Raw genomic sequence first — 57,671 nt, forward strand, 5'->3', positions numbered from 1 at the left:
CCCAACACCGCCGTGACCATTGAAGGTCACTGCAGCCGCACCGGTGGTTACGACTACAACATGGACCTGTCCCAGCGCCGCGCCAACGCGGTCACCGAAGTACTGGTGCAGCAATACGGTATCGAACCCGGCCGTCTCAAGGCTATCGGCTTTGGTTACAACAACCCGGTTGACCCGAGTCATACCGCCGAAGCCCATGATAAAAACCGCCGGGTTATCGCTGAAATCACAGGTGACGACACTACTGCCGACATGAAGTGGAACATATATACTGTTGATAAAGAAATTAAATAACTAATAAATTACATCATTAAGAGATCACATCGCTGACGAACAGCCGATTTGACCTCATGTGCAAACGCCCGCGCTAAGCCCGGGCGTTTTTTATTGGTGACAGTGTAGAATAAAGCTGCAGGACTGGGGTGGCGCCTTGACGAGGGTATCTGCCGTTTAGCGCACAGGCTCAGGCGCACAGCACCTGATTGCGGCCCGCTTCCTTGGCGCGGTACAGGGCTTCATCGGCAGCCTTAATCGCCTTCTCCAATCCGCCCTGCATCTGGCTGACTGCAGCAAGCCCTGCGCTGATGGTTACCCTGATACTCTGGCCGGCAAAATTAAAGTGGCTCGCTTCAATCAAAGCGCGCAGCGCCTCGATACGCAGGCTCGCTTCTTTAAGCTCTGTGTCCCGAAGTTCCAGCAAAAACTCTTCACCGCCCCAGCGGAAAAACTGATCGCTTTGACGGATTTGGCTGCTGATGAGTTTGGCAAGCTCCACCAGGACAAAGTCACCGGCGGCATGGCCCAGGGTGTCATTGATTTGCTTAAAGTGGTCCACATCCATTAATACAAACACCGAATTGCCTGCGCTGGCCGGCGGCACCAGCGCCCGGCGATTGAGGGCACCGGTTAAGGGATCGGTACCGGCAAGCTTTTGCAGCAGTTGGTTTTGCTGATGCTGATGTTTCAGTAGTTTGAGCAGACCAAAGCCCGACAGTAATAAGCCCGCAGACTGCATCACATCCTCCACCGGATGAAAGGGGGCAATACTCAGCACTTCATCGAGCCAGTCGAGCAGGGCGCCAAGGTACGACAGTGCCGTGCCACAAAGGAGCAGCAGATACAGCCGCCCCAGATGGGATGTCAGCCTGGCTTGAAACATCAGCACCAGCCAGAAGATGACCGGAATGGTTTCCATAATAAATTCGGCGTACTGGGGCGTGTCCTGTGCTTCTTCACGGTAAAGCAGCAGCCCTGCCAGCACAATGCCCAGCAGGGTAATAACGGGGGGTAGCAAGCTTGTGGCAGACGACTTCGGCGGCATAGCGAAAACCTTGTCCGATGCTTGCCCTGAGTGTAGTTCGCAAGGGGGATTTTGCCAGCGGGTGCCGGCGCCAGTTATACTTGCGCCAGAAGTCACAGTGGAAGTTCTCGCCTTGCAACAATCTGAGCAAGATATCCTTTTTATGTCGATGGCCCTGGAGGCCGCCAAAGAAGCCGAGCAGCGCGGTGAAGTGCCCGTGGGCGCGGTGCTGGTAAAAGACGGTGAAGTCATCGCCCGGGGCTTTAACCACAATATTGGCCTTAACGATCCCAGTGCCCACGCCGAAATGCTGTGCCTGCGCGAAGCGGGCAGGGCGCTTGGCAATTACCGGCTGCTCGATACCACCTTATATGTGACTCTGGAGCCCTGCGCCATGTGTGCCGGCGTGATGGTTCACAGTCGCATCAGCCGTCTGGTGTTTGGTGCCCGGGATGAGAAAACCGGCGCGGCAGGTACCGTGGTTAATCTGGTGCAACACCCCGCATTTAACCATCAAATAGAGGTGACCGCTGGCGTGCTGGCCGACGAGTGCAGCGGGATGCTGAGCAGCTTTTTTCGCCGTCGCCGCAAGGAGCAAAAAGCACTGAAACAGGCTACTCGCACTGAGCAGCCTGAGTCTTGATTTAAGGTGGGAGAGCCGGGCGATAAAGGAGAGACTGTCGCCCCTAAGTCTGGTGAGACCGGTTTAGTCTTCCGGTTGGATTAAGCTGAAGAAGAGTTTCTGTCGACGCAGCAAGCGGCTATGACGGAACTTAATCAGTGTACGGCGCCGTGCTGCCGCATGGGTGTGGTTGTTATTCGCTTTTCTTTTCATGTAAGGCCCCTTTTAACGCATTGGTCCTTAACGGCCAATTTCTTTTTCTTCCAAGCACATTAGCAGTGGTATCAGCCCCTTGCAAGAGCGCCAAAGCATGGTTTGCGCGTCGCTGATGCTTTTATCATCGGCAGTAAACCGGCTTTGTGCGCGTCTTTGGTTGCGGGGCTGTTTTGCCATGTTCACAGCCGATATTAGCGCCTTTGGATGACAGATTATTTGGGCGCCTGTGTATCTTCTGTGACTACCGACGTGGAGGCGGTTTCTTCCGGCAACACGGCATCGGGTGCGGGATCTTCCAGCGGTTTATTCTGGTTATCGACCCACACCAGGGTGTCGTAGTAGCGGCGGATGGAGTCGACGTAATGCACCGCCTCGCTGCCACGGGCGTAGCCATAACGGGTCTTTGAGTAGAACTTGCGCTTTTGCAGCAGCGGCAGCACTTGTTTTACATCGCGCCAGGCACTGGGGTTGAGCCCCTGGGCCTCGGCCAAACGACGGGCATCTTCCAGGTGGCCAAGACCAATGTTATAGGCGGCCAGCGCAAACCACATCCGCTGGTTTTCAGGGATGGAGTCCGGCAGGCGGCCAATCAAATCTCGCAAATACTGGGCGCCGCCTTTGATACTCTGACGTGGGTCGAGGCGGTTGGTGACCCCAAGGGAGCTGGCGGTGGCGTTGGTCAGCATCATCATGCCGCGCACTCCGGTGGGTGAGCGGGCATTGGGGTTCCAGTGGGACTCCTGATAGCTGGCGGCAGCAAGCTTTCGCCAATCCAGATCGCCGGCGTATTCTTCAAACAAAGGCCGGTAGCGCGGCAGCTTGGCGTCAATGGCGCGGATAAAGGCGCGGGTATCGACATAATCGAAGCGTTTTACGTGGCCAAAATACTTTTCATTGAGATGGGCCAGGGTGCCTGAACGCTTCTCCAGATGCCAGAATGCCAGCAATTGGCTCATCAGTTCATCGCTGTTTTTGGCGGCGAGCAGCCAGACCACAGGCACCTTTTCTTCCAGCACCAGGCCGGAGCGCAGCTCAGGCATATAGCGGCGGTTAATATCCAGAGTGGTGGAGTGCGCCAGAGTAAAAGGCAGCTCGCCCGCATCAATCAGGGCGATAAGCTCGTCGTTGTCCTTTTCGCTGGTCTGCTCCCAGCTCAGGCTCGGGCTGGTTTGCTGCAGTTTTGTCAGGGTTTCCACAAAGGCGGAGTCGGCCACTACAGTGAGCCTGCCACTGAGCTGCTCAATGGACTCCGGTGGCCGGGTGCCCTGCTTATATACCACCACCTGATTGATGCGATACAGAGGCGGCCCCATACGGAAGCGGTTGCGGCGGTTGGGAGTCTCGGTCAGACCGGCGGCAATAATGTCGATATCACCCCTTGATAGGGCATCATAGAGTTCGCTGCGGCTGTTATAGGGCTGCATTTCCAGCGGCTTGCCAAGGTAGTCGGCAAAACGCTGCGCCAATTCATAATCGAAGCCCGACAGGCCCTGACCCGTGCTCATATACACCTGAGCGCCATAGAGGGTGCCGACTCTGAGGGTAGGGGATGGGGTGGAAGGCTGGTTTTCAGCCACGTCGACCACTGGCGGCTGACAGGCGGTCAGCACCAGCAAGGCGGCGAGCAATATCCAGACTCTTCTCATAATAATCAACGCATTAAACCCATTATTAGCAACATCAGCGACCAAAAGCGGCGCTATTCTACCCTAATTCTTCTGAGCCTTGGCTGAACAGCAGGTTAATCCTTGTCAATCTCGGCTTGTTATATCACAGGAAACTCTGTTTTGAGTATGCGAGGCAGGTGATTTACGGGGCGTATTTCCCTATAATAGCGCCACCTCTGACCCTGTAATTATAAAAAGTAAGGTGAATTGACGTGATGGAGATCATCCGTGGAGCTCCTGCACTCTCGGCGTTTAGAGTGCAAAAGCTGATGGAAGCCTGTGAAAATGCAGCACTTCCTGTACGCCAAATCTATGCTGAATTTATTCATTTGGCGGATTTGAATGAGGCACTCGACGCAACTGAGCAAGAGCGACTCGCCAAAATCCTGACCTACGGTCCCGCCATCGAGCCCCATGCCCCCACAGGAAGCCTCCTGTTTGTCACTCCCCGCCCCGGCACCATCTCTCCCTGGTCCTCCAAAGCTACCGACATTGCACACAACTGCGGCCTTGAAAAAATCAAGCGTCTGGAGCGTGGTGTTGCTTATTATGTTGAATCGGATGCCCTGAGCGATGCCCAGCACAAAGAGCTCAAAGCCCTGATCCACGACCGCATGGTGGAAGTGGTACTGGCGAGCTTTGACGATGCGGCGGTGCTTTTTACCCACACCGAGCCCAAGCCTTTTACCAGCGTCAACATCCTCGGCGAAGGCCGCGCTGCGCTGGAGTTGGCCAACCGCAACATGGGTCTGGCACTGGCGGAAGATGAAATCGACTATCTGGTCGAAAACTTCACCCGTCTGGGTCGTAACCCCAACGACATCGAGCTGATGATGTTTGCCCAGGCAAACTCTGAGCACTGTCGTCACAAGATTTTCAACGCCGATTGGACCATCGACGGCGCCGAGCAGCCAAAGTCGCTGTTCAAGATGATCAAAAACACCTTCGAAACCACCCCGGACAACGTGCTGTCTGCCTATAAGGATAACGCCGCCGTGATGGTGGGTACCGAGGCTGGCCGCTTCTTCCCGGATGCCGACGGTGTGTACAACTACCATCAGGAGCCTGTGCATATCCTGATGAAGGTGGAAACCCACAACCACCCAACCGCTATCAGCCCGTACCCTGGTGCTGCCACGGGTTCCGGTGGTGAAATCCGTGACGAAGGCGCTACTGGCCGCGGCGCCAAGCCAAAGGCGGGTTTGACCGGTTTCAGCGTATCCAACCTGAAAATCCCGGGCTTTGTGCAGCCTTGGGAAGGCAACTACGGCAAGCCAGACCGCATTGTAACGGCACTGGACATCATGACCGAAGGCCCACTGGGCGGCGCTGCCTTTAACAACGAGTTTGGCCGTCCGGCGCTTTTGGGTTACTTCCGTACCTACGAGCAGGAAGTAGCAAGCCACAACGGCGTTGAGGTGCGTGGTTACCACAAACCGATTATGCTGGCCGGTGGTATCGGTAACATCCGCGAAGATCATGTGCAGAAAGGTGAAATCACCGTTGGCGCCAAGCTGGTTGTGCTGGGTGGCCCTGCGATGAACATTGGCCTTGGCGGCGGCGCGGCTTCTTCTATGGCCTCGGGCCAGTCCAGTGAAGATCTGGACTTTGCTTCTGTACAGCGCGACAACCCTGAGATGGAGCGTCGCTGTCAGGAAGTGATTGACCGCTGCTGGCAGATGGGCGACAACAACCCCATCCAATTTATCCACGACGTGGGTGCCGGTGGTCTGTCCAACGCCCTGCCTGAGCTGGTAAACGATGGCGACCGCGGTGGCCGTTTCGAGCTGCGCAAGGTGCTGTGTGACGAGCGCGGCATGAGCCCGCTGGAAATCTGGTGTAACGAGTCTCAGGAGCGCTATGTGCTGTCTGTGGCTGCTGAAGATATCGACACCTTCGCCGCCATCTGTGAGCGTGAGCGTGCGCCATTTGCCGTAGTGGGCGAAGCCACTGCTGAGCCGCACTTAAGCCTCAATGACGAGCACTTTGGCAATACCCCAATCGATCTGCCGCTGGAAGTGCTTTTGGGCAAGCCGCCCAAGATGAGCCGCCAGGTTGAAAGCAAAAAGGCGGTAAGCCCTGCGCTGGATCAGAGCAAGATTGCCGTTGGTGAAGCCGTGAAGCGCGTATTGTCGCTGCCAACCGTGGCCGACAAGACCTTCCTTATCACCATTGGTGACCGTACTGTGACCGGCCTTGTGGCCCGCGACCAGCTGGTTGGCCCCTGGCAGGTGCCTGTGGCTGACTGCGCCGTAACCGCCGCCACCTTCGACACCTACGCCGGTGAAGCCATGTCCATGGGCGAGCGCACGCCGCTGGCACTGCTGGACTTTGGTGCTTCTGCCCGTATGGCGGTGGCCGAGTCCATTATGAACATCGCCGGTGCCGATATTGGCTCGTTCAAGCGCATTAAACTGTCTGCCAACTGGATGGCCGCTGCCGGTCACCCGGGTGAAGACGCAGGTCTCTATGAAGCGGTAAAAGCCGTGGGCGAAGAGCTGTGCCCTGAGCTTGAACTCACCATCCCTGTGGGTAAGGACTCCATGTCCATGAAGACCGCTTGGGAAGTGAACGGCGAGAAGAAAGCCGTGACCGCGCCTATGAGCCTTATCATTTCCGCCTTCGGTGCGGTGAATGATGTGCGTAACACTGTGACCCCAGAGCTGCGCTCAGACAAGGGTGACACCAGCATCCTCTTTATCGACCTTGCCAATGGTCAAAACCGCCTCGGTGGTTCGTGCCTGGCGCAGGTGTTTGGTGAGCTGGGTGATGTGGCCCCGGATCTGGATAACGCCGCCAGTCTGCGCGGTTTCTTCGAGACCATGCAGAAGCTCGTTGCCGCCAAGCAGGTGATGGCTTACCACGATAAGAGCGACGGTGGTCTGTTCACCACGCTGGTGGAGATGGCCTTTGCCGGTAACACAGGTCTGGATATTAATTTGGCCGGGATCAACGGCTCTGACCTTGAGCGTCTCTTCAACGAAGAGCTCGGCGGTGTTATTCAGGTAAGTAAAGCCGATGAAGCTGCTGTACGCAGCGCCTTCGAAGCCGCCGGTCTTGCCGTACACGCCGTTGCCAAGCTGAACACTGATGGTCAGGTGCGTATCCACGATGGCGAGCGTCTGGTGTTTGCAGATAGCCGCGTAGCCCTGCGCACTCTGTGGTCTGAGACCACCTACCGCATGCAGGCGCTGCGTGATAACCCTGAGTGTGCCCGCCAGGAGTTTGAGCTTAAGCAGCAAGCTGACGAGCCGGGTCTGACCGTGAAACTGGGCTTCGACCCAAGCGAAGACGTGGCTGCGCCTTATATCCTCAAGGGCGCCGCGCCCAAGATGGCTATTCTGCGCGAGCAGGGTGTTAACTCCCATGTGGAGATGGCAGCTGCGTTCGACCGCGCAGGGTTTGAGAGCCGTGACGTACACATGTCCGATATTCTCTCTGGCCGCATCAGCCTCGAAGAGTTCCAGGGCCTGGTAGCCTGTGGTGGCTTCTCTTACGGTGACGTGCTGGGCGCCGGTGAAGGCTGGGCCAAGTCCATCCTCTTTAACCAGCGTGCCCGCGACGAGTTCAGCCGCTTCTTCGAGCGAGACAGCAGCTTTGCCCTCGGTGTGTGTAACGGCTGTCAGATGATGTCGAACCTTAAAGACATCATCCCAGGTGCCGAGCACTGGCCACGTTTCGTGCGTAACCGCTCTGAGCGCTTTGAAGCCCGCTTCAGCCTGGTGGAAGTGCAGTCGAGCCCATCGCTGTTCTTCTCGGGTATGGAAGGCTCACGTATGCCAATCGCCGTGTCACACGGTGAAGGTTTTGCTGAGTTCGCCAACGCCGAAGCACTGGCCCGCGCCGAAGCTACAGGTACTGTGGCGCTGCGTTATGTGAATGGTCATGGCGAAATCGCCACTCAGTACCCGCAGAACCCCAATGGCTCGCCAAACGGCCTGACCGGTATCACTACTTTGGATGGTCGCGTTACCATAATGATGCCGCACCCAGAGCGGGTATTCCGCACTGTGGCCAACTCCTGGCACCCAGACAACTGGGGCGAGGACAGCCCATGGATGCGTATGTTCCGTAACGCCCGGGTGAAACTGGGTTAAGCGGCAGTGATAGTCAGGTTGCAAGCCTGAGTACAAAAAAGGAGCGATGAGAATCGCTCCTTTTTTTATTGATGTAACACAATGAAATATTGACGTTAATTCAGTTGTATCCAGTTGCAATTACCCCGAGTTTGGCTTTCAGCCCTTTGGCGGAGTAACTGCCTCCAAATGGGTATAACCGTACGACAGATAAAAAAATGCCCCGGACCTGTCGGTCTGGGGCCGTTTTGCGCTAACAAAACATCAATCACTTCAAGGGAATTGCTTACAGCGTCAATTACAGTGGCTTGGCGGTGTAGAGTTCAACAAACACGCGCTTGTAGGCCTTGATGACACGGTCAAAAAAGTTTTTCATGGGACATCTCCACAGTCAGGTTCAAGGGTGCGGAGTGGGCCCCGCCGCACGTCTGGTGGGGGCCGTCTCCTTAACTTGGGCATATAGTAGCCAGTTCAATTCAGCTTCTCAAACGAGTTAAATTTGTCATTTCAATTAGAAAAACTTATCAATTAACGGCGGCATTATTTGTTTTGTCTACTTAACCGTATGATATTAAACTTTAAATAATTAAAGCTTTGTGATTTTGTCTAATTTCAGTTTATCTGTAAAAGTTGCCTATCTGTATTTTTGTGGCTTTGTTGCTTTATTTTTAAGTTACGGCCTGAAAATAGCTGTTTTCACCCTGGTTGGAGGCTTGCCTATTCCATGGCGGTTGGGGTGTCAATCACGGCGCGAGCCAAAGTGTGTCCTACTTGGCAATTCCGGTTGAAAGCGGCGAGTTTGATTGATTTGTATCAATTCCAGGTGGTATAAATTTCCTGCCAAATTCCTGTTGATTGTCAGTGTAATTAGCTGATTGCAAAAAATTTTAGGGGGTTTGACACCCGCTGGCGCAGGGTGGCCGTCACAAACTGCTGTGAAAGCGTGATCCGGATCGACAATCCCGGGGTTGCAGCAAGCAAGGGCAGGGGCGATGTGCCTGAACGTCAAAAAAGCGCCTTGGTTTTAACAAACCGAGCAAAGGCGAAAAAAACTAAATTTTAACTATCCTACAAAGGTTGCCTCCCTCGTCGATGGGGATCGGATGAAGGTGGCAGGACGCACCAAGTAAGGAGTCACTGATGATTGTTGAAGAGGTTGTTGAGCTATCGCGCCTGCAGTTTGCACTAACGGCCATGTATCACTTCCTGTTTGTTCCCTTAACCCTGGGCATGGCCTTCCTGCTGGCTATCATGGAATCGCTTTACGTGATGACCAACAAGCAGATCTATAAGGACATGACCAAGTTCTGGGGTAAGCTGTTCGGGATTAACTTTGCCCTTGGCGTGACCACGGGTCTGGCCATGGAATTCCAGTTTGGTACCAACTGGTCTTACTATTCTCACTATGTAGGCGACATTTTTGGTGCGCCGCTCGCCATTGAAGGCTTGATGGCCTTCTTCCTCGAATCCACCTTCGTGGGTATGTTCTTCTTCGGTTGGGACAGATTCTCCAAGCGTCAGCACCTGGCTGTGACCTGGCTGATGGCGCTGGGTACCAATATGTCTGCACTGTGGATTTTGGTGGCTAACGGCTGGATGCAAAACCCTGTGGGCTCTGTGTTCAACTACGAAACCATGCGCATGGAAATGACCAGCTTTGCCGAAGTGGTCTTTAACCCGGTTGCCCAGGTGAAGTTTGTACACACAGTGGCTTCTGGCTATGTGGCCGGCGCCATGTTTGTACTGGCTATCAGTGCTTACTACATCCTGAAGAAGCGTGACCTGCCATTTGCCCGTCGCTCCTTTGCGATTGCCGCAAGCTTTGGTATGGCCTCTATCCTGTCGGTTATCGTGCTTGGCGACGAGTCAGGCTACAAGGTAGGTGAGGTGCAGCGTGTGAAACTGGCTGCCGTTGAGGCCGAGTGGCACACTGAGCCTGCTCCAGCTTCCTTTACCGTGGTTGGCTTCCCTAATCAGGAAACCATGCACACCGATGGCGCCATCAAAATTCCTTATGTGATGGGCATTATTGCCACCCGCTCTATCGATGAAGAAGTTACTGGTCTTCGCGATCTGGTGGATGAGCACGAAGTGCGCATTCGTAACGGTATGAAGGCTTACGCTATGCTCGAAGAGCTGCGCGCCGGTAACAAGGATCCTGAGCTTAAGGCTGCGTTTGAAGAAGCCAAGGTTGACCTGGGTTATGGTCTGTTGCTTAAGCCTTACACCGACAAGGTGGTGGATGCTACTGAAGAGCAAATCAAGGCCGCTGCCAAGGATTCTATCCCGAATGTGGCGCCGCTGTTCTGGTCGTTCCGCGTAATGGTGGGGCTGGGCGTGATCATGCTGTTTGTGTTTGCTGCTGCCTTCTGGCAAAGCACCCGTCACAAGATTGAAGAGAAGAAGTGGGTTCTCAAGGCCGCACTCTACAGCCTGCCACTGCCGTGGATTGCCATCGAGTGTGGTTGGTTTGTGGCCGAGTATGGTCGTCAGCCATGGACCATCTCCGAAGTACTGCCAACCTATATGTCGGCGTCCAGCCTTACTGTTTCCGACCTTTGGTTCAGTATCGCCTCTATCACGCTGTTCTATTCAGTACTCTTGGTTATCGAGCTTTTCCTGATGTTCAAGTACGCCCGGATTGGTCCAAGCAGCCTGAAAACCGGCCGCTACCATTTCGAGAAACAGGAAGCCTAAGGGAAGGAGTCGACTATGTTTGATTACGAAATCTTGCGTTTTATCTGGTGGGCCCTGGTCGGCGTGCTCTTTATCGGCTTTGCTGTGACCGATGGCTTTGATATGGGTGTAGGTGCCTTGCTGCCGATTATCGGCAAAGATGACACCGACCGCCGGGTGATGATTAACACTGTTGCCCCGCACTGGGATGGCAACCAGGTATGGCTTATCACCGCCGGTGGCGCGCTGTTTGCTGCCTGGCCTATGGTGTACGCCGTGTCTTTCTCTGGCTTCTATGTGGCCATGGTGATTGTGCTGCTGGCGCTGTTCCTGCGTCCGGTGGGCTTTGACTATCGCTCCAAGATTGAAGCGCCGCAATGGCGTAAGTCATGGGACTGGGCACTGTTCGTGGGCTCCTTTGTGCCACCGCTTATTATCGGCGTGGCCTTCGGTAACCTGCTGCAGGGTGTACCGTTCAACTTTGACGAGTTCCTGCGTGCCAAGTACCACGGTGGTCTGTTTGGCCTGCTCAATCCATTCGGTCTGCTGGCTGGCCTTATCAGCGTAAGCATGTTTATGATGCAGGGCGCAACCTGGCTGCAAATGAAGACCGAAGGTGAGCTGCGTGTACGTGCCACCAATGCCGCTCAGCTGTTCGCGCTGCTGCTGGTTGTGCTGTTCGCCGCCGCCGGTTTCTGGGTTGCCAACGGTATCGACGGTTACGTGATCACCTCAGGGCTTGATACCCATGCGGCCTCCAACCCAGTGGGTAAAACCGTTGAGCTGGTGACCGGCGCCTGGATGTCGAACTACCAGACTTACCCCATCACCATGGCTTTCCCGGTGCTGGGTCTGGCAATGCCGCTGCTGGTTATCCTGTTCAGCCGTATGAATCGCAGTGGTTTTGCGTTCCTGTTCAGCTCGCTTGCGGTTGCCGGTGTTATCCTCACCTGCGGTGCAGCCATGTTCCCGTTCGTGATGCCATCATCGCTGGAGCCAAACGTGAGCCTGACCATGTGGGATGCCACTGCCAGTGAAATGACCCTGACAGTGATGACCTGGGCTGCCATCATCTTTGTACCGATTGTGCTCTCGTACACTATCTGGACTTACTACAAGATGTATGGTCGTCTGAGCCGTCAGTTCATCGACAACAACAAGCATTCACTGTACTGATAAGGAGTCGCTATGTGGTATTTCACCTGGATTCTGGGCGTACTCTTGGCCTGTTCCTTCGGGATTATCAACGCCCTGTGGCTTGAAAACACCGAAAACATGGACCGCAAGTCAGACGACGAATAAGCGCCCGTTATCTCACAAACCCCGCCCTGTGCGGGGTTTGTTTTTTCTGGCTAAGGGCTATCCTGTCGTTTCAGTTCCCATCGGTATTTTCGCTATGACCGCCATAAAAGATGCCGCCAACCTTGGCCCAAAGTCCGCCCTCTGGCTGGCACAGATTGGTATTACAGAGCTTGAGCAAGTGGCTGCTATCGGCAGTATCCAAGTGATGCTGCGTCTTAAGCGCGCCGGTATGCCGGTGAGCCTGAACCTGCTTTATGCCCTGGAAGGTGCCCTTGAAGGGCGGCACTGGCAGGAGATTAAGCGTGAACGCAAGGCTGAGTTCGTTGTCATGTGGGATGCGGCACTGAGTCAGTAAAGCCTATGACAGACCAGGGGCTGATGTGCCCGCAATATGAAAAAAGCCGCCCCAGGGCGGCTTTGGTGCAGCTGGGCCTGACTAGGTTCTGAACACCTCGACCTGCTTTTTCAGCTCCAGCGCCAGACTGCCAAGCTTATCGGCACTGATCACGGTTTCGCTGGCACGGGTTTCACCTTCACGGGCAAGGTCGCTTATCAGGTGCAGGTTATGGGTGATGTCCTCGGCCACAGTGCTTTGCTGATGGGTGGCGCTGGCGATGCTTGCCGACACTGTAGCCATATCGCCGATGCGGCGGGTGATGCCCTCGAGTTCCTGGCCTGTGGTGGTGCCCTGGCTGGCACAGGATTGCCCCAGTTGATGGGCTTCATCCATTTGGCTCGCGGTGGCGCGCACCTTGTGTTGCAGATTACTGATGGTCTGGCCGATTTCGGCAATGGAAGCCTGGGTGCGGCTTGCCAGTGTACGCACTTCATCGGCGACCACAGCAAAGCCCCGGCCCTGCTCACCGGCACGGGCCGCTTCGATGGCGGCGTTCAGCGCCAGCAGATTGGTCTGCTCGGCAATATTGTTTATCACCTCGGTGACCTTGCTGATGGCTTCACTTTCCCGCGCCACTTCTTCCACGGCTACGTGGCTGCTTGCCAGCCGCTCGCTGAGGGTGCCTAAATCGGCCACCATGCCATTGAGCATCCGCTGGCCATCCCGTGCCGCCTCATCCACGCGCTGGCTCTGATTGGCGCCTTCGCTGGCATGCTCAGCAACGTCGCGAATAGAGGTGGACATTTCCTCGATGGCGGTGGCTATCTGGTCGGTCTGCAGCATCAGGGCGGCGGCTTCTTCGCCATTTTGATGGGCGATATGGCGCGACTCCTCGGCCATGGTGCCCAGGGTCAACACCGATGACTTAAGGGATTCAATCAGCGCTTTTAGGTTTGCCGCCATGGTGGCAACACTGTTGCGGATATGCTGCACCTCGTTTTGGGTGTGCTCGGCACTGGTTTGCCAGCGCTGATCCAGCTCACCACGGCCCAGCCCTTCGAGTTGCTGTTTAAGCTCGGTAAGGGGCCGCAATGCCCGCACCAGCACCCAGGACAGGCACAGGGTAATCACCAGAATGCCGACAGTTGAGAGTAGGGCATTGATTTTCAAAAGGCTGATGCTTTCTTCATGCAGTTCAGCAGTTGGTACTGTGGCCAGCAGACGCCATTGCCAGCCGGGCACTTCCCGAAGGATTAGGTAGCGCGACTTGCCCTTATCGTCGGTGAAGGCCAGGCCTTCTGATGACGTGGGCAGTTCAGCTGGTGACAGGCCATCAAGCAGGGCACTGCTCAGGGGGCTGCCGACCTCGGCGCCGCTGGCAAAAATCAGCTCATCTTTGCGGTTTACCAGCATAAAGTGGCCGGTGGTTTCCACCTTGAGGCGGGCAACCGCGGCGCGCAGTTCCTTGAGGGAGTCGGTGATATCAAAGCCGATATAGAGCACCGCCACCACGTCGCCATTGGTATCGCGCAGAGCACGGTAGATGGTCATGTAGTCGCGGCCAAACAGGTTGGCATAGCCTTCGTAGCTGCCGCCGGACATCAGCACCTGATAGGCGGGGTGGCCTTTGCCAAGATAGGTGCCCAGAGCCCGGCTGCCGTCGGCTTTTTTTAATGAGGTGGAGATCCGCAGGAAGTCGTCGCCATCGCGCACAAACACGGTGGCAGTGCCGCCGGTGAGATTGGCGTAGCGGTCAACCTTACTCTTGGTGGCATTGATTTGCTCTTTTTCGTGCATCAGCACCGGTGTGTCCTGGCCCAGCACTTTGACGGTTCGGCCCGGTTTATGGAAGTTGCCCGGGTACATTTCCCGCAGTACGTCTGCGTTACGGCGGGCGAGGGCAGCGAGACTCTGATACTGCAATGCCAGCATATCGGTGACCGCATCAGACTTGGCCGACATGGCGGTCATGCCCTTGGTTTGCAGCGCACTGGAGGCGCTTTGATAGGCGATAAAACCCATCAAACTGAACACCAAAAATGTCAGCGCAGTCGCAAGAACCCCTATCTGTTTCGCCAGAGGCCATTCTTTATAGTTCATTATTTTTCCTTAAGTTCTTGTAAGGTCGGCCCAATTTACCCCAGCTCCAGTTGCGAAAAATTGACCAGCGTCCAACTCTGCCCACTCTCTCATTAACCAAGATAAAACATATTGTATACAAAATAATGTATGTGATATAAAAGTTGCGCTTTTTGTATCCGGCTTGCCGGAGATAACAACAACGACTAGGGAGAGAAAACGTGAAACACAGCAAACTGGCACTGAGTCTGGCGCTGATTTTGGGGGCGCCAACCTTTATCGCGGCCGCAGAAGAGGCTCTGGATGAGAACAAGGTGGAGCGTATTGCCGTCACCGGCTCCAACCTCAAGCGCATCGATATGGAGGGTGCTACCCCCATTACCACCATTACCGCAGAAGAGCTGGCCAAATCCGGTTTTGCCACTGTGGGTGATGCCCTCAGAAGCTCAAACCTGAACGCCTTTGGTTCCTGGGGCGGCGGCTCGAACAACGGCTGGGGCTCACAGGCCACGGTACAGCTGAAGGGCGCCTCGGCGTTTCACACCCTGACCTTGCTCGATGGCAAGCGGATGGCCAAGTCACCTGTGATGGATGGCGGCGCCGCCAACATCAACACCATTCCCATGGCGGCGGTGGAGCGCATTGAAATTCTGACCGACGGCGCCTCAGCCATCTATGGCACCGACGCCATTGCCGGGGTAGTGAACATTATTCTCAAGAAAGATTTTGAAGGTATTCAGTTGGATGGCCGCATTGACCGTCCTTCTCAGAATGGCGGCGAATCATCAAACCTGTCTTTTACCGGCGGCCTGAGCTCAGACAAGGGCCATCTGGTGTTCACTTTTGAACACTATGAAGTCGACCCCATCATGCAGACCGACCGTTGGTACACCCAGCCGTTCCTCAAAGAAGGCGGTAACCCCAATGACTATCAGGACTGGGTGAACATCAGCCCAACCGGCCGTACTTTGACTCAGGGCGGTGCTGGTGGTTGGGTTTACTCTGCGCCCTTTGCCAATGCCGACCGAAGCTGCGCCGATGTATACGGTGACAAGTTTATGGGGGTGCTGGATGATTCAGACTACCCAGGCGACACCCTGTGTGCTTACGATTACACCAAGGCTGCGGCCACCAGTGTTGATGCGCGTCGTGACAACACCATGCTGCATTACACCTATGAGCTGAGTTCTGAAATTCAACTGACTGCCCGCGCTTACTGGGCCGCCAACGAAACCCTGGATATTTCGGCGCCCGTGCCTTCGTGGATCTCTATTCCCAATGGTCTGCCAGCTTACACCACTGCCGATGGGCTGCAGCTGGTGGAACTGGTTGCCGATCCCGATGCCGGTATGAACTTCCGTTTCGATACCGCCGGTGACCGCATCGCCGAGCACCACGACAACATCTATGACTACATGCTGGCACTCAATGGTAACCACGATGCGCTGGCTTGGGATCTGACCGTTAATTACAATAAGTACTCCAACTTTACCTGGGGTACCGGCTATCAGCTCAAGGGCGGCACCACAGATCTGGTGGGTAGCTGGGATACTGCCAGCAACAAGTTTGTGGGCTGGGATCCCCGCGACCCCAACTCAGAAATGCCAGGTGGCGCCACTGCCAACTACGATAAACGCATGACAGCAACCTACCTGGATATTTCCGGTGGCGTGTCTATGGACTTGTTCGAGCTGCCGGGCGGTCTGTCGGCCATGTATGTAGGCGGTGCCTACCGTGAAGAAAGCCTGGACTCCAAGGTGGATGCACTGGCCGAGGCCGGTCAAATCATTGGTGGTAACGGCGGTAGCGGCGGTCAGGGCGAGCGTGATGTTAAAGCGCTCTATGCCGAACTGGTTCTGCCGCTGCTCGACAGTGTGGAGCTGAACCTGGCCGGTCGTTATGACGATTACTCTGACTTCGGCGGCACCTTCAACCCGCAGGTTTCCTTGCGCTACAAGCCAATCGATGCGCTGCTGCTGCGTACCTCCTGGGGCACGGGCTTCCGCGCACCGACCCTGTCGGATCTGTATCAGGGCACCTCTGAAGGCTTTGGCAATATCACCAATTACCTGAACTGTTACAGCAATGGCGAGGACATCGATTCCTGCAGTCGCCGTGACTATGCGCCAACCCGCACCGGTGGTAACCCAGACCTGGAAGCCGAAGAGTCAGAATCTCTGAACTTTGGTCTGGTGTGGAATATCACCGACGATATCAGCTTCTCTGCCGATTACTGGGAGCTGGAAACCACCAACCTGATTGAAGAGCTGTCTGCCAGTGAAATCGTCCGCACCCAGGCCAAGCTGTGGGAAGCGGCTGACGCTCTGGGTGTGCCACGCCCCGATGTGTCTATGGTGTACGCCGGTACCTCTATTTCCCAGAAGGGCAATGGTCGTATCGACTATGTTAACAGCCAGAAGCTGAACCTGGGTCTGTCTGAGCGTGCGGGTCTGGATATCAAGGCTGATGCCCGCTTCGATACCGAACTCGGTGAGTTCAAGCTGGGTCTGGGCTGGTCACACTACTTTAAGTACAAGTCTACCTATGCTGATGCCGGGGTACAGGTGTTGGGTGACGACCTGGCTGGCCGTGAAGGTGTGCCGGAAGACAGACTCAATCTGACCGTCGACTATACCTATGGCGACCACGCCGTGAACTACTACGGTAACTTTGTTGGCAGCCAGCAAAGCTGGGACTATATCGATGGCAGCGAAGATCTGTTTGAGCTCGACAGCCTGTGGACTCATAACCTGAGCTATACCTACAACCTGCCGTGGAATAACAGCGTCTCTGTGGGTGTGACCAACCTGACCGATGAAGATCCTGTGTTCGCCTATGACGGTACTTACAACGGTAACCTGTACGACATCCGTGGCCGTACCTACTGGGCATCCTTCCGTCAGTCGTTCTGATTGCACTGAAGGCTGAACTTTGTGACAGGGCGCCCTCGGGCGCCTTTTTCATTTGCGCAACCCGGTGGCCGGTATTATGTTGAATAGGTTGTACAAAAAGCGGGCAATCCATTGGGGGCTGCCTTCTTATCCATTCAAGTCTCACGGAGGTTAACATGCTGGGAGAAAACCACCTGCTTTCCAACGAGTTTCCGCAGTACAGCGATCTTATCCAAAGCCTCAAGGCCAATGACAGCGACTTCAATGCCAAGGCCAGACGCTATCATGAACTGGACCATAAGATCCGCGGATTGGAGGTCAACAAGGTGCCCACCACGGACGAACATTTTTCAGCGCTGAAAATCGAACGCGCTGAGCTCAAAGACCATATCTACCACGCACTCAAAGCTCACGCCGGTTGATGACATCCCTGAGGCTGCGGCATTTTTTGCATCAGCAGCCGATACATCACAGGCACCCACAACAGCGACAACATGGTCGTTAATGCTGTGCCCCCCGCAATCGCCACCGCGAAGGGGGGCCAAAACCCACCCCCTGCAATAATCAGCGGTAAAAAGCCGCCCACAGTGGTAATGGTGGTGGAGGTGATATGGCGGGTACAGCTCGCCACTGTTTTCACCAGCGTCTCCAGGCTCATTTCGCGTTTCTCGGGCACATCTTCAAGTTCGGCCAGGATCACAATGGCGGCGTTGATGGCAAGGCCCATCAAACCAAGCAAACCTATGATGACCGTAAATCCAAAAGGATAATCAAAGAGATATACCGCAAGCAGCCCAAGGCCTGCCGATTGTGCGGCGCTCAGCAATATGATGCCTGTGAGGCGGAATGAGTTGAAGCTCAGCACCACAGTGGCCAGCAGCAGTGTCATCACCAATGCCACCGACGACAGCAGATTACCCACAGCCTCGTTGCGCTTGGCGCTCTCGCCGCCCACTTCAATGTGATAGCCGGGGGGCAATGGCAGGGCGTCCACCTCTTGCTGCACTTCCCTCAGAACCTTGGCCGGCAGCACCCCGGTTTGGATATAGGCCTCGACAGTGTTCACCCGCTGGCCGTTACGTCTTGGGATGGCGCCGCGGCTGACGCTGATTTGCGCCTCAGACAGGGCTGAGAGCGGAATGCCGCGCCCGGACTGGGACACAAGCTCAATGGCGCCCAGACGGCCTTGCTGTTCACGCATGCTGTCATCCAGACGCACCCGTACCGGCAGCGACTCGGTCTGCTCGAGGATACTGCCGCCGCTGCGACCTGTGGTGGCCATTTGCACCTGATTGGCAATATCACTCAGTGACAGGCCGCTCATCATGGAGGCGTCTTCATCCACCGCCAGTTTTACCTTAGGCGCACCCGGACTTAAGGTGGCGCGGGTATGGATAACATCGCTGTGGCGCACCAGAATCGAGCGTACCTCGTCACCCAGGCGTTTAAGCTCCTCAAGGGAGGGGCCATAAATCAGCAGTTCGACCGGGGCGTTGAAGGGCGGCCCCTGTTCGAGTTTGCGCACCAGCACCTGGGCTTCGGGGAAGTCCAAATCCAGTTTGCGCTGTAGCCGGGGGATAAGCTCGTTGGCTGTTTCGAAATCCTTTACCTTCACCATCGCCTGGGCGTAGTTGGCTGCCCCTTGCTGGCGCTGGGTAATGTTGTAGTAAAACGAGGGGATATTGCCACCCACCACCCAGTCGATGCGCTCTATACCATCGGTTTGCTCAAGCAGCCTGTCCATGGCGGCTACGGTGGCCTGACTGCGCTCAAGACTGACCTGTGACGCCATATACACTTCGATTTGAAACATGTCCCTATCCGAAGGCGGAAAGAACTGTTCGGTCATCCGGCCGGCGGCCATAAAGCCGAGCAGCGGCAGCAGACCAATCAGCAGCGCACTTCTGATGGGGGCCCGCAGCAGTTTACTGAGCAATGCCTCGTAGGCGGCCGCAAGTCGTGGCATTCGCACCCCGTGGGCGCGCCAGTCGTGGCCTTCGGTGGCCGGACTGAAACGTCCGGCAAGCCCGGCTATCAGGGTGTGGGAAATAAGGTATGAGCCCACCAGGGCAAACATCACCGAAATCGCGATACCGCCAACAAACTCACCGGCCGCGCCCGGCATCAGCACTATCGGGGCGAAGGCAAGTATGGTGGTAAGGGTGGAGCCTGCCAGGGGCAACCACAGGTGTTTCAGGGTGTTGGAGACGGCTTCGAGGCGGCTTTGGCCCGCCTGTCGGCGCTGGGAAATCGCATCCACAATCACGATGGCGTTATCCACCATGATCCCGAGCGCCACCACCAGTCCGGTCACCGACATCTGATGGATTGGCAACCCTACTGCGCGCATACAGGCCAGGGTGAACAGGGCCGTCAACGGCAGCGACAGCGCCACTACCAATGCGTTGCGGGTGCCCAGGGTCAGCATCAGCACCAGCAGGATCAGCACAAAACCCTGCAACAGGTTAATGGCCAGTTCGCCAAGACGGCTGCTGGTATAGCTTTCCTGCTCGAACAGCCATTGCACCTCAATATTGCCGGGCATTCCGGATTCAAGCTCGGCTACTGTGGTACGCACCTGTGCCAGCCACTTATCGACCCGGGTGTTGTTGAGCATACGGGCGCTCACCATCAGCCCCCGTTCACCGGCAAGCAGCGCCACACTGTCAGGGGGCGTTTTGTATTGGCGGGAGACATTGGCCACATCGCCAAGGCGAATAATCTGCCCGGAGCCATCGATTTTCAGCGGCACCTGACGGATTCGGGTTTGCGAATCAAGCTCGCCTGACACCTCTACCAACGCCCGAAAATGGGCGTTGTGGATTTCACCGGCGGAGATTTTACTGTCCGCGGCGGCAAGAATACGGGCGATGGCGCCGGGGGTTAGGTCCAGCTGATTGATTTTATTGCCATCAAGTTCAACCAGAATTTCCTCTGTCGGCGCACCGTACAGGCGGGCAAAGTCGGTGCCCGGCAACAGCCGCAAGCGGCTTTGCAGCTCCTTGGCGTAACGGCCGAGGATATCGACCCTGGGCTCGCCACCACCGCGCCAGGCCAGTCCCAAAATAACGGTATTGGCGTAACCAATCTGGTCATCCAGGGTGGGGGATATGACCCCATCCGGCAGCGACTGGCGCGCATCATTCATCAGATCCCGGGCGCGGGACCAGACGGGGTCGGTCAGGTCGATTTCATCTTTCAGCTCCAACTGGATAACTGAAATGCCCGGCCGCGAAGTGGACTGGATAAGCTTGAGCTCCTCAAGGCGGCGCAGCTGATTTTCCAGCACTTCAGTAACCAGCGCCTCAACCCGCTCGGCGGAAGCGCCCGGGTAGTGGGTGATAACCGACGCGTATCTGTTGGTGATATGGGGGTCTTCCATACGGGGCAGGGCCGACAGCGCTCCGAGACCAGCAACCATCAGCAGGGCGATAAAAAGCGCCGCCAGACGGCCGTTTTCAACAAATGCCTTGACCATGGCTTACCTCGTCGCGACCTGAGTGGAAGGGCGAACCTGTTCACCGACCACGAGTTTATGCAGCCCTTGGGTGACAATCTGGTCGCCCTCGGCGAGCGCCCCGGTGAGGAAGGCCCTGTCTTTGTCGGTGTAGAGGATCTCCACATCGCGCCGCTCTATCACAAACTCGCCCTGACCTCGTTCGACCACCACATAGAGGTTCCAAAGGCCACGCAGGCCGTCGGTAAGCGCAGACACAGGCACCCAGAAGCCGGGTTTATCCACTTTCTGGCGATGGCTTAGGTAAATAATTTCGCCGTTCAGCACCTGGCTGTTGGCTGGCATGGAGAGGCGAATTTCCACGGTGCGGGTCACCGGATTGATGGCAGGACTGATGCCTTCAATCTGCGCTCTGAGGTGACGGCTGCCGGTGCGAAGCTCCACCCACTGGCCTTGACTCAGGCTACGGGCAACGTCCGCCGGCACCCCAACATGGCCCTGGGGCGCACTGTTTTCTACCAGAGTGAACACCGGCTGCCCCAGTGGAACCACTTCGCCGAGGTTAAAGCTGCGCTGACTGATGCTGCCATCGAAGGGCGCCAGCAGCCGCGATTTTTCCTGCTTGAGACTGTTGGCATAAAGGCTGGCATTGAGGCGCTCGCGCGCACCTTCGAGACTGCCAAGTTTGCCTTGTAATTCATCCAGTTGCTGCACCGAGGCATAGCCTTGTTTTTTCAGCTCCTGACTGCGCTTTAAGGTCGAGCGGGCCAGATTGAGATCGGCACTGTTTTGCGCCAGTGCCGCTTCCAGTTCGCGCTGCTCGGCAACCAGCAAACTGGTGTCCAGGGTGGCAAGCAGCTGGCCCTTGCTGACCTGATTGCCGCTGTCGGCCAGCAGGCTGCTGAGTTTACCGGCAAGCTCAAAACCTACCCCTGTGGTGTTGGCTGCCCGCACTGTGCCGCTGAATTCCAGTTGGCGGCTGTAGCCCTGGCTTTGGCTTAAGGACTCAGTGATGACGGTAGGCAGGTGCTTGCTGTCGAGCGGGACGGCGTCCTTGTCCTGACAGGCGCCAATCAAGCCCAGCCCCAAAAGGAGCGGCAAGGCCTTAATCCATGGTTGGCGATTCACTCTGTTCATTGCAGTGTCCTGGCTGTAGGTTAAAAAGTGGTTAAACTGGACTGTCTAGTCTATTTTGGTAAAACTGGACTGTCTAGTCTATTTTATGCTTAAATTAAGCGAATTTTTTGACAGGCTGCCGGCGATTGCGGTGGCCGGAACCTATGGATAATGTCCCATGATATCCAGCCAAACCGTTAGTCTCAGCCGCAGTGAGCAAAAACGTGCCGCCATCCTTGAAGCGGCCATCAGCCTTTTTTGCGGCCAAGGCTTTCCCAATACCAGTATGGACGAGGTGGCTAAAAAGGCCGGTGTCTCCAAGCAGACCGTCTATTCTCATTTTGGTAACAAAGACGAGCTGTTTGTGGCGTCCATCGAGTCCAAATGCGTGATGCACGATATCACTCCGGACATGCTGGCAGATGTGGTGCATCCCGAGCGGGTGCTGACGCAGTTTGCTGCCCGCTTTGGTGCCATGATTGTCAGTGAAGAAGCGCTGACGGTGTACCGTGCCTGTGTGTCTCAGGCCGACACCCACCCTGAAGTGTCAAAGCTGTACTTTGCCGGTGGCCCGAGTGTGATGCTGGCGCTGCTGAGTGACTACTTCCGCCGGGTCGAGGCCGAGGGCAAATACCGCTTTGGCGATACCCGCCATGCCGCCATTCGTTTGTGTCTGATGTTGTTTGGTGAGCGTCGGCTCAGGCTTGAGCTGGGCATGCCGATTGAAGACAGCGACGAAGAACGCAGCCGCTATCTCGACGAGACCATCAGCATGTTTTTGCGTGCGGCAAGGGAATGATCCAAACCGCCTGATGCTACGTATTGGCGGGAAAATTCATCAAGGAGTCAGGGATGCGCTGCGCTAACCCATTAAACCGCTTTACCCGTCCGGTCTCAGTGCTGGCTGTCGTTGCCGCTGGCATGGCGTTGCCAGCGTTGGCCGATGGCAGGCCGTCTCCCTTTTCACTGCAGGCGGCCTGGGTGTCTACCGATAAGGCCGATGTGGGGGATGCAACCCTGGGCCGCAATCTGTATATGTTTGATGCCAAAGGCAGTTATGCACTTTCGCGCCAATGGTCTGTTGGCTGGGGCCTTGGCTACGATGTGCTCGATTACAGCTGGCGCACCGCCGATGGCAAGCTGCTTGGCGGCGCTGCCAGTCCCTGGAGTTCGATTAATCGCTACAATGTGTCGCTGAATATTGGTTATCGAACCGGTAACTGGTTGTTTGGTTTCAGCCCCATGTTGCAATACGCCTGGGCTGATACTGCGTCCTCGTCCGATGCCCGCAGCTGGGGGCTGGTGGCCAGCGCAATGCACAGGTTTGAGGATGGTAATCTGCTCGGGGTGGGTGCGATTTACCTGGATGACATAGGGGAAACCCGCGCGCTGCCATTTCTGGCGGTGCGCTGGCAACTGACGGATTCACTGACCCTGGCTAACCCCTTTGACGCCGGATTCAGCGGGCCTGCGGGGCTTGAACTCAGTTATCGATTCAACCCCAAATGGGAACTTGGGCTTGGCAGCTCCCGCCGCAGTCAGCGTCTGCTGCTGAATGACGATGGTCAAACGGTGGAAATCGATGAATGGGTGTCGTTTTTACGCCTTGGCTGGCAACTGGGGCAGAAGGTGAGCCTGAATGCCTACGCTGGCTACATGTTTGGCGGTGAAATGGAACTTGGCAGCGGCGAGCGAGAGGACCTGTCGGCCGAAGGCGCCGGCGCCATTGCTTTCTCTGTGGCTTTTTAATCACAACTGCCATGAAAAAAGGGACCATTTGGTCCCTTTTTTGCGTTATTGCTCCGGCGTTATTCCAGCGGAGTTATAGCAGCGCCATCATTGCCCCAGCATATCTTGCTTCAGGCTTTTTTGGGCGGGTTTGTCGCCAAGCCAGATATTCAGCAGGGCTTTGGCAAAGTCGGTATCACCGATTTTTGGCCCGGCCACGCCGTTTTTCACCGCAATCACGCCATCATTGCCTGTGTGCAGCACAAAGCGATCGCCGGGTTTGATCTCAGCATCAAACTGCGCCATAAAGGCGGCAATATTCGCCTTCATGGCGGCATCCTGCTTGCCTTTGGTGGCAGCATCAAAGCCTTCATTGATGGCATCACGCATCTTATCGCTGGTAATCAGGCCAGACAGAATATCTAGCTGGATAATGGCGTTTTGCTGCGCCAGTACCTGCTCGCTGGTTTGCGCCCTGGCAGGCAGATACAGGCTGCCAACGTACAAATCCATAAAGAATTTACTGCGGACACCGGCGCCGTTGAGCAGATAGGCCTGATTGTCCTGGGTCAGTGAATCGGCCAGGTCCACGCCGGACACTTCTTTGGCGGATGCGAAAAGCGGCAGAACGCACAACAGCAATGCGAGTAGAGACTTCATAAAAACTCCAAATAAAGCGAATTAACTGCGAACGCCCAGCTGCACGTTGCCGTCTTGCAAAAACAGCGCAACCTGAGGCTGGCTGTCGCAGATTAGCAGTGGACCATCATCAAAAAACAGGAAGCACTTCCAGTTGCGCACAAACACATCCCAGCGGGTCTCGATGGCCTGGTATTTGTCGTAGCAAAAGAATACCCGGGTGTCGTCGGCCCATTCAAAATGGGCTTCTACCACGGCGGGCAGGGCGGGATCTTCGCTGTCCCATGGGCCTTGCCAGATATCTGATTTCACCCAGCTTTTAGGGCGTCCGCCCCAGTCGGCCTTGGAGAAGTGTTCGGAGGCACTGGCCTTATCGCTCACCAGTTGTTTCCACACCAGCATGGCACTCTTTTCATCCAGCGGATAAATACAGGCCTTGTCGTCGTCGCTCACGGGTAAATCTTTGTTGTTGAAAATCCACTTGCGACGATACTGCTCGAGGGGAATATGGCTGGTTTGCAAAAGACACTCCTGGTTAGGTAGCAAGGTTAGGTCGAAAAGTTGCCCGGAAAAGGTATTTAGGGGAGGTGCGAACTGTGCCTTGCATCTATCCACTTTAAGCACACGCAGAGCAAGCACGGGACTTATTCGCACTTTCCTTAGAAAAGCACATGGGCTGGGCGGCATTATAGCCAGATGCCGCCCACAGGCAAAGGTGCAGCCACTATTGGCGATAGAGTTCGCTCAAATACTGCTTGGCCAGCGCATTGCCCGGATCGGCCTGTTCGGCCTGATGAAAGGCGCTGATGGCCATGTCCCGCTCACCGGCTTCCAGCATAAACTGGCCAAACTTAATCCAGGTCACCACATCGCCGGCGTATTTGTTCAGGTACTCAAGGTAGGTTTCTGCCGCTGCCTGATACTGACCCGTCAGCTTGAGTACACTGGCATAAAGCGGTAAATACTCATCGCTGGACTCAATCAGTTTCGACAGTGCCAGCAGCGAGATTTCCGGCTGCTTTACCTTAAGCCCCAAGGAAGCCATTTCCTTGTATTCACGCTCGGTGAGATGGGTTTCGTCTATTTCAAGCAGGGCCGCAAGTGCGTTGCCGGACTCATTTTTCAGGGAGAAGGCCAGGCTTTTGGCGAGTTGGCAAAGCCGCTTGGCTTCCGCATCTTTGCCGGCAAAACCTTGCAGGATGCGGGACATCTGCTGCAGCCCGCCTATGTGACGCTCACCAAAAAGCAGCAGGAGTTTCTGCTCCACTCTGTCTAGCGAGTTGTGCCCTGATTTCATCTCCTTCGCCACAGGCGGCGCCGTATAGAGCTGAGCCTCAAATGCTTTACTCAGTGACTCCAACTGGGCGTTGGTGCTCGATGGCAGCGGTTGTGGGTGACGGCGCAGCCAAAGCTGGGCCCGCCCCGGTTCCTGGTACTGGCGCCAACCGTCAGCCAGTTTGGCTATATCAGCACCGGGCACTATTTCATCCAATCGCAGTTGGTTCTTGGCAAGGGCCTCGTTACATAAACCGATGAGCATGTCGGCATTGACTTTAAAGGCGCGGTAATAATCCTGACTCATTTTATAGACAGCATCCTGCTGCCATTCACTGCTTTGGGCCGGGGTGAGGAAGGACGTGAATTCTGAGAATCCAAAAAACTTAATGAAATGCGCCAAAACCCGATACTTGCCAAGCAGTGTGCTCTCAATGCTGTCGATACGTTTTTGCAGGCTTTGAAAATAGTCACTGCTGTGGCCTTTTTTCTGAATTGCCAGTGCCAGCTTTTTACTGTGATTGTGGGCTTCTTCGGCCAGCATTGCGATTTCACGGAATGCCTGGCTGGCTTGAGTGAGCTCGGAGTGAACCCTGGCAAGAAACGCGTTTTGGCCATCGCCTGGATAGCTGCATACCAATCGGTGAAGCGTGGTGGTCTTGTCCCCGGCCGGTGTCAGCCCTGAAATGCTTTCCGGTGCCTGGAACGAAATTCCCTTTGCAACAGCGGCGGTGTTCGACAGGTTGATGATCTCTTGATGTGACGAGCAGTGTTTTGCCTCTTCTTCCAGCGCTTGCAGTGCATACAGCAGCTGCATGGAGGTTTCGGCATCTTCGCCGCCATAGGTTTTTACCCATTCCCCGACAATGGTGAGGTTGGGGCCAGCTGCCGCTTCGTAACTGCCACTGGCGTGGGTGAAGCCGCTGCTCGAAAAACACAGGTCCATCCCGAGCAGGAATATCCGCTTAAAGCCCATTTTCAAGGCTAAATGCAGCGCCGCGTTGGTGACCGTCGGGCCTTGGGTGTCGATATTTGGCTCTTCCTGCCACGGCAGTCTTGCTCCCATGTAAAGCGCATGGCCATGCCACTGGGATAACAGCCGCGGCTCAACATAGGTGCTGTGAACGAAGAGGGCTTTTTCGTCCAGGTGCAGCATGTCTTTACTGAGATCAAAGCTGACTTCCTGCGGGTCGACAGAGAGCACCACGTCTGGCGTGAGTTGATGGGCCAGCAGATTTTTGCTGATCCTGGATACGGCAAAAATGGTGAGGCAGTGCTGATGCTGCTTGACCCACTCGATATGCCTGTCCAGAGACGGGCCACCGGCCAGGATCACACAATCTTTGTCACTAAATCGCCCCTCAAGGTGAGCTGCTGGAATGCGGCAGTCGGAGGCGTTTTCAAGGGTTCGCTTGGCAAATATTTTTTGTGTAAGGCCAATGGATTGATTGAAGGTCTCTAAATCCATGCGCTTTTCAACCACAGTACACAGCTTGATGTAGTCGGGTAAAAACGCCATTTTTGCGCCTTGGGAGCGATGTAAGCTGGTGGACTTTTTAGTGAAGTACACCGGATAGACCCCTTCACTTACCCGTTCGCAGAAGGCGCTTAAGGGCAGCACCTCAACCTTTTCCTGCAGGGCCAGCGGAATTTCCACATTCAGCAGCGCCAGCACTTCATCAAGTTCTACAAACAGGTAGCGGCTGCCTTTTGGAAGCGGGCCTTCCATGACGTAATTGGCCAGGAGTCCCGAGTCCATTCCCACTAAGACATGCAAATGATTTTCTTTGCTGAACAGCTCAGGATAGGCGTCTTTGTACAGCGCTGCTGAGCGAACCGACTCAAACTGACGGCGGTTAATTGAGGGCAGGTAGGCTTCCCCAAAGGGACTGACAGCAAAAATGGGTTGTAGGGTGGTGGCGTCTGTCATGTGCTCTCCTGCCTGTGTGGGCGCAGCGTCAAAACTTTGTCTTTTTGGGTAAACCGTGACTAGTGAAGCGCGTGTTAGTGCTTAACCTGTGCAGTTAATGCAATCCTTATACCATCAACTATCAGAAAAACATGACACTTTTATCTATGGATCACTTTTTGCTAAGCATTGTTTGTTTGATGCGTGAACGGTTACAGCAAAGACGTGTCATAGCGCTGGACTTTTATGTCTGTCAGATTATGCTTTCAACTAATAGCTTGAATTTTACTAGAATATCAAGGTTTTGGTTGGCAGGGGGAAAGGATGTTTAATAACAAATCAATACTCATCACCGGTGGTACCGGCTCCTTCGGCCGCAAGTACGTGCAAACCTTGTTGGCACGGTATAAACCCAAACGCCTGATCATTTATTCCCGCGATGAGCTGAAACAGTACGAAATGCAGCAGATTTTCAATGAACCCTGCATGCGTTACTTCATCGGCGATGTGCGGGATGCCGACCGCTTGATGTATGCCTTCAAGGACGTCGATTTTGTTATCCACGCGGCAGCCATGAAGCAGGTGCCTGCTGCTGAATACAACCCCATGGAATGCATCAAAACCAATATCCATGGTGCCGAAAATGTTATCCGGGCATCCATTGCCAATCAGGTCAGCAAGGTCATAGCGCTGTCGACCGATAAGGCCGCTAACCCCATTAATTTATATGGTGCGACCAAGCTGGCATCGGACAAGCTTTTTATCGCCGCCAACAATATCACCGGCGGGGGCAAAACCCGTTTCTCGGCGGTGCGGTATGGCAACGTGGTTGGCTCCCGTGGTTCGGTGGTGCCCCTGTTTAAAAAACTGATTGCCGATGGCGTCGATTCCTTGCCCATTACTCATCCGGATATGACCCGCTTCTGGATCACTCTGCAGGATGGGGTTGATTTTGTTCTGAAAAATTTTGCCAGGATGCAGGGCGGTGAGCTGTTCGTGCCCAAGATCCCCTCGATTCGTATTACCGATCTGGCCAGTGCTTACGCGCCTGAGCTTAAGCAGGACATCATAGGGATCCGTCCGGGGGAGAAAATGCATGAAATCATGTGTCCTGCCGACGATTCCCATCACACCCTCGAATTTGACGACCACTTCGTTATCACCCCCAGCATTAAATTCTTTGGCCGTGAATCTGATTTTTGTACCAACGCCCTTGGTGAAAAAGGTAAGCCGGTCGAGATGGGCTTTGAATATAACTCTGGAACCAACCCACACTTTTTGACCGTGGACGAGATTATCGAACTGGATGCCAAGGCATGATCCCCTACGGCAAACAGGATTTAAACCAGGCTGATATCGATGCTGTTGTTGAAGTGCTTCAGTCTGATTGGTTGACCCAGGGCCCTAAGGTGCCTGCGTTCGAACGGGCAGTGTGTGACTACACTGGTGCTAAATATGCGGTGGCGGTTAACAGCGCCACCTCGGCGCTGCACCTTGCCTGTCTGGCGCTGGGCGTTGGTCCAGGCGATGTGGTGTGGACCTCGCCCATCACCTTCGTTGCTTCTGCCAACTGCGCACTTTACTGCGGTGCCGATATCGATTTTGTTGATGTGGACGCAGCCACAGGCAACATGTGCCCCAAAGCACTGGAACAAAAACTGATTGATGCCTACGCCAATGGCAAGTTGCCAAAAGTGGTTATTCCTGTGCATCTGTGCGGCCATAGCTGCGATATGGAAGCCATTGCAGCACTTGCCAAAGAGTATGGCTTCAAGCTGATTGAAGATGCCTCCCACGCCATTGGCGGCAGTTTTCACGGCCATAAGATTGGCAGCGGCTATTACAGCGACATCACTATCTTCAGCTTTCATCCGGTGAAAATTATCACCAGTGCCGAGGGCGGGATGGCACTGACCAACAGTGAAGCACTTGCGCAAAACATGGCCGCACTTCGAAGCCATGGTGTGACCCGCGATGCATCGCAGTTACATCGCCCTGACGAAGGCGGTTGGTATTACGAGCAGCACCAGCTTGGTTTTAATTATCGGATGACTGAGCTTCAGGCCGCGCTTGGGCTGTCACAAATGACCAGGCTTGATGAGTTCGTGAGCCACAGAAATCGCATCAGTGAGCACTACGACAGTGCACTTGCGCCGCTGCCACTTTCGATAGTTAGGCCGCTGGATAACAGCATCAGCGGCCGACACCTCTATGTTGTTCGCCTGCAACAGCCCGAAAAGCGCCGCGCGTTGTTTGACCAGCTTCGCCAGCAAGGGATCCAGGTACACGTTCATTACTTCCCGGTGCACTTACAGCCGTTTTACATGGGCTTGGGATTTAAGGAAGGTGACTTCCCGAACGCTGAACACTTCTATAAAGCGATATTGACGCTCCCGCTTTTTCCAACATTGTCCGATGTGGAAAGGGATTACATATGTTCGCAAATTGCGCGAGTTATTTAGTATGGAGAGCTTATGAAGGTGGTTATTTTAGCGGGGGGCTTTGGCACCCGCTTAAGTGAAGAAACGGCTATTCGACCTAAGCCCATGGTGGAAATAGGTGGTAAACCTTTGTTATGGCACATAATGAAAATCTATTCAGCACATGGGTTGAATGAATTCATCATACTGTGCGGTTATAAATCTGAGGTTATCAAGCAGTACTTCAACAATTACCACTTACTTGGCTGCGATCTCACGCTGGATTTCGCTACCGGTGAACGCATCATTCACGATAATGCGCCAGTCCCCTGGCGTGTCACCCTGGTCGATACCGGCATAGACACCATGACCGGTGGTCGACTTAAGAAAATTCGCGAATTGGTTAGCGAAGATGAGGCGTTTTGCATGACCTATGGTGATGGCCTTGCAGATGTCGACATCGGCGCCGCCATCAGTTTTCATCGAGACCACAAAAAACTGGCGACCTTGACCGCTGTTGTGCCTCCGCCCCGTTTTGGTGGCTTAACGCTGGAGGGGGACAAGGTGACCAAATTCGATGAAAAGCCAGCGAATGAAGGCGGAAGGATTAATGGCGGCTTTTTTATTCTGTCACCTAAGGTGTTGCAGTATATCGACGGCGATAACACCTCGTGGGAGCAAGAACCGCTTCGCCATTTAACCGAGTGCGGCGAGTTGATGGCCTATGTTCATAACGGCTTTTGGCAACCCGTTGATACGCTTAGAGATAAACTGCATTTGGAAACCTTGTGGAACTCGGGCAAGGCACCATGGAAGATTTGGTAGATGAAAGGCAATTTCTGGCAAGGAAAACGGGTTTTAGTTACTGGACACACTGGCTTTAAAGGAAGTTGGCTCACCCTACTGCTGCATGGGTGTGGCGCGCAGGTGTTCGGCTATTCCGATAAGGTGGAGTCAGGTGGCCTGTTCGACCTGGCGTCATTGGCTTCGGTTTGTGACCATGAGCTGGGTGATATCAACGATGAGAATCGACTGCGCCTGCGTGTACAACGCGTGAGGCCCGATGTGGTTTTTCATCTTGCGGCCCAACCCTTGGTGTCTGAAGGGTATAAATTTCCGCTGCTGACGCTGGAAACCAATATTCTTGGCACGGCCAGATTGCTGGAAAACTTTCGAAGCTGGGACTCCCAATTAGCCATCGTCGTCATCAGTTCAGACAAATGCTACAAGCCGCAGCATGATGCAAAAGGATTTGTTGAATCCGATCCCCTGGGCGGTTTCGACCCTTACTCCTGTTCTAAAGCCGGTTGCGAAATGGTGGTTGAGTCCTACCATGCGTCTTACTTCTCCAAACAGCCGTTAATCGGTCTGGCATCGGCAAGAGCTGGAAACGTTATCGGTGGTGGTGATTATGCTGCGAATCGCATTGTGCCCGATACCGTAGCCGCGATTTTGCGTGATCAGCCGGTAGCCCTGCGTAATCCCACAGCGGTGCGCCCCTGGCAGCATGTGCTGGATGCACTTTATGGTTACCTGCTACTCGCTGAAAACTTGTATCGCCAACCCGATGCTTACTCAGGTCCATGGAATTTCGGCCCTGCGACAGAGGATGCATGCAGTGTCGGCGAGCTGGTTGCTCGCTGTTATGCCGAGATGGGGCTTGGGTTTCAGTCTGAAAAACAGCAACTGGGCTTTAATGAAACGCAGGTGCTGTTATTGGATAGCAGTAAGTCGAGAAGGGAGCTGCAGTGGACTCCTCGCTGGCCGTTGGATGTTACCATCCACAAAGTACTCGAGTGGTATGTCGGGGTTGCCGACAACCAAGACCCGAAGATCCTCACCGAAAAACAAATAGCAGACTATCTTGCGAATGAGGGCACACTGAATGCGTCGGTTGGATGATTTACAGCAGCAGATACTGGCTCTGACGCGGGAATACGCCGAGGTTAAATATCAGCAACGGCTGTTTATCGGCGGTGAAAATTACATACCCGTATCAGGTAAAACCTTGGACGGCGATGAAATAAGCGCCATGGTCGAGGCTTGTCTCGATGGTTGGTTAACCACGGGGCGTTTCAATGACGCATTCCAGCAGCGCCTCGCTGAATGGATTGGTGTTGAACACCTTTTGACTACATCATCAGGCTCGGCTGCAAATTTATTGGCATTTTCCGCACTCACGTCCCCCAAACTGGGTGATAGGGCTATTGTTCCCGGTGACGAAGTGATTACAGTTGCCGCCGGGTTTCCCACAACCGTGAATCCCATTGTCCAAAATAACGCCGTACCTGTGTTTGTCGATATTTGCCCGCAAACCTTGAATATTGACGTTAGCCAGCTGGAACAGGCATTAAGCCCCAAAACCAAGGCGGTAATGGTTGCCCATACCTTGGGAAATCCTTTTGATTTGGCTGCCGTGAGTCGTTTTTGTCAGCAGCATGATTTATGGCTTATTGAAGACTGCTGTGATGCGCTGGGGAGTCAATATCAAGGGCGGCATGTGGGAACCTTTGGTGATTTGGCCACCCTCAGCTTTTATCCGGCGCATCATATCACCATGGGTGAGGGCGGGGCGGTTTTTACCCGTTCAAAAAAGCTCGCCAAAATAGTCGAATCTTTCCGTGATTGGGGGCGTGACTGTTATTGTGCGCCGGGAGCCGACAATAGCTGTAAGCGGCGATTTGACTGGCAGTTGGGGGAGCTTCCCCATGGTTACGATCACAAGTACATCTACAGCCATATGGGCTACAACTTAAAAATCACCGATATGCAGGCAGCCTGCGGATTGGCTCAGTTGGATAAGTTGGACGCATTTTGTGAGGCCCGCCGACAACACTTTTTGTTTCTCGAACAAAGGCTGTCTTCTATTGCCGAAATTGAAGTGTGTAAAGCCACGGCGGACGCCGATCCTTCCTGGTTTGGGATCCCCATTACATTGAAGGGGGCGCTCGCCGGTCGTCGTCAGGAATTTGTGAAGGCGCTTGAGGAGGCAAAAATTGGCACGAGATTACTGTTTGCAGGAAACCTGACCAAGCAGCCATATTTCAAAGTTGTCAATTACCGTGTTGTTGGTAACCTGGAGCACACCGATGAAGTGATGAACAACACCTTTTGGCTTGGGGTTCATCCCGGACTGAACCGGGGTATGCTGGAATATGTTGCAGACACGGTAGCAGAGCTCACCCGGAGGTTCATTGTCTAAACGCGTGGTTGTCACTGGTGCCAGCGGTTTTCTGGGGCGTCACCTGGTCAGAGCGGTCAGGTCCCGGGGCTTCGAGGTGTTGCCGATACAGCGGCAAGCGTCCCGGGATGGACTGGCGTTTGATTGCCCCAATCTTGAAGCAAGATTGTCTGAGTTTTCTCCCGACGCTGTGGTGCATTTGGCTGCAGCCTATGGCGCAGAGGCGAGAGGTGTTGGACTCAATGCCAATATCCTGCTGCCGCTGAGGTTATTGAACTGGGCGGCCACACAGGCCGATGTGAAATTCATTGTAACCGGCAGCTTCTGGCAGTTTGGCAATCAGCAGCATAACTCACCGATCGATTACTACAGTGCCAGTAAACAAGCGCTGGCAGTGTATCTGGACTACTTTCGGAACAGAGAAAAACTCGAAGTTTATCAATTGGTATTGTCATCCACTTACGGTCCGCAGGACCCCAGAGGAAAACTGGTTGATTATCTAATCCAGCAGGCCTTCACCGGTATGCCAGCCAACCTTGGTGACCCTGGAAAGCGTTTTGCGCTCACAGATGTAAGGGATGTGGTCAGTGCGATTATTGGTTTGTTGGAAGCGCAAACACAACTGCCCTTTCTGACGTACAAAGTCAGGCAAGAACACCTTTACGGCTTTGACGAATTATCGGCTTTATTCTCAGAGCTGGGCTATCCAATTCAGATGAATTTCAGCGCACAAACTTCGGGCATTGAGATATCCCAACCTGCGGACAGCTCGATTCAAACTCTTCCTGGTTGGCATCCGCAATATCGACTGGAGGACTACCTGAGGCAGAGATTTGCTGATTTAACGGGCTCGGCTTGTTCGGGCAAAGGATAAGGGGCTCCTGCTGCAATGCTATTGGGCGAGGGGCCAAGTTTTACCAACTGTTGCTCGAGCTCCGATGCTTGACCTCTATAATGCTCGGCGGCATTTGAGAAGCCTTTTTCAGCCATTTGATTGGTGTAGAGTACGGCAAGTTTAAGGTTATTCGAGCAGGCTCCCCAAAGTATGCTTCTGTTAGTTATCTCCTGTCTGGAAATAAACTCGTCCTTCATTGCAATCACTTCTTCCAGTGCGAGTAAATCCCGAACACATCTGTTGGTTTCGTTTGCTGCATGATGACGATACAGTAACAAAGGCTCATCGATATACAGAACCTGCTTTGCAATGGCACTCATGTTTAACCATGCATGCCAGTCGGTACAAAAGTGTTTGCTCTCATCGAACCAGGATATCTGTTGGATCAAGTCTCGCCTGAACATACACGCCGATAAAGGGAAGTTATTTCCTTTTAGAAAAATTTCAGCCTGTCGCATGCCCGGGATCAGTGCGCTTGACTGATAAAAGGGGACTTTGTCTACCCGTTGCTGATTGATGAGAAAGTCATACTCAAAAAAAACGGCTTGTGCATCCTGGGACTGTGCAGCCTTTATCAACCTGGCGAGGCTACCCGGCAGTAAAATATCATCCGAACACAGCACAATAATCCAGGGGGTATTGGCAGATTTCACCAGGTAATTCCAATTTTCGGCCATCGGAATGGTGGATGGTTGGCGAAATACCCTTAATTGAGGATGGTCGCTGAAACGATTGATCTCGTTCATGCTGTTATCGTTGGAGGCATTGTCGGATACTAAAACCTCTACGCCATTGAGATCCTGGCAGAACACCGCGTCAAGCGTTTGCCCAAGTACTTGCCCATGATTGAAGTTTGGAATGCAAATGCTGAGTATCGGCGTCATTAGAGTATTCCTGTACCTTCCTTGCGACTGGAGGTGGCGTAAACCGGAGCACACCATTGGCGGTCATAGGATGAGTAATGCACACCATTTTCTTGATTTTTCTGGTTAATACGTGCCCGTATTTGGGAGCCATACTCAAAGGCTTTATTCACCAGGGCCGCCGGGTACTCAGGTAATTCCACCATGGAGCCATAACTGCCGTCGTAATCCGATGAGGTAGCGATAAGCCAGTTTTCTTCCTTTGCCTTGTCGAAGAATGGTGTGCCCTGAAGCGGCGTGTTTATTGACAGGGAAAACTCCTGTATATAACCCTCGGCATGTAACTTCTCTATCGTGTTTAACGATTCGATATCGGAATCATAGTTCGCGCCGACGGTGCCGACTGACATGGTACCGTAGACTTTAATCCCCAGTGCTCTGCAGTCATGCAATACATCCAAAAGGCGGCTGACATTACTTTTGGAGCGGAATTTTGATATGTGCTGCATCACAGACTCATCAAGACTCTCCAAGCCGATACGAACTTTGTAATAACCCGCCTCTTTCATTAACTTAAGCGTCTCAGTGTCGAGGGTGTCATAATTGCCCATGCAATTGAATTTGAGGGTTTTATTCAATCCTTCTTCTATCAGGCGTCGGCATAGATCCCGTAAGTAGTTTCGATTGATTGTATGTGCTTCTTCGTTGAAGAAAATGCCTTGCAGATCCGGTATGCTTTTCTGCAGGTATTTGATTTCCGCTATCACATTGTCAAGGCTTCTGGTTCTGTGATTGGGCTTTCCGTAGTACACGTTGGCCACGACGCAAAAATTACACATAACTGGGCAGCCGCGAGTGACCCACATTTCAACTTCGTTGTATTCAGAGCCGTATAAGCGACAATAATTCCGGCGGCTAACATCTTCATCCTCGGGAAATGGCAGCGAATTAACATCGAGTAACTTTCTTCGGCCATTTGGATAAATGCCTTCCACATCCGTTGCAAAGTCAGCGTTAATGAGTTCAGTGATGGATTCTTCAAACTCACCTGTGGCGACAAAATCCACCCCGTTTGCCAATGCATCTGTCGGAGAGGCCGAAACCTGAGGACCACAGGCAATAATTTTCAGCGTGGGATGTGCCAGCTTCAATGTGCGGAAGATGGCCATCTGCTTGCGATAGATGATGGAGTCAATTTCTACGATGAGGATATCGGGCTTAAGCTGATTAACAATAGAAAGATACTCATCGCTGTCAACGCCATAGTAATTCATGTCGACAAAGCGAACTTGATGCCCGGTGTCTCTTTTCAGCATTGACGTAAGATAGGCCAAATTAAACGGGAAGAAGGTTGTGACTTTGTACTGCCCCGAACTTCCGCTCCATCGGCTTGGAAAATAGTCTATTTGCTCACCCAACTCTGTTCGGCCCACGGGAGTAGTTACCAGAATGAACATAATTAATCCTTAGCTGTGTTGGCTGATTGGCAGAAGCTTTTTGATTGCTTGAATCAAAATTGACATACCATTCGAACCAGCAAAAAGTGAGCCAGCTTTCATGGACAGCGTGTCTATCTGGATGGGGGATGATTGCAGTGTGGCCAGTAACTGCGCGGCCTCTTCCGGAGTGTGACTGATAAGACATGATTGGGTTTCGGCCAAGCCGGCTAACTCATCAGCCTCGCACAGGTGCTGTACCGGCAGCAGAATGACTGCGGCGCCGCTGGCCATCGACTCGAACAAAGACAGGCCATAGCAAGTGACTATGATTTTGGCTTTGGCAATCAGCTTTGCCAGCTTTGGGGGATTGAACATGAGTTCAATTTGCTCAATACCGGCCAATTCCGGCGTGGGGGCCAGTGGACCTTGAACCCAGACGTACCGCCATTCGGGGCGCAAAATCTTGTGTAATTCAGCTGGAAGAGATTGGCCAAATCCAAGTGCATCGCTCCCGCCTGATAAAAACAATACCAAATCTTCTTTAGGCTCTTGGCTGATGCCATCAAATAAGTAGTGATCCCAACCGAAACTGACTTTGGCATCATCAAGACGGGTAAAAAAGCTGGGAACGAACAGCAGATCTGCACAGGGAAGTAAGGAAGACATCTTATCCATCGCCACAATCGCGGCCCCCCGCTGTTTCACTTGCTTGCAGCTATCAATCAAGGCTGCTTCGTCGATGAAGTTGGGGTGGAAGTCCAATATCACCAAACTATTTGTGTCCGCTTTTAGTTTGGCAAACAGCTGTAAGTCGTTTTCAAGCCAATGGACGTTCGTGCTGAGCCAGGGCAGCTCTCGGCGCTCGCCAATGACAAAGATATCTGTGCCTGTTCCCAATTGCTCCTGCAGCGCCTGTGCAATCAGGACACAACGCTTGAGATGACCCAAGCCGATGGCCGAACTCAGATGACAGTACAAACTGATTTTGGCGTAGTCTTTATCGGGGCGCTTTTGCTGAACATGCATATTGATTTGTCGCAGCGCCGGCTCTTCCAAAAGCAACTGTTGTACCCACTGCAGACTAACAACGGAGTCAGCTGCATGAGTGCTATACCAGCGTTGGTAAACTTCAGCCATGAAACGATAATCTGCCTGGGTATCAACAGAAATTCTGTGTTTAACCAAGGAGTAATCCGCACTGTCATCGATTGCCAGTGTATCCAGAACCTGCGTTAGTTTATCGCCATAACCTACGTGCTCGCGGGACATGGCGCACTGGCTGACCGCCATCAACTTATCCCAGCCATTCTTGCTGTAAAAACCCATGCCTTCATGCAAGCTGTTCACACCCGGATGCAGACAGATAGTGTCGCTCATCGACGCCTGTAACTGCGTCAGGGCATGATCGATAAACTCAGGGTCTATCAGTGGACAGTCACCGCAGATATACAGGATATAGTCGGGTTGATGCCTTTGAATAATCACATCGAGCCGGCCCATCAAGTCGTTCACATCGCCTCCAAAAGGCTGGCACTGGAGGTGATTTTCAGAAGCCCAATCCACCAAGGGGGCGTTATAGTCATCGGCTGTGGTGGCAAGTTCAATGCTACCCAGCTTTTTACAGGCACTGAGCCTTGCAAGCAGGTGACCTATCATGGGCTTGCTGTTGCCTGTGGCATCGGCTGGCAGGGGTAACAGATGCTTGCCGGGGAGGCGGCTTGAGTTAAGGCGAGCACCAATAATGGCGAGGGTCTTTGACATTAACTTAGCCTCACAGGTTGGATACAGATACTGAAATCCAGCAGGCTTCCACCCTGTTTCAGGGTTTCGTCCGCTTCCGCCAGTGAGAACCACAGCCGGTTAAGATACTCTTCATCAATCTGCTTGCTGGATACCATGGGCAGGGCGGCGCACCTGGCCGGGTCCCAGCTAAGGCTCACGCCGAGTTTGCCGGTGCCAAAGCGGATATGGCCATCTGTTGCCCCCAGGGCACTGGATGCCGAAACGATAGACGAAACCGGGGCGCCCTGATCCATATCCGCGCGGATGTGAAAGGTTTCATTGTGATTGCCACCGAGCTTGGTGTGATACCAGGCGCGCTCGGCGCAGTTCAGCAGGGTGATAAACCCAAGCCTTACCGAGGCTTCCGGCCGCTGCTTATCTTCGAAATATACGCCAGTTTGAACCGCTTCTTCCTCAATACGATACCATTTGATGATGGCGCCACTCTTAAGCGTTTGACGGCAATACACCACCGGATAGCCATCTTGCCGGGCCAGTTCAAAGCTGACCCGGTTCAGATCCGCGACCCTGTCCCGGTCACGAAAACGCTCCAGCAGCAAATGGTTGGAGTAAAAGTCTGCCCCATAACTGATATGGTCGAAATGGCCGTGGGAGAGGGTGCCTATGACCGGCTCAAAGTCGTGGGATAAAAACGCCAGTTGGTCGATGGCAAGGCCACGGTTGCCGTTAAGGCTCAGCTGCACCGAGGCTGTACGGATATGCAGGCGTCTGCGCTCAGTATCGTAGTGAATGTCCACCGCGGCAGTGTCTTGCCAGGGGCTAAACTGCGGTGCCTTAGCGGCGACCGCTGTCAAAGGCAAGGCGTTATAGCGCGTCTGGGTGAGGTGAGTGCGTAAATCGCTGGCCCACATCCGGCACAGGTTTCGCCACTCGTTATCCGAGGCGTGCGGGCTGTGTTGGAGCCTGGCCAGCGCGCGGTAGCAGTGGCTGTTGAGCAAGAGGTCGTTGCGGCCGCTGAGGCCCCAGCGGCTGATATTGTACTTGGCCTGTTTTTTCACCGAGACAGGGTGCTCGGCATTGGTCAGGCTCAGGGGCTCATCTGGTTGCCAAAACGCGAGCAAGCTGGAAGGCAAGCGCCATTGGTACTCGCTCATGCTGTTCAGCGCGTTGAAAAGCGTCGCTATGCGTTGCCACTCGCCACTGACCTGTGCGGCTTCGGTTTGATAACGGCCGGGGCGGAAATCAAATACTTCGGCATCACTGCCATAGACCGGAAACGCCAGCATGTCGGGTCTGAGCACTTTTACCAAATAGTGTAAGTAATCCGCTAACGTCAGCTCACCGTGGACATAACGCTGGAACTTTTGAAACGCAATGGCGTGATTCCAGATGACTTTAATGCTTCTGCCGCTGGCGCTTTTCAGGCTTTGCGGCCGGTTTAATCCGTCTTTTGACCAGTCGGGATTATGCGAAAAGGGGTTATCCCACTCTACCACCACAGCCTCGAAGCCTTCGTCGATATAGACATCGAGCAGCCCGGCAGACACCGCCTGTTCGTTAAGATAAGCGATGCCTGGCCTCACGCCCACAAGCCGGTGATAGGCATCCTGGCCCAAACGCAGGTTGGCATGGTTCACTTCTGCCGGAATTAACGGGCCGATAATCTGGCTGTCACCACTGGCAACCAGCTCGCATTTACCTTCGGCAATCAGCTGCTTAAATTTGCCAACCCAATCCGGGTCCAGGTGATTGACGGCTTCCAGGGTGTAAGCCGTCATCTCAATGCCAATCGGAACCCCGGCCTCGGCAAGTTGCAGCAAAGGCCAATAGCAGTGTTTAACCACGTCGCCATGCTGCTCCACTTCGATGGAAGAGAAGGCCAGGTTTAAGTGAAATACGGTATAGAGCGCAGTGGCCATGCTTAGTCGTTCCTGAAGCTGACGCGTATACGGTCAAGGGCGTCATTGGCCCGGGCAATAGCCTGTGCCTTGGTATCGGCAACGGCAATGGCAAAGCCTGCTCTTTGGGTATGATTTGACAGTGTTTCTACTTTAGCGCCCGGTCCAATAAAGACCTTGAGTAAGCTCACTCCGGCTGCGCTGGCGGCGTCATCCAGGCCCTCAATTGCCGCAACCGTGCCGCTTGGCAGGTCAAGGTAGCGGATAGCAACAGCCTGCTCGCGAATGGGGGTCACTTCCTCTGGGGTAAGTGTCTCACCCAAGGCCAGCTTGATGGCTTTTTCAATAAAGTTCACCCCGGTCGCCAGTGGGATTTGGGTGGTGGAGAAAAAGCCCCCCGACAGGCGTCCCGCGATTTCGATAACCTTGGCGCCGTCTTGGGTGTACACCATATCGCCCTTGGCAACCCCTTGGTGAATTCCAAGGGCTGCCGCCGCCCGCTCGACGGTGGCAATCACCTCGGCTTTGACCGCAGCGCTCTCGCCGGTTGGCGCATCGCCGCCGTTTTCGATAATGAATGGCTTGGTGCGTGGCAGCCACTCGTAATTGCGATCGGCAAAGCCAAGGGTGTAGCACTTGCCGTCATCAATCAGAGTTTCGGTGCTGAATTGCGGGCCTGTGAGGTACTCTTCCAGCATCACCCTGGCGGTGGGGGACTCTTTGGCCGCCGCCGCCCAGGCATCTTCCAGCGTGGCTTCATGGTCGATAAGCTGCACGCCCCGGGCGCCGCGACTGTCCACGGGTTTGATTATCAGTGGAAAGCCAATTTCGCGGGCGCGGGACTTAAGCTTTGCAATATCAGTTACATCGGCGAAGCGGGGAATGGGAATACCTTCGGCGGCTAACCTTGTTTTCATCGCCAGTTTGTCAGACACCCAAAACGCAGACTCCAACGACAAACCGGGCAAACCAAGGGCATGGGTGACTGTGGCTACGCTCAAGGGGACATCGGCGCACATGGCGATAGCACCGTGCACGGCAACGCCGTCATCCTGAAGGCGGCGTACGGCCTCCAATATGGCCGCACCATCGTAGGTGCTGGCGATAATTTGCCAGTCGGCCATGGCAAGGCCGGGCGCCGCCGGATTGCCATCGGCGACAATAAGCTTGAGCCCCATGTCTTTGGCGATTTTTATGCCCTCACAGGCTTCGATGCCTGCGCCCACAATCAGGAGATGTTTTGTCATCAATGTGTCCGGGTGTCGTCAACGTTGTGAAGTCGTAAAGTGGTCACGCCTTTGTCTCTAAGCCATTGCAGTGCATCAAAAATTTCTTTTTCACTGGCATAAGATGATATAAGCACGCAGTCGCCCTGTTGCCAGTCGATACTGTCAGGCGCCTGACACAGCCAGTCACCCTGCCTGAGTCCCCACTTGAGATTGGATGTATCAGTGAGCCCGGCAATGGTGCATTGGGTAATTAAGTTGGTGTTGGCGACGATTTGGCTGGTGTGTATACCTGCGCCCCACAGGAATATGCGCTTGCTTTGTTTCAGCGCAGGCAAAATCGCATCCAGACACCCCTGCCAATAGGCCACTTCCTTGGCGCGGTATTCATTGAGAATGGCGCGATTACGGCTGATTTCGGCATGGAAATCATCACAGTGATCCTGCCGGCGGGTACTTGCCAGCACACCAATGATAGGTGACAGATTGCTGTTGTAATGCTCAACCAGGGACACCACCGAGTAACCGGCTTCGGCCAGACTTCGCACGAGGTTATCGCGGGTGTAGTAGTTGATGTGTTCAAAGGAGAAAAAGCCGGGGCACAGGCTGGCAGGCTTTGCCATCAGCGGCACTTCAACGTAAATAAACGCCTCTTCTGCTTGCTGCTGCAGGCTGCGGCACTTTTTCAGTGTGTCCTGTGGCTGATACAGATGCTCAAGTACGTGGGTCAGAATAATCAGCTCGAACTGCTCGTCTGTGTGGAAGTCTTCCGCACTGCCATGAATACAGTCAATTTGGTACAGGCGTTTGGCCAGCTCCACCGATGCGGTGCCCGGCTCGACCCCAAGCACCCGGCTGACACCGGCATCACGAAAGCGTGACAGGGTATAGCCATCGGAGCTGCCAATTTGCAGCGCCGATTGTGGCAGGTGGCCAATGCCGCGGCGGATAAAACGGATTTGCTCATCCAGATCCCTCACCTTGGCATCGGTGGGCTTTTCCGCTCTGCCCGGATTGGTATACACCGCCATTGAGCTGTAAAAAGTCATCATCTCATCAAAGCTTACCGATGGACTTTGGCACACTGAGCCGCACTCCGGGCAGACCGAAAAGCCTATTTCCCTTGGCAGCAACCCCGGCAATACCCAGGTTGTGGAGAACACCACCTCGGTGGCCGATTGGCAAAGAAAACAATGTCTTTTCATGGAAGTTCCTTAACCGAAATACATGCCGCCGTTGGCATTGAGGGTTTGACCGCTGAGGTAGTCGCTCTGGGTGGACGCCAAAAACAGCGCCAGCGGGGCAATATCGTCCACTGTGCCTACACGCCCCACGGGAATGGCAGCGGCCTTTTGCTTACCGGCTTCGGTGCTCAGCTCATGCTCGGTCATCTCAGTGGCCACCAGGCCAATCGAAATGGTGTTGGCGCGAATGCCATCACGGGAATAAATCTTGGCGATCGACTGCCCCAGGTTAATCAGGCCCGCCTTGGCGGCGGCGTAATGTACCTGATTAAAGCCACCCCATTGACCGCCGATGGAGCCGATATTAATGATCCGGCCAAACTGCTGCTGTTGCATGGCGGGAATACAGGCCTGTGCCAGCAGGAAAGGGCCCCGCAGGTTGGTGTTCAGCATCTGGCTGAAGTCATCGGCACTGATATCGGCAAAGGGCTTTTCCTGGGCGATGGCACCATTGTTGATAAGCACATCGATGCTTTTGCAAAAGTGCGCTTCAATGGCCTGAATACACTCTCGGATACTGGCTGGATCTGCTTGATCCAGCGCGAATGCCGCAACCTTGTCGCCTAAGGTTGCGGCCAATGCCTCGGCCTTTTCTTTGCCACGGCAGTAGGTGAGGGCAACACTGTAGCCTGCATCGGCAAAGGCTTTGACCAAACCGGCGCCAATGCCTCTGCTGCCGCCGGTGATAAGTACCAGTTTATTCATCCACGCTCCCCTTGCAGGGATTACCCTGCATGTCGAAATAGGGCCACATCTTGTCTGTCTGCTGGCCGCCCAGCAGCATTGGCAACACGTCGTGACCTTTATCGATTTCAAGGTGTAAAAGCACAGGCCCAGAGGCTTCAATAAAGCTGTCCAGAGCGGGCTTTAGCGGCTCATCTATGCCGCAGTGCAGCGCCTTGATGCCATAGCCTTTGGCGATGGTGGCAAAATCCGGCGACTGCTTGTTGCCACAGGCGGTGTCGGTTTCCCAGTTCATCAGTTGAAACTGGGACACCAGACCCAGCCTGTGGTTATCCAGCACCAGGATTTTCAGCTTGAGCCCCAGCTCAGCAATCATGCCAAGCTCTTGAATATTCATCTGAATTGAGCCATCACCGGCAACACACAAGACGCATGATTCTGGCGAGTGTATGGCAGCGCCAATGGCGCTTGGCAGGTCGTAGCCCATGGTGCCGTGGCCGGCAGATGTCATCAGGCGGCGGGCTGGCAGCGCAAAGCGGAAGTGTCTGGCAACCCAATGCTGATGCGCGCCAACACCTGTGGTAACTATGATTTCCTGCGGCAAATGGTCGCTGAGATATTCCAAAATGGCCTTGGGCGCCGCGCCCGGAAATTCGGGATAGGGCCATGGCAAGCTGGCGCGCCAGTCGTTAATTTGCGAAAGCCAGGGGCCAAGGTCCGGGCTTGCACTGTGAGCAAGGGCTTGCTTCAGCGCTGCCAGTGCAGGCTCAAGGGCTGCGCACAGGGCACTGTGATGGGCTATGCGGCTGTGTTCGAGTTCATTGGGATCAAAATCAATCCGGAAAATACGCGCCTGTTTGGCGAAGTCGGCCTTAAGGGTGCCGGTTTGGCGCACGTCCAGCCGTGAACCCAGTACCAGCAACAAGTCCGCTTCGGCAATGGCCTTGCCTGCAAGCTGACTGCCGGTATGGCCATGAAAGCCAAGACAGCCCGCATCATGGCTGTCCAGGGTGCCGACACCCAGCAAACTGTGGCTCACCGGGGCAGGCCAATAGTCGCGGATGGCGCTGAGTAAGCTTGCGTTTTGCGCATTGGCCATGCCATTACCGCAGATAATGACCGGACGCTTGGCGCTGTTGATGGCGCTTAAAAGCTCGCTGATAAAAGGCGCGATGGGCGCTGCCGGGGCGTCTGCGCTTGCCAGCGGCGTAATGATGCCGTCGAAGGCGGTGCGCTGAACATCCATCGGCAAGTCCAGCGACACCGGCCCCATACGACCTTCCAGTGCTATCTGCCAGGCTTTGGGCAGCACATCGACCAGTTCGGCAATGGTTTTTGGCTGAAACTGCGCCTTGGTAATCGACTTCATCAGTGCCGGGGTATCCACTTCCTGAAAGCCAGATTGGCGCACGGGTTTACCAGCGGTTAAGTCGCCAGTGCCCACCTGGCCGGTGAACACCAGCAGCGGAATACCGTCAAAGAAGGCGTCGGCGACCGGCGTCAGCACGTTGGTGACGCCCGGACCAGAGGTGACAGCCACAATTCCGGGCAGGCCGGTTAACTTGGCCTGTGCCAGGGCGGCGTAGCCGGCACCCTGTTCGTGTCGTGAGGTATAAACCCGGATCCCGAATCGGTTACAGGCATCCAGCAGCGGCGCTATGGTGCCGCCGGGGTAATTGTGCAGTGAACCTATTCCTTGGGTTGCCAGAAAGTGGATTACGGCGTCGGCGGCGACCTGAATTGCAGGGTGGTTCATTGGTTAACTCCAAAGGTACTTCTGATGTGTATTAACGGACGCAGACCATCGCTTGGATCGGCGCGCCAGTCTCTATCGGGGGCTTCGCTGGGGGCAAGCACCTTGTCTGGGCTGCCGTCGAGTATGCTCGCCTCGCGGCACTCGGCTATTACTGGTTGCATTTGCTCCGGCAGCCAGCAGTGGCCTGCGGCGTATTCTGCGCCTTGCTTATCAAGGTCTATATGAAACTCGATGCAGTCGGCCTGCCAGCGATTGACGGCGCGGCGGATAACCTCAGGCGCCACGCTGTGATCTGACCAACCCACTTTAATGCCATAGCGCTCGCGGAAGTGCCCCAGCACCGCCAGATTGCATTCCGCCTTGGGGGTAGGGTAGGCCGAGACGCAGTGCAGCAGGGTGATGTCTTCACAGCCAGCGTTTTTAAGCACCTGTACTGCATGGTCGATTTCATCGAAATTGGCCATGCCGGCTGAAAACACCACGGGTTTGCCTGTGTTGGCACAGGCGATTAACAGCTCGTCCCACAGCAGCTCGTAGGAGGCGATTTTGTAGAAATCCACATAGGGTTCAAGCTCGGCTACCGCATCCAAATAAAAGGGGGTGCAGGAAAACTGAATACCAGCCTCATCGCAGCAGCGCTTGAGTTCGGGCAAAAAACTGACCGGTAACTCCCAGGCTTTGCGGGCCCTGTGCTGTTCGCTGCGTTGCAGAATTTCCGGGGCAAACAGTTCTTCAATCCGAAACAGCTGAAACTTTACCGCATCGCAGCCAATGGCCGCCGAAGCCTTGATAAACTCGAAGCAGCGCTCGATATCCTGATGATGGTTACTGGACACTTCGGCGATAAAGAGTGTCATCTGTGGTTTCCTTCTGAGTGCAGTTGCTGGCAAATGTCCAGCAACTCATATTCGATATTATCGGCAAGTCCCAGCCAATCTTTGCGTTCCTGTGCGGCCAGCATCTGTGGCAGCAGGGCAATAAAGTCGCTGTTTGCCATTAAGCCATGGTTTGCGGCCAATGCCGAGATGATATCTTGCCAAAGCGAGGCTGCCAGCGCCTCTTGTCCCAATCTGAACGCATGAGCACAGCGAAGCAGTTGCGCTTTATGAAGCGGATTGGCGTTGTCATGGGGCGGCGGTGTCAGCTCAGTCATGGGCAAGTGGCCTCCAGGTCGTGCCCTCAATCATGGCGCCGGATTGGCTGGCACGGTAAAAGCTCACGGCACTGTTTGCTGCAATAAAGCGCTCGAGCGCCCGCAAATAGGTGCTGAGATTGAGCAGGGTGTTCACCCTTTCTCCCCGGCCATTAATCACCCAGTGATCGGCGGACTCTACCTGCTGCTTAACCGTTGCCGACCAGGCTTTGCCGGTTTCATCGGATTGGGGATGGCCGTGCCAAAAGGCGTGGCTCTTGTTGTCGCAAAAACAAAAATCGCAGCCGAGCAGGGTTATCTCTTTTGCCCCCAGACGGCAGGCTAAATCCACCGCCGGATGCACCACACTGCCGCCGCAAAAAAGCCGTGGCAGGGCATACTGGCTTGCCAGCGTATCGTAGCTGGCAGATGTGCCCAGGGCGCTGTACCTTGGGCCTTGCCATTGAGACAGCAGCGCCGTATCGAGCCCCGGGAAATACACCAGCGCCGAGTCAGCGCTGTGCTCAAGCGGTAAATGATAGGCCCCAATCAGTTTATCTATGCTGACCACAATATCGGGTTGAACACCATGGCTCACAAGCCCTTTCATTGCCGTATCGACCGCAATAATTAAAGCTGCCTTGCCTGCTGCCTGAAGCTTGGCCAAAGTGGCATAGTCTTCTTCCAAAGAGGGCCCGGCGCCAATCACCAGCACATGTTGGCAGGACTTGCCTGGCTTAAGCTTGGCGGCACTGGGATCAGACACTAAAAAGGCTTCATTGGCTTTAAAGCGGCTTAGCAGCAGCTCGTCGCTGGCCAGATGTTTGCGGTTGGTATGGCTGCGGTTAAGCTCGCGCAGCAGATTGTCCCTTAGCGGCGCCATCGCATCAGAGCACAGCTTAAGGTCGGCAATCATGGCGATAAAATGTTCCGGCAGCTGGTGGGCATGGTGGCTTGATGTCAGCTCAAGCCTGGGGTCAGCGAGCCATTTTGAATAATCACAGTAGTGGCAAAGCAGGCAAAAGATTGCCGGATTCATCAGTACCAGTGTCAGAGATTTCAGTGCACTTCGCTCAAGGGCAAATTCGGGTAAATCGCCCATGCCGCTGCCAAATAAGGTCAGCTCGGTGGCATCTTCAGGAACGGTTGACAGCAGCAGCCGAACTTCGGCAACCCTGTTATGGCGGCTGCTGAGCTGAATGCCATTTATGCTGATAGTCTGGGTGCGGCCCTCGGTCAGGGTGGCATCGAGCCCACTCACATCCTGAGTGCTGAGCACCTGTGCCAGCGCTGGCCAGCGGCTGGCAATTATCTGCAGATTGGCATCAAAAAGTTCTGTCATGCACCTGTCCCGAGCTCAAAGGCCCCATCATCCGTTCCCGTTACATCTGCGGTTATACAAACTCAAATAATACAATGAATTGCCACAGTTTTCGCCCTTGCTTGTCAAATGCAATCCACTCCACGCTTTAACCGCCCATATAAAAGGCGGTTACCCCGGGTAAAACTCAGGCAACGCCATAAAAACACACAGCAAAATCATTTAGGGATCAACCAAAGCAAAACACGTTCCAGCTTTTAAGCCAGAAAACTGACACTTGCTGTGGGGCAGAGGGTTACGGAAGACAGGGGAGATGGGGGAAGAAGGGATGGGGGCTACCGGGAAAGGGGTGACCATCCACGTTCTCAGGCAAAACATTGTCAGTTGGCGCGTGCAGTTGGCGCGTGATGCGCTGACAGTGCGGCTACCTTGTTTCAGAACTAAGAGCAAACCTCCGGCATATGACTTCAGCACAGCCAGCTGCCGTTAGGCAGAGATTTAAGAAAGAGCCAGTATCACCGCCAGCACCTATGCCCACTTGGACATAGAACAGGTCAGGCGAGAGCTTGGGATCACCACAGCGGCTTTGTTGGGTTTGGGTGCGGAGGTTGGTCAAATCGTGCAGCGAGCAGAGCAAGAAAGCAGGGTAGAGCGGCTGGTCAGAGAGATAGGTGAACTCTCGCCGGAAGAGCTGCGAGAGTTGATGGAGGTATTGAATCGCGTCTAGATAGATTTTGAAGGTACTGGCCAGAATTCGACGTCATTTTTGAAGTGACTTTTTATTTTTCTGTAGTGTATCGACAGTGACGAAGTTTAACTTTATTGTAGAATTTGTATCACGTAGGCGTTCACTTTGAATCAGAGCAAGAATACCGAATACTATAAATGCTATACCTAAAATCACTGATAATATTATATAGGCAGGCCATTCAGCCAGCGAATAGGTTAAAAGCAAAATGATAAGTCCTATACTTGTAAGTACCCCGTATGCAATTACTAATACTGCTTGCTCTATTACTCGACGTCTTTTACTTGAGAACTTTTCCTTGTACTTAAAACAAACCCCATTTTCCGAAATTTCTATGTACCTTGCTTGCGAGCAATAAGTTTGTAAATGTTTAAAAGCGTTTGGGGTATCGATAAACCACTTGATTTCATTTAAACTCAGTTCTCTTTGGATCAAACAACTCAGTGCGGCACATATTTCAGCATAATTTTTAACAGGTGATTTTTTCAATAGTTCTTTAATTTCTTTGTACATCTCATAATTTTTTTATTTCTTATTTTCGCTATTGTTGCGTAATAGCGATACTGTATGAACCATTCCGAAGATAGTTGCTATCCCGGCTATGACTTTAAAAATCATATCAATTTCCATATGATAATCTCAGTTGGAGTTTGGGAGATAATTAAAACAATCCTGGTATTTATTGAATGAATGCATTGCTTGAGCCATCAATAGAGGGTTTTTAGTCATTTGAGCCCAGAAATAGCATGACACACCACAAAGCTGATTAGAATTTTTCAATACATTCTCTAGCAGTGGTATCGGGTAGCCTTTGCTTTTACGACTGATTGCATGAATCCCCCCGTGGATGTATGAACTCAGTGCTTTATAGGAGTTCTCTTTGAATTCTTGCAAAGGCTGAAGAGCATTTGGAGGGGCTTTACCTTCCATAGCCTTCATCATTTCCCCCACCATAGGGATGGAGTTCCCCGCTTTTGCAGATTCATGAGTCAGTTCAGCAAGCAGTTTCTCAACTTGAGTGTCTGATGCAGCAAAAACTAACCAATGTGCGCGTACTAATGCCTCATACTGCAATCTTAGGAGACCTAAGGCCGAGGTAAATGCATGGGAATGCATGAGTATTTTCAGGCTTTGTCCATGCTCCATTGCGACAGCACACAATATTTTTGCACCGTGTGTGCGGCTGGACGGTTCAGCTTCAGGGTAACTCAGAAGCCCATAGACAAAGTCTTCATATTCGGCTGAACGAGAAAGTAGTTTATCCATGCTATCCCTCTAAGAAGATTATGTGTCAGCCTATCATGTATTTATGATGTCGGTGCAGGATTATCTTTGATAACTAGGCAGGATGCTCCTGTAAGGTATATCAGCGGACAGTGGTTCGTGTTTCCCTCAGATAACAGCCTCACGGGCCATGTAACCGAAAAATCCAGTCAGGGCAGCTTCTGGCACCGGATAACCGACAGGGCAGGCCTACGGGGTGAAGGCAAGGGCGAGAGCGTCACCATTCACGACCTTCGGCGAACCATTGCCAGTTGGAGTGTGATGCGTGGTGGTAACATTCAAACCACCAGTAAGCTGCTGGGTCACAGTGACATTAGCATTACCGCCAGCACCTATGCTCACTTGGATATAGAGCAGGTGAGGCGAGAGCTTGGGATCACAACGGCCCAGTTGTTGGGGACTGAAATTCAGGAGCCGAGTGTTGATAGACTGGTGAAAGAGATTGCATCATTAAAAGAAAATGAAAGACAGCGGTTACTATCGATTTTGCATAAGAAATTTGGCTGATTGAAGTAGCATGAGAAATGCTCTTATGGCACTCGAGTAAGTGAGCAGGCTAAAATAAGTTTTATGTTGTGTGTGTATCCAAGGTACGAGTACCCAGTATTCATATCATAGCCTGCTCGGGTTACAAAGTTATCACGAACCGTAAGGGGTTCTCAACTCCTTTTTAAGTAGCAGTCTCTCGATATGTCCTTGAGCCGACTTTCTCCAGTCTATGAACCAGTATTTATCCGCGGTTTTCAAAAATTGACTGAGGCTTAAAGTATCAGCTTCAGGTAAATTTAAAGTTGATATGGCTTGTTCAAAAATCTCTTCTTTTTCTCTAACACTAATAAATGGGCAGCTCATGGAGTCTAAGAATAGATGTAAAGCCTCAGAGTCATCCTTAATGGACTTATTTGAAATAACCTTGACAATTTCACTGGTTATTGCGAATTTTACTTTCTCGTATTCAACATTGTTTTTAATGTAGAAGAGGCCTACCATAAGTTTAAAGTAATTTGATGTTTCAGCATTAAATCCTAACAGTTCAAGTAGTATTTCCTTATCTAGATTATAATCATCACCAATAGCACTTAGTGCTATAATTAGATTAAGCATCTCTACTTGATTGTGTGAATCAGTTGCGATAGATTTCTTTATTGCTCCCTGAGACTCGTCATGAATTTTTTTATTATACGCTCTCTTTGTTCTTGATTTAGTCTGTTTGAAAGTCTGTTTGTGATGATTATTATCTGACTAACAAGGTAAGTACTTCGAACTCTCAAATCCATGTTGTAAACAAAAAATGTTAATTCGAGAATTATTAGTGCAAATCTGCATAATCTCTCAGACTGAATTTCATCAACTATTTTTGAGCTATACCTGCTATCCATTTCTGCAACTTTCATTTTTATTAGGGTGAAGAAATACCCAGTTATACCGGAGTAATCAACGTTATTTTCTTTAATGATGCACTTTATGTCTCTGATTATTCTATTTGATATTAAATTGTATCTATTTAGGCTCTTAATAATGCTTAAGTTGTGGTGAGGCTCATCTTGAATAATGTTTTCTGGGGGGGCTATTTTTCCTTCCTGAACATCAAAAATATCAAAAAGATTGTTCAACTCATCTTGTATAGATTTCTTTGCTGATGTTATAGGGGTTATGAATGGTATGGTGAAATGCACAGATTTGGATTCGTTTAAATAGAATTTAAAGTCTTCCAGCCTATCGCTCATAACTTCCATAACAGTTCGTTTTACGGTTTCCTTATTGAAGAAAAGGAAAAAATCGTCAACGTATCTTCTGATCTCATAATCCCTTCCTTGATATAGATTTTTATCTTCCAGATCCTTCTTTATATTTAAATCAATGGATTGCAAAACAATTTCGGCAAAAATTCTAGAAAATTCAGGGCCAATTACAATCCCATGGTCTCTACCATTATTACAGTTTTCAATTCTCCTGATGAACTCGGTTTCAAAGCTAAAGGAGTTCCTTAGTTCTTTTTTGTTTTTTTCGCCTCTCAGAGCTTTTATTAACATCCCGGTTGATAGAGAGTCAAAGCATTTTGATATATCGAACTTGTAAAGGTTTGTAAATTTCTTTTCTATTCTGTGGAACTCATAGCTGTCATAGAATTTGTAAAGGAAGTCATAGTTTTTATACTTAAAAAATGAGCTGGCATATTTTAAAGAAATCTCTTCATTGAAGCATTCAACCCCTTCATCCTTATAATCTTTATGTGGGCGGCTATAACTCTTCTCATAATATGTTGTAGCTATTGAGTTAGCAAACCTCAAACTATAAGTGCTTCTGTTGCAAAGATGGGTTATAAGTAATTTGTAATCGCGATAAAATTTGCAAAATGAGAGTTGATTTGATGGGTGAATAAGATATAGCTTTCTTGATGACGCCTGGCCTTTGTTAATTGTATAAACTAAAGGGTGAGTAACAGCATCACAATGTATAATTTTTTCAATTATACTGTTTTTATCATGCATCCTGTTTAAATAGCTATAAAACCCTTCGTTTGTCAGAATAAATGGAAGCTCATATGGCTGAACATCAGTCAATATCACGCGATTAAAATTGCTTTTCCTTAAAGTGACTTTTCCATTCTTTTTCTTTTTCTTTTTATTTTGCGTGTTTTTTGTCATTTCCATATCTCACAAATTTCTTTCAGTTGAAAATCAAAAAACTGATGTGTTACTCGACTTTCAAACCCATGCTTGAAATCTGTTGATGCTAACTCTCTTCTTAACTCTATTGGGATTCTTCTTATTCTTTTTCCAAAAAGTGAGTTTTTATTTGTAAATAACAAATTTCTTATAAAGATATTTAGCTCTTCAAGTTGTTCGATATTGTTTAGTAGTGGGTTGTTATAAAATAGTCCACCCTTCAAGACGGTTTTTTCGTCATCGTCATCATTTTTGTTTTGGTTGTTGTCTCTGACTTCATAGTTTCCAGATAGGAATTTAATTCTATTTCTTAAAGTTCGGTCTCTAAAAAGTCTGTGTAAATTGTCGATGGCTTTGTTTTTATACGACTCGTTTTTAATATTGTAGTTTATTAGACTTAATACAATCCTTGTCTTTATCTTATTTATTTTATTTTTAGACATTTTAACTGAGACATGTCTTTTATTTGACTTGTTCGATTCTGAAATAGGGTGAAGCGTATATTGGTATCCTAAATAAGTTACTGTTTCAATGCTTTTACTTATTTCTTTCTCTTCAGTTTTTTCATTAACCTCTAGTTCAATATCTTTTAGTTTTTTCGTTATAATTGATTTTATACTTTTGTCAGAGTTAGTTGAAATAATTATAATGTCATCCACATATCTTGAATAGTAATAAATCCCATCTAAACTTCTAATGCTCTCATCAAATTCTTCCATAAAGATTTCTGACAAGGGCGAGCTAATAGGCAAACCTCTTGGTAATCCTGATATTTTAAGATTTTTTATTGTATTTTCTATAATTTCTAGTGACTTTCTAGATAGAATGTTATCAGTTTTTATTCTTTCAATTACTTTACCGATATTTATTGACTCGAAAAATGATGCTATATCAAGTCTTAATACCATCATGTCTGAGCTGTCTTCAAATATTCTAAGTATTTGCTCGGATATCTCATGTCGGCTTGAGTATTTTACTCGATATAGTCGTTTGATATTATCGGTTATTTTTTTAAGGCGTAATAGTCAGCAGCATCAGTTACTGAGTAAATTGTGGTGGTTTTATTATTTCTTGTGATTTTGTGACTAGAGCATGATTTCAATTTATAATGTTCATCTTCAATTTCCTTAGAAATTTCCGAAAGTGATACTTTATATTCCTCTAGGTTTCGGCCTAGAGAAAATTTTATTATCTCATGCCTTTTTGTGAGTCTCAGCAATGAGTTTTGGTCAAAGGTCTGGTTCAACATTTTTTTCGACTTTTCCCTTGTCTGTGTTGGATCTGCATTCTTTCATTGGTTGTTTTTCTAAAAAAACATCATTCTTAATAATAAAAAGTGCTAAAGTTAACAACGTGAAAGAAATGTAGATAAAAGATATTGAAAAGAATGCACAGGGCGTGGCGTACTTCTTAAAGCGCATAAAATAATCAGAGTTATTCTCAGTAGCAGAGGTATTCGCTTCACTACTTTTTTGCTCCTCCCGCTTTCTTTCTTTCTTTCCATAATGAAACTCAAAGTCCTGATGGTTTTCACTATTCTTTATAAGAGTGGTGTACTCTTTATTAAGAGCCTCTTTTTTTTCGTTATATTCATCATCACTTAAATGTTCTATTTTTCTTACTAGTTCATTTAGCTCCTCGCCACTCTTTAACATTTTAATTGATTTCTCAGAATAATTAGAGAGAGCGATAGCAAGGGATAGCGCGGAAATAATAATTGCAGATATCACTTGAAGAAGATCAATAGTGTTTTCGACAAATATTTTAGAGTCAGAGTATTTCTCTACCAAAGTTATGAATATTAGTGAGAATGAAGACGCTGTTAATGAAAATAGTGATAGCGAGTTAAGCATTTTATATCTTCTGGCCGCAAAAAACGTGCGTAGGCCGTATTTTTTGATTTTACCCTAAGGTTTTCTTTATTTGAACGTGTCATTTTAATTATTGCCTTTGTTTAGCTTTAGCTTCTGAAGTTAAAGTTACAATTGTCAATGATACCAAGTAATTATGAGACTAACATAGCTATTTCTGTACACTTATTGACAGCACTCCAAGGAACAGCGGTTTGTCGGTTCGGCCTGAGAAAGCATCCATTGGTGGACTCGGGTGATGACTGCAACCCCAAAGCTGACAATGCCTCTTAGGCGGGGGCTTCATCGCCGTAGCGGTTGGATTTGATTGAGGGATGATTTTTTAAGGGCTGTCTTTTAATGCAAACAATGCTGAAGCAGGTACTGCACCTGAAGGTTATGACAACTTCAGGCATATCCGCGGAAGTGACCGTCGACAGCAAGGATGCTGTCGTCGAGCTTACATGGATGTACTTGCAGCGTGTCACTTGGGGGGATATGCGAAAGCCCACGGCAGGTGATTGATTACACCCGAAGCCGGAAGTTGTCGGAGCGGCACAAGGTAACCATAGAGCATGCGACACAAAGGCTTTACAGCCAACCTAAAAGGCAGTGTCAGCGAGTGAATAAGCTGAATTGAAACGCCGGAAGTGGCAGAAACAAGGAATCAAAGAAAAGCTTGGAATTTGTGCAAGCAGGCACAAACAGAAATGATGGTCTCCCCACAGGGACTCGAACCCCGATCGGTCGCTTAGGAGGCGACTGCTCTATCCTGTTGAGCTATAGGGAGACCCGCTGATTATACTCGTTTTGCCTTTGATTAAAAGTGTTGATTTTTAACTGGTTAATTCTTGGGCGACTGGTTTTTTATCACCATGTCGCTGACCTGAATATTGTTCACTGTGCCGATGCCGGTTAACTCTGCGCGGGCACTGTTTTCAGTGACCTGGGCTATCTTGATGTTTGTGTTGCTGTTATTGCCGGTGGTGCGGTTGCTGTTGAAGCGGTCCGACAGGTTTTTAGCCAGCACGATAGATAGCTCGTCTCCCACCCGGAGCCCATGGCGGCGGCCCAGATTGAGGATCAGGGTTTCGCCCTGTTTGGCCACTACCTGACCCAGCACCGGCCGACACATAAGCGCATTGTCGAGTTCTTTGGCGGCCTGGGCGATGACTTTATCGACACTGCGGCCATAGGCTGAGCGCCAGAAACGGTCGCTTTCGGGGGCGACTATTTCGTTGCGGTCAAACTCCCAGGGCGCTGAGGCGGAAAAGCTTTGCCGCCAGATAATTTCGCCGCTTATGCCGTGAAACAGGGTCAGGGTGAGGGCGAATTGCCGCAGTGGGTCTTCACTCATCAGGCCAAAGTAGCTGCTTTGAGCCGGTTCGGTGGAGGCATCTGTGACTTCCGGGTACAGCACGTACTGACTGTCGCTGGCATTGGCGAGGTAGCTTGGCAGGCGGTAGCCCTGAATGGCGGCCTGGCGTGAGTCAATGGCCAGCCGCGAATTGGCTTGCAGATTGGCAAAGCCGGTGGCCGAAAAGTCATCCAGTTTGCCGGCAAGTTTAATCGACAGCGCTTTGCCGAGGCTGTTCAGTTGCCCCTGGGCCAATTGGCTGCGGTGGCTGATGGCGGTTTCCGGCACCAGAATACCCGCTTTGAGCGGTGAAGCCAGGCATTGCTCGGCCGGGTCGGCAAGCAGTTCGACCCGTAAATGTACCCGCAGGCGGTTGTTTTCAATCTGTTCGCTGAGAAGCTGCACCGGCCCTGTCATCATCGACTGATCCATCTGGAAGCTGCTGCCGGTGAGGCGCCCCCCTTCCAAGGTTTGGCTGGCTTCAAAGCTGACACCGGATTGCAGGCTGGCGTAGCTGATGGCCTGTTCTATGGCTTCGCTGCGGGCCTTGCTGATGTCGCCATCGACTATAACGGCTTCGCCCTTGGCTTCAACCCAGTCGGCGTGCGCAGGCGCTGCGCTAAGCCCGAATACCAGTCCTAGAAAAAGCAGAGTCGATTTGTAGGGTGCCATGTGCCAGTCCTGTTTGTGTAACGTGCCTTGGGCCTTAGCCGCTCGGCGATTAACGGATAACAGCCGGAGTGAAGCAAAATCCGTGCCTTGGGCGCCTGTGCCCGGCGCATTCGGGCGAAATTAAGGGGTAAAGTTTCTGCGCCCCGTGCCGATAGCTGTTTATCAAGGGATTGGCCTTTGCGGCCTTTCTGGTAATTAGCCTTTAATTTCATGGGGTTGATTTATGTACGGGAAAACTGCCGTCGCGCTGGCCCTTATGCTGGCGCTGCAGCCTGCCATGGCGGCCACCAAAACGCCCCAGTCTATAGCTTATGGCGAAGAGGGCTATCCGCAGCGGGAGCAAGTCAATGTTCTGGCGCAAAAGATAGTCAACGAACTGCTGCTGACCAATGATGTGGTAAGCCCGACGCAGCCTATTGTGGTGACCACCCCTGTGAACGTGGACGACTTTACCCACACCGGCAGCTTTGCCCGCCTGTTGCAGCAGGGCATGATGGCCGCGCTGCACGCCCGTTACTACAACGTGGTAGATACCGGCATTGGCCAAACCCTGCGGGTGACCGACAAGGGTGACTTGCTGCAAAGCCGCGACTGGCAACGGCTGCGGGATGTGGCCGATACCCAGCATGTGCTGGTGGCCAGTTACAGCCTTGGCCGCGATGGCCTTACCATCAACAGCCGGATTGTGGATATCGGCAACAGCCGGGTAGTGGCCTCGTCACAGTCGTTCAGCCGCCCGGGCGATCTGCGTGGTTATCTGGCCTATTCTGAGCAGGTAGTGGCCAAAGATGGGCTGCTGTATCGCTACGAAGCCCCCGGAATGGATGCGGTTAGCCTGCTGGGAGAAGACAAATGAGACAAGTGGTACTGATGATGTTGGCCGCGTTTTTACTCGGCGCCTGCAGCAGCAATGACCGTTATGTGCAGTGGGAGACCGTGGCGCCGGAAACCTTTCCCAGGCTGACCGCCATAGGCTATGCGCCGCTGGAAACTCAGCCTGCCAAAACCCAGGCCGAAAAGGTACTGATGGCGATGCAGGCCTCCAAGCTTGCCGCTTATCGTGAGCTTGCCGAGCAGGTGTATGGTCAGAAAATTTCTGCCAGTTCCAGCGTCAATGATTGGGCGATGCAGAACGACAATATCAAGGCGTCGGTGTCCGGTGTTATCCGCGGCGCTCGGGTCGTGAAAAGCTATCCTGTGGGTGAGCATTATGTCACCGAGCTTGAGCTGGACTTTGCCAAAGTATGGGCCGTGTACCAGCAGCAAAACCGGCCGCAGCGGGTTAAAGAGATCACCTATTTCTAAGGCCGTTTCAGGTTGCAAGTCCAAGGCCTGATGCTTAAGTTGAGGCATCCCGAACTTATACCGAAAAGCCCCGCATTGGCGGGGCTTTTTTACATAAACGAGTGAGGCTTTTCTGAGCAGGTGTTGGCCAGGGCTTGCGCTAGCCCGGACTTTTTCACCGTGCATTTGATTCCAGCGTGTTTGGCTGAAGCACTGTCAGTGCGTTTGCTGAAACGGAGCTGCTCAGTTGCAGGTTCCGGCTCAGGTTAAAAATCCAGGCTTAGGTTCAGATTAAGCCTTCGAGGTTTGGGCTTGGGAAACGCTCACACTTCGATGCTGTTACCGAGCGTAGAAATAGTGGAGGTTTTGCCCTTGTCGGTGTAGGTGAGGGAGCTTGCGTTACGGCTAACCTGAAGCGCCTGGGCCAGACGGTTAATACTGGCTTCATTGTGTTCTATCAGCTGGGCATTGAGCTGATTGGCCTGCTTGCAGCGAAGCAGCGTGGCCTGGGCGGCTTCTACCTTGCCCACCAGGGCCTGCTCTTCTGTCAGCAGCTGTTTGTCGGGATGCAGCGACAGCGCGTCATCATTCTTTTTGAGTGCCAGCAGGGCGGCAGATTTTGTTTCGGCGAGGCGTAGCAGCTCACTGGCGTCCTGGGCTATCAGCGCGGTCTTTTCGGCGTCTATCAGGACAAGCAGCTCGTCTAGCAGGGATT

At 52.5% G+C, this 57,671-nt stretch carries 48 protein-coding genes and 1 tRNA gene (1 of these 49 running past the window's edge); 20 read left to right on the forward strand and 29 right to left on the reverse strand.

Annotation, left to right across the window (positions count from 1 at the left end):
• The coding region (locus MJ923_RS05560; protein WP_240590253.1) for an OmpA family protein at window positions 1–294 on the forward strand (294 nt) is incomplete at its 5' end.
• Window positions 295–463: 169 nt separating this feature from the next.
• Here the strand turns inward: MJ923_RS05560 and MJ923_RS05565 are convergent.
• Complete coding sequence (locus tag MJ923_RS05565) at window positions 464–1,321, reverse strand: GGDEF domain-containing protein (protein ID WP_240590254.1); 858 nt, start codon at window positions 1,319–1,321, stop codon at window positions 464–466.
• Window positions 1,322–1,463: 142 nt separating this feature from the next.
• On the opposite strand from MJ923_RS05565, the gene tadA reads away from it, so the two are divergent.
• Window positions 1,464–1,943 carry a tRNA adenosine(34) deaminase TadA gene (tadA, locus tag MJ923_RS05570; protein ID WP_240590255.1) on the forward strand — a complete coding sequence of 160 codons (480 nt, stop codon included), beginning with the start codon at window positions 1,464–1,466 and terminating at the stop codon, window positions 1,941–1,943.
• A 63-nt stretch (window positions 1,944–2,006) separates the two neighbouring features.
• Here tadA and MJ923_RS20780 read toward each other — a convergent pair whose 3' ends face one another.
• Together MJ923_RS20780 and mltF are read right to left on the reverse strand one after the other, a co-directional pair.
• Window positions 2,007–2,135, reverse strand: coding sequence for a hypothetical protein (locus MJ923_RS20780; protein WP_276313006.1), 129 nt, complete (start codon window positions 2,133–2,135; stop codon window positions 2,007–2,009).
• Between the two features lie 215 nt (window positions 2,136–2,350).
• Entirely contained in the window at window positions 2,351–3,784 is a 1,434-nt protein-coding gene (mltF, locus tag MJ923_RS05575) for a membrane-bound lytic murein transglycosylase MltF (protein WP_240590256.1), read from the reverse strand.
• A 236-nt stretch (window positions 3,785–4,020) separates the two neighbouring features.
• On the opposite strand from mltF, the gene purL reads away from it, so the two are divergent.
• The 5 genes from purL to MJ923_RS05600 all read left to right on the forward strand — a co-directional run bounded on the left by purL (window position 4,021) and on the right by MJ923_RS05600 (window position 12,214).
• The gene (purL, locus tag MJ923_RS05580; protein ID WP_240590862.1) at window positions 4,021–7,902 is read left to right on the forward strand and encodes a phosphoribosylformylglycinamidine synthase; all 3,882 of its coding nucleotides are present in this window, start codon (window positions 4,021–4,023) and stop codon (window positions 7,900–7,902) included.
• A 1,119-nt stretch (window positions 7,903–9,021) separates the two neighbouring features.
• Window positions 9,022–10,578, forward strand: coding sequence for a cytochrome ubiquinol oxidase subunit I (locus MJ923_RS05585; protein WP_240590257.1), 1,557 nt, complete (start codon window positions 9,022–9,024; stop codon window positions 10,576–10,578).
• A gap of 15 nt (window positions 10,579–10,593) precedes the next feature.
• Entirely contained in the window at window positions 10,594–11,733 is a 1,140-nt protein-coding gene (gene cydB, locus MJ923_RS05590) for a cytochrome d ubiquinol oxidase subunit II (protein WP_240590258.1), read from the forward strand.
• A gap of 12 nt (window positions 11,734–11,745) precedes the next feature.
• Complete coding sequence (gene cydX, locus MJ923_RS05595) at window positions 11,746–11,859, forward strand: cytochrome bd-I oxidase subunit CydX (RefSeq protein ID WP_011760460.1); 114 nt, start codon at window positions 11,746–11,748, stop codon at window positions 11,857–11,859.
• 94 nt (window positions 11,860–11,953) lie between these two features.
• Window positions 11,954–12,214 (forward strand): TfoX/Sxy family protein, encoded by a 261-nt coding sequence (locus MJ923_RS05600; RefSeq protein ID WP_240590259.1) that lies wholly within the window; start codon window positions 11,954–11,956, stop codon window positions 12,212–12,214.
• An 81-nt stretch (window positions 12,215–12,295) separates the two neighbouring features.
• Here the strand turns inward: MJ923_RS05600 and MJ923_RS05605 are convergent, their stop codons facing one another.
• Window positions 12,296–14,296 (reverse strand): methyl-accepting chemotaxis protein, encoded by a 2,001-nt coding sequence (locus MJ923_RS05605; RefSeq protein ID WP_240590260.1) that lies wholly within the window; start codon window positions 14,294–14,296, stop codon window positions 12,296–12,298.
• 200 nt (window positions 14,297–14,496) lie between these two features.
• Here MJ923_RS05605 and MJ923_RS05610 point away from each other — a divergent pair, with 200 nt between their 5' ends.
• Together MJ923_RS05610 and MJ923_RS05615 are read left to right on the forward strand one after the other, a co-directional pair.
• Window positions 14,497–17,187, forward strand: coding sequence for a TonB-dependent receptor (locus MJ923_RS05610; RefSeq protein ID WP_240590261.1), 2,691 nt, complete (start codon window positions 14,497–14,499; stop codon window positions 17,185–17,187).
• A gap of 155 nt (window positions 17,188–17,342) precedes the next feature.
• On the forward strand, window positions 17,343–17,588 hold the full coding sequence (locus MJ923_RS05615) for an HP1242/YdcH family protein (protein ID WP_240590262.1): 246 nt from the start codon (window positions 17,343–17,345) through the stop codon (window positions 17,586–17,588).
• On the opposite strand, the gene MJ923_RS05620 is transcribed toward MJ923_RS05615, so the two are convergent.
• The gene (locus MJ923_RS05620) at window positions 17,576–20,644 is read right to left on the reverse strand and encodes an efflux RND transporter permease subunit (protein WP_240590263.1); all 3,069 of its coding nucleotides are present in this window, start codon (window positions 20,642–20,644) and stop codon (window positions 17,576–17,578) included. The genes MJ923_RS05615 and MJ923_RS05620 overlap by 13 nt on opposite strands.
• 3 nt (window positions 20,645–20,647) lie before the next feature.
• Window positions 20,648–21,760: an efflux RND transporter periplasmic adaptor subunit gene (locus MJ923_RS05625; protein WP_240590264.1), complete on the reverse strand. Its 1,113-nt coding sequence runs from the start codon at window positions 21,758–21,760 to the stop codon at window positions 20,648–20,650.
• Window positions 21,761–21,917: 157 nt separating this feature from the next.
• On the opposite strand from MJ923_RS05625, the gene MJ923_RS05630 reads away from it, so the two are divergent.
• Both MJ923_RS05630 and MJ923_RS05635 read left to right on the forward strand, forming a co-directional pair.
• Window positions 21,918–22,538 (forward strand): TetR/AcrR family transcriptional regulator, encoded by a 621-nt coding sequence (locus MJ923_RS05630; RefSeq protein ID WP_240590265.1) that lies wholly within the window; start codon window positions 21,918–21,920, stop codon window positions 22,536–22,538.
• Between the two features lie 53 nt (window positions 22,539–22,591).
• Window positions 22,592–23,488 (forward strand): DUF6268 family outer membrane beta-barrel protein, encoded by an 897-nt coding sequence (locus MJ923_RS05635; protein WP_240590266.1) that lies wholly within the window; start codon window positions 22,592–22,594, stop codon window positions 23,486–23,488.
• Between the two features lie 87 nt (window positions 23,489–23,575).
• On the opposite strand, the gene MJ923_RS05640 is transcribed toward MJ923_RS05635, so the two are convergent.
• The 3 genes from MJ923_RS05640 to MJ923_RS05650 all read right to left on the reverse strand — a co-directional run bounded on the left by MJ923_RS05640 (window position 23,576) and on the right by MJ923_RS05650 (window position 27,311).
• Entirely contained in the window at window positions 23,576–24,127 is a 552-nt protein-coding gene (locus MJ923_RS05640; RefSeq protein WP_240590267.1) for a chalcone isomerase family protein, read from the reverse strand.
• 21 nt (window positions 24,128–24,148) lie between these two features.
• Window positions 24,149–24,628 carry a DUF2947 domain-containing protein gene (locus MJ923_RS05645; RefSeq protein WP_240590268.1) on the reverse strand — a complete coding sequence of 160 codons (480 nt, stop codon included), beginning with the start codon at window positions 24,626–24,628 and terminating at the stop codon, window positions 24,149–24,151.
• Window positions 24,629–24,830: 202 nt separating this feature from the next.
• Window positions 24,831–27,311 (reverse strand): motility associated factor glycosyltransferase family protein, encoded by a 2,481-nt coding sequence (locus MJ923_RS05650; protein ID WP_240590269.1) that lies wholly within the window; start codon window positions 27,309–27,311, stop codon window positions 24,831–24,833.
• Between the two features lie 303 nt (window positions 27,312–27,614).
• Between MJ923_RS05650 and pseB the strand changes: the two genes are divergently transcribed.
• The 6 genes from pseB to MJ923_RS05680 are packed head-to-tail and all read left to right on the forward strand — an operon-like array spanning window position 27,615 to window position 33,765.
• Window positions 27,615–28,610, forward strand: a complete 996-nt coding sequence (pseB, locus tag MJ923_RS05655) for a UDP-N-acetylglucosamine 4,6-dehydratase (inverting) (protein ID WP_240590270.1) — start codon at window positions 27,615–27,617, stop codon at window positions 28,608–28,610.
• Complete coding sequence (gene pseC, locus MJ923_RS05660; RefSeq protein WP_240590271.1) at window positions 28,607–29,752, forward strand: UDP-4-amino-4,6-dideoxy-N-acetyl-beta-L-altrosamine transaminase; 1,146 nt, start codon at window positions 28,607–28,609, stop codon at window positions 29,750–29,752. Before pseB ends, pseC begins: the two co-directional genes overlap by 4 nt.
• Before the next feature lie 12 nt (window positions 29,753–29,764).
• A complete protein-coding gene (gene rfbF / locus MJ923_RS05665) occupies window positions 29,765–30,535 on the forward strand; it encodes a glucose-1-phosphate cytidylyltransferase (protein WP_126167503.1) in 771 nt (256 codons plus the stop codon).
• Complete coding sequence (gene rfbG, locus MJ923_RS05670) at window positions 30,536–31,612, forward strand: CDP-glucose 4,6-dehydratase (protein WP_240590272.1); 1,077 nt, start codon at window positions 30,536–30,538, stop codon at window positions 31,610–31,612.
• On the forward strand, window positions 31,596–32,912 hold the full coding sequence (gene rfbH, locus MJ923_RS05675; protein ID WP_240590273.1) for a lipopolysaccharide biosynthesis protein RfbH: 1,317 nt from the start codon (window positions 31,596–31,598) through the stop codon (window positions 32,910–32,912). Before rfbG ends, rfbH begins: the two co-directional genes overlap by 17 nt.
• Window positions 32,905–33,765: an NAD-dependent epimerase/dehydratase family protein gene (locus MJ923_RS05680; RefSeq protein ID WP_240590274.1), complete on the forward strand. Its 861-nt coding sequence runs from the start codon at window positions 32,905–32,907 to the stop codon at window positions 33,763–33,765. Before rfbH ends, MJ923_RS05680 begins: the two co-directional genes overlap by 8 nt.
• On the opposite strand, the gene MJ923_RS05685 is transcribed toward MJ923_RS05680, so the two are convergent.
• From MJ923_RS05685 to MJ923_RS05745, 13 genes are all read right to left on the reverse strand, one after another.
• Window positions 33,708–34,670, reverse strand: coding sequence for a glycosyltransferase family 2 protein (locus tag MJ923_RS05685; RefSeq protein ID WP_240590275.1), 963 nt, complete (start codon window positions 34,668–34,670; stop codon window positions 33,708–33,710). The two genes, MJ923_RS05680 and MJ923_RS05685, sit on opposite strands and share 58 nt — an antisense overlap.
• Window positions 34,670–36,106: a B12-binding domain-containing radical SAM protein gene (locus MJ923_RS05690; RefSeq protein ID WP_240590276.1), complete on the reverse strand. Its 1,437-nt coding sequence runs from the start codon at window positions 36,104–36,106 to the stop codon at window positions 34,670–34,672. The genes MJ923_RS05685 and MJ923_RS05690 overlap by 1 nt, the downstream gene beginning before the upstream one ends.
• Before the next feature lie 9 nt (window positions 36,107–36,115).
• Complete coding sequence (locus tag MJ923_RS05695; RefSeq protein ID WP_240590863.1) at window positions 36,116–37,849, reverse strand: cytidylyltransferase domain-containing protein; 1,734 nt, start codon at window positions 37,847–37,849, stop codon at window positions 36,116–36,118.
• The gene (locus MJ923_RS05700; RefSeq protein ID WP_240590277.1) at window positions 37,849–39,750 is read right to left on the reverse strand and encodes a glycoside hydrolase; all 1,902 of its coding nucleotides are present in this window, start codon (window positions 39,748–39,750) and stop codon (window positions 37,849–37,851) included. The genes MJ923_RS05695 and MJ923_RS05700 overlap by 1 nt, the downstream gene beginning before the upstream one ends.
• Window positions 39,751–39,752: 2 nt before the next feature.
• Window positions 39,753–40,976, reverse strand: coding sequence for an ATP-grasp domain-containing protein (locus tag MJ923_RS05705; RefSeq protein ID WP_240590278.1), 1,224 nt, complete (start codon window positions 40,974–40,976; stop codon window positions 39,753–39,755).
• The gene (locus tag MJ923_RS05710; RefSeq protein ID WP_240590279.1) at window positions 40,976–42,160 is read right to left on the reverse strand and encodes a class I SAM-dependent methyltransferase; all 1,185 of its coding nucleotides are present in this window, start codon (window positions 42,158–42,160) and stop codon (window positions 40,976–40,978) included. The genes MJ923_RS05705 and MJ923_RS05710 overlap by 1 nt, the downstream gene beginning before the upstream one ends.
• A 9-nt stretch (window positions 42,161–42,169) precedes the next feature.
• Window positions 42,170–42,904, reverse strand: coding sequence for an SDR family NAD(P)-dependent oxidoreductase (locus tag MJ923_RS05715; RefSeq protein ID WP_240590280.1), 735 nt, complete (start codon window positions 42,902–42,904; stop codon window positions 42,170–42,172).
• On the reverse strand, window positions 42,897–44,639 hold the full coding sequence (locus MJ923_RS05720; RefSeq protein ID WP_240590281.1) for a thiamine pyrophosphate-binding protein: 1,743 nt from the start codon (window positions 44,637–44,639) through the stop codon (window positions 42,897–42,899). Before MJ923_RS05720 ends, MJ923_RS05715 begins: the two co-directional genes overlap by 8 nt.
• Window positions 44,636–45,496, reverse strand: a complete 861-nt coding sequence (locus MJ923_RS05725) for an N-acetylneuraminate synthase family protein (protein ID WP_240590282.1) — start codon at window positions 45,494–45,496, stop codon at window positions 44,636–44,638. The genes MJ923_RS05720 and MJ923_RS05725 overlap by 4 nt, the downstream gene beginning before the upstream one ends.
• A complete protein-coding gene (locus tag MJ923_RS05730) occupies window positions 45,493–45,792 on the reverse strand; it encodes a hypothetical protein (protein ID WP_126167490.1) in 300 nt (99 codons plus the stop codon). The genes MJ923_RS05725 and MJ923_RS05730 overlap by 4 nt, the downstream gene beginning before the upstream one ends.
• Complete coding sequence (locus tag MJ923_RS05735) at window positions 45,785–47,113, reverse strand: motility associated factor glycosyltransferase family protein (RefSeq protein WP_240590283.1); 1,329 nt, start codon at window positions 47,111–47,113, stop codon at window positions 45,785–45,787. The genes MJ923_RS05730 and MJ923_RS05735 overlap by 8 nt, the downstream gene beginning before the upstream one ends.
• Before the next feature lie 739 nt (window positions 47,114–47,852).
• Window positions 47,853–48,353, reverse strand: a complete 501-nt coding sequence (locus MJ923_RS05740; RefSeq protein ID WP_240590284.1) for a phage holin family protein — start codon at window positions 48,351–48,353, stop codon at window positions 47,853–47,855.
• 126 nt (window positions 48,354–48,479) lie between these two features.
• A complete protein-coding gene (locus MJ923_RS05745) occupies window positions 48,480–49,106 on the reverse strand; it encodes a DUF6988 family protein (RefSeq protein ID WP_240590285.1) in 627 nt (208 codons plus the stop codon).
• A 117-nt stretch (window positions 49,107–49,223) separates the two neighbouring features.
• On the opposite strand from MJ923_RS05745, the gene MJ923_RS05750 reads away from it, so the two are divergent.
• Entirely contained in the window at window positions 49,224–49,631 is a 408-nt protein-coding gene (locus MJ923_RS05750) for a tyrosine-type recombinase/integrase (protein ID WP_240590286.1), read from the forward strand.
• 132 nt (window positions 49,632–49,763) lie between these two features.
• Here MJ923_RS05750 and MJ923_RS05755 read toward each other — a convergent pair whose 3' ends face one another.
• The 6 genes from MJ923_RS05755 to MJ923_RS05780 all read right to left on the reverse strand — a co-directional run bounded on the left by MJ923_RS05755 (window position 49,764) and on the right by MJ923_RS05780 (window position 55,672).
• Complete coding sequence (locus MJ923_RS05755) at window positions 49,764–50,228, reverse strand: hypothetical protein (protein ID WP_240590287.1); 465 nt, start codon at window positions 50,226–50,228, stop codon at window positions 49,764–49,766.
• A gap of 38 nt (window positions 50,229–50,266) precedes the next feature.
• Entirely contained in the window at window positions 50,267–51,778 is a 1,512-nt protein-coding gene (gene drt3b, locus MJ923_RS05760) for an antiviral reverse transcriptase Drt3b (protein ID WP_240590288.1), read from the reverse strand.
• The gene (gene drt3a, locus MJ923_RS05765; protein ID WP_338092223.1) at window positions 51,769–52,800 is read right to left on the reverse strand and encodes an antiviral reverse transcriptase Drt3a; all 1,032 of its coding nucleotides are present in this window, start codon (window positions 52,798–52,800) and stop codon (window positions 51,769–51,771) included. Before drt3a ends, drt3b begins: the two co-directional genes overlap by 10 nt.
• Before the next feature lie 222 nt (window positions 52,801–53,022).
• On the reverse strand, window positions 53,023–53,694 hold the full coding sequence (locus MJ923_RS05770; protein WP_338092224.1) for an SLATT domain-containing protein: 672 nt from the start codon (window positions 53,692–53,694) through the stop codon (window positions 53,023–53,025).
• Between the two features lie 663 nt (window positions 53,695–54,357).
• Window positions 54,358–54,433 (reverse strand) — tRNA-Arg (locus tag MJ923_RS05775).
• 54 nt (window positions 54,434–54,487) lie between these two features.
• Window positions 54,488–55,672, reverse strand: coding sequence for a flagellar assembly protein FlgT (locus tag MJ923_RS05780; protein ID WP_240590290.1), 1,185 nt, complete (start codon window positions 55,670–55,672; stop codon window positions 54,488–54,490).
• A gap of 223 nt (window positions 55,673–55,895) precedes the next feature.
• Between MJ923_RS05780 and MJ923_RS05785 the strand changes: the two genes are divergently transcribed.
• Both MJ923_RS05785 and MJ923_RS05790 read left to right on the forward strand, forming a co-directional pair.
• Entirely contained in the window at window positions 55,896–56,528 is a 633-nt protein-coding gene (locus MJ923_RS05785) for a FlgO family outer membrane protein (RefSeq protein ID WP_240590291.1), read from the forward strand.
• Entirely contained in the window at window positions 56,525–56,977 is a 453-nt protein-coding gene (locus MJ923_RS05790; RefSeq protein WP_240590292.1) for an LPP20 family lipoprotein, read from the forward strand. Before MJ923_RS05785 ends, MJ923_RS05790 begins: the two co-directional genes overlap by 4 nt.
• A gap of 302 nt (window positions 56,978–57,279) precedes the next feature.
• Here MJ923_RS05790 and MJ923_RS05795 read toward each other — a convergent pair whose 3' ends face one another.
• Window positions 57,280–57,671, reverse strand: the 3' portion of a protein-coding gene (locus tag MJ923_RS05795) for a flagella synthesis protein FlgN (RefSeq protein WP_240590293.1). Its footprint extends 34 nt past the window's final position; 392 of the gene's 426 nt are visible here — the last part of the coding sequence; its start codon lies beyond the right edge, outside the window; it ends in the stop codon at window positions 57,280–57,282.

It is taken from the genome of Shewanella zhuhaiensis, from assembly GCF_022484835.1.
In the GTDB taxonomy this organism is placed as follows: domain Bacteria; phylum Pseudomonadota; class Gammaproteobacteria; order Enterobacterales; family Shewanellaceae; genus Shewanella; species Shewanella khirikhana.

What these genes read in the sequence shown, in the direction of transcription:
- MJ923_RS05565 (WP_240590254.1), bottom strand. Translation starts at nt 1,321, where the DNA reads ATGCCGCCGAAGTCGTCTGCCACAAGCTTGCTACCCCCCGTTATTACC.
- tadA (WP_240590255.1), top strand. Translation starts at nt 1,464, where the DNA reads ATGTCGATGGCCCTGGAGGCCGCCAAAGAAGCCGAGCAGCGCGGTGAA.
- MJ923_RS20780 (WP_276313006.1), bottom strand. Translation starts at nt 2,135, where the DNA reads ATGAAAAGAAAAGCGAATAACAACCACACCCATGCGGCAGCACGGCGC.
- mltF (WP_240590256.1), bottom strand. Translation starts at nt 3,784, where the DNA reads ATGAGAAGAGTCTGGATATTGCTCGCCGCCTTGCTGGTGCTGACCGCC.
- purL (WP_240590862.1), top strand. Translation starts at nt 4,021, where the DNA reads ATGGAGATCATCCGTGGAGCTCCTGCACTCTCGGCGTTTAGAGTGCAA.
- MJ923_RS05585 (WP_240590257.1), top strand. Translation starts at nt 9,022, where the DNA reads ATGATTGTTGAAGAGGTTGTTGAGCTATCGCGCCTGCAGTTTGCACTA.
- cydB (WP_240590258.1), top strand. Translation starts at nt 10,594, where the DNA reads ATGTTTGATTACGAAATCTTGCGTTTTATCTGGTGGGCCCTGGTCGGC.
- cydX (WP_011760460.1), top strand. Translation starts at nt 11,746, where the DNA reads ATGTGGTATTTCACCTGGATTCTGGGCGTACTCTTGGCCTGTTCCTTC.
- MJ923_RS05600 (WP_240590259.1), top strand. Translation starts at nt 11,954, where the DNA reads ATGACCGCCATAAAAGATGCCGCCAACCTTGGCCCAAAGTCCGCCCTC.
- MJ923_RS05605 (WP_240590260.1), bottom strand. Translation starts at nt 14,296, where the DNA reads ATGAACTATAAAGAATGGCCTCTGGCGAAACAGATAGGGGTTCTTGCG.
- MJ923_RS05615 (WP_240590262.1), top strand. Translation starts at nt 17,343, where the DNA reads ATGCTGGGAGAAAACCACCTGCTTTCCAACGAGTTTCCGCAGTACAGC.
- MJ923_RS05620 (WP_240590263.1), bottom strand. Translation starts at nt 20,644, where the DNA reads ATGGTCAAGGCATTTGTTGAAAACGGCCGTCTGGCGGCGCTTTTTATC.
- MJ923_RS05625 (WP_240590264.1), bottom strand. Translation starts at nt 21,760, where the DNA reads ATGAACAGAGTGAATCGCCAACCATGGATTAAGGCCTTGCCGCTCCTT.
- MJ923_RS05630 (WP_240590265.1), top strand. Translation starts at nt 21,918, where the DNA reads ATGATATCCAGCCAAACCGTTAGTCTCAGCCGCAGTGAGCAAAAACGT.
- MJ923_RS05635 (WP_240590266.1), top strand. Translation starts at nt 22,592, where the DNA reads ATGCGCTGCGCTAACCCATTAAACCGCTTTACCCGTCCGGTCTCAGTG.
- MJ923_RS05640 (WP_240590267.1), bottom strand. Translation starts at nt 24,127, where the DNA reads ATGAAGTCTCTACTCGCATTGCTGTTGTGCGTTCTGCCGCTTTTCGCA.
- MJ923_RS05650 (WP_240590269.1), bottom strand. Translation starts at nt 27,311, where the DNA reads ATGACAGACGCCACCACCCTACAACCCATTTTTGCTGTCAGTCCCTTT.
- pseB (WP_240590270.1), top strand. Translation starts at nt 27,615, where the DNA reads ATGTTTAATAACAAATCAATACTCATCACCGGTGGTACCGGCTCCTTC.
- pseC (WP_240590271.1), top strand. Translation starts at nt 28,607, where the DNA reads ATGATCCCCTACGGCAAACAGGATTTAAACCAGGCTGATATCGATGCT.
- rfbF (WP_126167503.1), top strand. Translation starts at nt 29,765, where the DNA reads ATGAAGGTGGTTATTTTAGCGGGGGGCTTTGGCACCCGCTTAAGTGAA.
- rfbG (WP_240590272.1), top strand. Translation starts at nt 30,536, where the DNA reads ATGAAAGGCAATTTCTGGCAAGGAAAACGGGTTTTAGTTACTGGACAC.
- rfbH (WP_240590273.1), top strand. Translation starts at nt 31,596, where the DNA reads ATGCGTCGGTTGGATGATTTACAGCAGCAGATACTGGCTCTGACGCGG.
- MJ923_RS05685 (WP_240590275.1), bottom strand. Translation starts at nt 34,670, where the DNA reads ATGACGCCGATACTCAGCATTTGCATTCCAAACTTCAATCATGGGCAA.
- MJ923_RS05690 (WP_240590276.1), bottom strand. Translation starts at nt 36,106, where the DNA reads ATGTTCATTCTGGTAACTACTCCCGTGGGCCGAACAGAGTTGGGTGAG.
- MJ923_RS05695 (WP_240590863.1), bottom strand. Translation starts at nt 37,849, where the DNA reads ATGTCAAAGACCCTCGCCATTATTGGTGCTCGCCTTAACTCAAGCCGC.
- MJ923_RS05700 (WP_240590277.1), bottom strand. Translation starts at nt 39,750, where the DNA reads ATGGCCACTGCGCTCTATACCGTATTTCACTTAAACCTGGCCTTCTCT.
- MJ923_RS05705 (WP_240590278.1), bottom strand. Translation starts at nt 40,976, where the DNA reads ATGACAAAACATCTCCTGATTGTGGGCGCAGGCATCGAAGCCTGTGAG.
- MJ923_RS05710 (WP_240590279.1), bottom strand. Translation starts at nt 42,160, where the DNA reads ATGAAAAGACATTGTTTTCTTTGCCAATCGGCCACCGAGGTGGTGTTC.
- MJ923_RS05715 (WP_240590280.1), bottom strand. Translation starts at nt 42,904, where the DNA reads ATGAATAAACTGGTACTTATCACCGGCGGCAGCAGAGGCATTGGCGCC.
- MJ923_RS05720 (WP_240590281.1), bottom strand. Translation starts at nt 44,639, where the DNA reads ATGAACCACCCTGCAATTCAGGTCGCCGCCGACGCCGTAATCCACTTT.
- MJ923_RS05725 (WP_240590282.1), bottom strand. Translation starts at nt 45,496, where the DNA reads ATGACACTCTTTATCGCCGAAGTGTCCAGTAACCATCATCAGGATATC.
- MJ923_RS05730 (WP_126167490.1), bottom strand. Translation starts at nt 45,792, where the DNA reads ATGACTGAGCTGACACCGCCGCCCCATGACAACGCCAATCCGCTTCAT.
- MJ923_RS05735 (WP_240590283.1), bottom strand. Translation starts at nt 47,113, where the DNA reads ATGACAGAACTTTTTGATGCCAATCTGCAGATAATTGCCAGCCGCTGG.
- MJ923_RS05740 (WP_240590284.1), bottom strand. Translation starts at nt 48,353, where the DNA reads ATGTACAAAGAAATTAAAGAACTATTGAAAAAATCACCTGTTAAAAAT.
- MJ923_RS05745 (WP_240590285.1), bottom strand. Translation starts at nt 49,106, where the DNA reads ATGGATAAACTACTTTCTCGTTCAGCCGAATATGAAGACTTTGTCTAT.
- MJ923_RS05755 (WP_240590287.1), bottom strand. Translation starts at nt 50,228, where the DNA reads ATGCTTAATCTAATTATAGCACTAAGTGCTATTGGTGATGATTATAAT.
- drt3b (WP_240590288.1), bottom strand. Translation starts at nt 51,778, where the DNA reads ATGGAAATGACAAAAAACACGCAAAATAAAAAGAAAAAGAAAAAGAAT.
- MJ923_RS05780 (WP_240590290.1), bottom strand. Translation starts at nt 55,672, where the DNA reads ATGGCACCCTACAAATCGACTCTGCTTTTTCTAGGACTGGTATTCGGG.
- MJ923_RS05785 (WP_240590291.1), top strand. Translation starts at nt 55,896, where the DNA reads ATGTACGGGAAAACTGCCGTCGCGCTGGCCCTTATGCTGGCGCTGCAG.
- MJ923_RS05790 (WP_240590292.1), top strand. Translation starts at nt 56,525, where the DNA reads ATGAGACAAGTGGTACTGATGATGTTGGCCGCGTTTTTACTCGGCGCC.